This window comes from Yersinia artesiana, from assembly GCF_902726545.1.
Taxonomy (GTDB): domain Bacteria; phylum Pseudomonadota; class Gammaproteobacteria; order Enterobacterales; family Enterobacteriaceae; genus Yersinia; species Yersinia artesiana.
Map to the genome: position 1 here is coordinate 1 of NZ_CACVAD010000003.1, position 54198 is coordinate 54198.

Here is a 54198-nt window from a genome sequence, read left to right on the forward strand (position 1 = left end):
TTATATCCAGTATCTCAGCAACTTCCCCCAAACTCTGAAATTGCAGACTACACAATATCGTGTGGGTGAGACAAAACTGCATGTCAGTTTTGAACAACGCTTGCGTTGGCCCGAAGGGCGAGTGTCAGAATGATACGAGTAACCTGCGTTCAGGTTCGAGCCGAGCGAAGCGAGACAGCAACGCGCAGCGTTGACCCGAAGGGCGAGGCCAGGGGCCGAGTAATCCCGCACGACCCACCATTCTCTTCTCCTTCTCCCTGTTATACCTTCCAAGTAAATATCATTTATACTTCTCATTCCAGAACCCCAAAACAGATCTCTATAACCCTCTACTATCCTTTCTGCCACTCAACTTTTCCCCATATTTAACTCTATTAAACATTTTTGCCATTTTGAGACAATATCTGGCGACTTTTAGCAAAATATTGAGTATTTTGTTTAGGATAAAAAACAAACCAATCTGACTGGCAGCCTGAAAGACATTGTGGCTCCGGAATCACTGGCAATAGAGATGTGAGCGATGAGCGAAACTTTTGATGTAAATGCAGCGATTTATCCTTTCCCTGCGCGGCCTGTCCCGCTGGATGTGGACCAAAAAGCCTTTTATCGTGAGAAAATTAAAACACTGCTGAAGCAACGCGATGCCGTGTTAGTCGCTCACTATTATACCGACCCTGAAATTCAGGCCTTGGCCGAAGAGACCGGCGGTTGTGTTGCTGACTCCCTGGAAATGGCGAGATTCGGTAACAACCACCCTGCGTCAACTCTGTTGGTCGCTGGCGTTCGTTTTATGGGGGAAACGGCTAAAATACTCAATCCCGAAAAGCAAGTATTGATGCCAACCCTCAATGCTGAATGTTCGCTGGATTTAGGCTGTCCGGCTGATGAATTTGCCGCATTCTGCGACAGTCATCCTGACCGCACTGTCGTGGTGTATGCCAATACCTCAGCGGCGGTGAAAGCCCGAGCTGATTGGGTGGTAACTTCCAGTATCGCGGTAGAGTTAATCGAACATCTCGATAGCCTGGGCGAGAAAATAATATGGGCACCGGATAGGCATCTTGGAAACTACGTACAAAAAAGGAGTGGTGCCGATGTGCTGTGCTGGCAGGGGGCTTGTATCGTTCATGACGAGTTTAAAACCCATGCACTAGCCCAAATGAAAGCATTACATCCCGATGCCGCGGTGTTGGTTCACCCGGAGTCGCCACAAGCTGTTGTCGATATGGCGGATGCGGTAGGTTCAACCAGTCAGTTGATCATGGCGGCAAAAACATTGCCCCAGAAAAAATTGATCGTCGCAACGGATCGGGGCATTTTCTATAAAATGCAGCAGGCTTGTCCGGATAAAGAGTTATTCGAAGCGCCCACTGCTGGCGAAGGTGCAACATGCAGAAGCTGTGCACATTGTCCGTGGATGGCGATGAATGGCCTTAAAGCGATTGCTGAGGGGCTGGAGCAGGGTGGTGTGATGCATGAGATACATGTTGATGAACAATTGCGTCAGCAGGCGCTGATACCGCTAAATCGTATGTTGGACTTTGCCAACCAGTTGAAGTTGCAGATCAAAGGCAACGCCTAAACATTTCATACTGACGACAAAGCCAAATGAAGGGGAGTCGTGCCGTTCGGGTCGTAGCGACGTTAGTCGCCGGAGTACCCGTAGGTGCGGTAACCCCTTCACTCCACAAGCTAAAAAGCAGATGTATTAACAGCAAAAGGATAGCCAGATGGATTTCTTGAGTACCAGTAACATATTGGTTCATATTCCGCTGGGTACAGGCGGGTATGATCTTTCATGGATAGAAGCAATTGGGACGTTGTTCGGGTTGTTATGTATCTGGTTTGCCAGCAAAGAAAAAATCATCAACTATTTATTCGGTTTGATAAACGTGACGTTGTTCGCGGTGATTTTTTTCCAGATCCAACTCTATGCCAGCTTGTTGCTACAGCTGTTTTTCTTTGTAGCCAATATTTATGGTTGGTATGCCTGGAGCAAACAAACGCCTGATAACCAAGCGGAATTGAAAATTCGTTGGCTATCTTTGCCGAAAGCATTGGCTTGGGGCGTGGTATGTGTGGCGGGTATCGCGTTGATGACGTTGCATATTGATACGGTATTTACCTGGCTGACCCGCGCAGCAGTTGCCGTTATGCAAGGTTTGGGGGCCAATGTCCAAATGCCGGAGTTGCAGCCAGACGCTTTCCCATTCTGGGACTCCACTATGATGGTCTTATCCATCGTGGCGATGATTTTGATGACCCGTAAGTATGTTGAAAACTGGCTAATTTGGGTGGTTATTGATGTCATCAGTGTGGCAATTTTCGCCTACCAGGGCGTTTACGCCATGGCGCTGGAATACGTGATACTGACGCTGATTGCACTCAATGGTTCTTGGTTGTGGATTAAGAGTGCGGCACGAAACCAGTCCCGCCCACTGTCTACCCAGAGTAATTAGTATTTCGGTCCAATAGCGGTTGCGGGAAATGTCAGTCAGGCGAGGTGCTATAAAGCATTCGCCTGACTGATAGCATCAATGGTGATGATGGTGATGATGGTGATGATGGTGATGATGGTGCTCTCCGGCATTGGTGGTTTGACTCATGCCGCAATCAGGCGCTTCGCAACGTTGGTACTCCATCTGAATGGTGGCATGACCGATATGGTAATGATGTAGTAGATGGTGCTGAATGCGTTGCAGCAACTCATCATTGTCTTGCGGTGGGATTACCTGCACATGCAGTGTCATCAGCCGTTGCTCACCGACTTGCCATAAGTGGACGTGATGGACGTCCCGCACCTCATAGATGCTGGTGCAGAGATCTTTGCGCAACTTATTGATATCAATCTCCTGCGGTGCGCCCTCTAATAGCTCGTGAAAACTTTCTTTCAGCAGCCGCCAGGCACTGCGCAACACCAACACCGAGACTAATACCGATAAAATCGGATCTATGGGTGTCCAGCCGGTGGTCAGGATCACTACGGCTGCCACGATAGCCCCGACGGAGCCTAATAAGTCACCCATAACATGCAAGGCTGCGGCTCGCACATTGATATTCTTTTCTTCCTCGCCACGATGAAGTATCCAGAAGCAGAAAATATTCGCACATAATCCCGCTATGGCGATGATTAACATCGGCACACCCATCACCTCATGCGGGGTAAAGAAACGCCGAACCGCCTCCCAAAAAATCAGCACGACAATCAATAATAAAGCTGCGGCGTTAACAAACGCGGCCAGCGTGGTGAGACGCAAATAACCAAAGGTGTGGCGTGAGTCCGGTTTCCTCTGTGAGAAATGCACTGCCATCAATGCGATAAATAATGCGGCAGAATCGGTCAGCATATGTCCGGCATCGGCCAGCAGCGCCAGCGAGCCAGATAACCAGCCGCCAATCGCCTCTGCCACCATAAACAGAGTCGTCACAGCGAAAGCTATCAATAGGCGCTTGCTGTTGCCGTCTTGTGGGAAAAACGATGTTGCAGACATATTTATCCTTCAATGGTAAAGCTGAACACAAAACGAGAACTATCTATCTATGTTAGCCCTGATAGGATTTCAATCAATGATTGATGCATATTATAGATAACAGCGATGTTGTTGTTTATCTGTACGGCTCTCCTAATGCGATAAAGTAGATTTACAGCATCCAATTCACCAGTTAGATTGGTTCAACTAGATTAATACAGACAGATGTTGTGCGATGATCGTCACAAGACTTAATGGAAGCGCTATGAATTACCTGAATGATGACCTACGGATTAAAGAAATTAAGGAACTCCTGCCCCCAGTCGCCCTGCTAGAGAAGTTTCCGGCCAGCAATAATGCTGCAGAAATCGTCGCCAAGACCCGTGCTGCGATTCACAACATTTTGCGCGCTCAGGATGATCGCTTGTTGGTGGTGATTGGCCCATGCTCCATTCACGATACTCAGGCGGCCAAAGAGTATGCAGCTCGCTTGCTGACATTGCGTGAAGAGCTGCAAGGCGAGCTTGAAGTGGTGATGCGGGTCTATTTTGAAAAACCGCGTACTACGGTAGGTTGGAAAGGTCTGATTAACGATCCGCATATGGATGGTAGCTACGACATCAATGATGGTCTGCGTATCGCACGTAAGTTGCTATTGGATATTAATGAGAGCGGTTTACCGGCTGCGGGTGAGTTTTTGGATATGATCACCCCGCAGTACCTGGCCGACCTGATGAGCTGGGGAGCGATTGGTGCCCGTACCACGGAATCTCAGGTTCACCGCGAGCTGGCTTCTGGCTTGTCTTGCCCGGTTGGTTTCAAAAATGGTACCGATGGCACTATCAAAGTTGCTATTGATGCTATCAATGCTGCCAGTGCGCCACATTGTTTCCTGTCGGTGACTAAATGGGGTCACTCAGCGATTGTTAATACCGCCGGAAACGATGATTGCCATATCATTTTGCGTGGTGGCAAAGAGCCGAATTACAGCAGCACCCATGTTGCTGCGGTGAAAGAGGGGCTTAGCAAAGCTGGCCTGGAACCACAAATCATGATTGATTTCAGCCATGCTAACAGCTGTAAGCAATTCAAAAAGCAAATGGAAGTGGGAACGGATGTTTGCCGTCAGATTGCTCAGGGCGAAAAATCCATTATGGGTGTGATGATTGAAAGTCATCTGGTCGAAGGTAGTCAGAATCTGGAAAGTGGCGACCCCTTAACTTACGGCCAAAGTGTCACCGATGCTTGTATTGGTTGGGAAGATACAGAGGCGTTGTTGCGCCAGTTATCAAATGCAGTCAAAGCTCGCCGCCAGTAGGCTATCGTCCTTGCCATTTTGAATTTGGGCCAATAGCTGGTTAATAAAAACCCCCGACATCTGAGATGTTCGGGGGTTTTTTAATGCGACTAATCAGTGATGATTACTTTGCTTTACCCTGATTGGCAACCGCAGCAGCTTTAGCCGCGATTTCATCAGCGTTACCCAGATAGTAGTGTTTGATTGGTTTGAAGTTTTCATCAAACTCATACACCAATGGCACACCTGTTGGGATGTTCAGCTCAAGAATTTCTTCTTCGTTCAGATTATCCAGATATTTAACCAGTGCACGCAGAGAGTTACCGTGGGCGGCGATAATAACGCGCTCACCACTCGCAATGCGTGGTTTGATCACTTCTTCCCAGTAAGGGATAACGCGTTCGATAGTCAGAGCCAGGCTTTCAGTGGTTGGCAGCTCTGCATCGGTTAATTTTGCATAGCGTGGGTCATGGCCTGGGAAGCGCTCATCACTTTTATCCAGTGCTGGAGGGGTGATGGCAAAGCCGCGACGCCACAGTTTAACTTGTTCGTCACCGTATTTAGCCGCAGTTTCGGATTTATCCAGACCTTGCAATGCGCCGTAATGACGCTCATTCAGTTTCCAGGTTTTTTCCGTTGGAAGCCAAGCCTGATCCAGTTCGTCCAGGATGCTCCACAAGGTATGGATAGCGCGTTTTAATACTGAGGTGTAGGCGAAATCAAAAGTAAAACCTTCATCTTTCAACAGCTTGCCAGCTGCTTTTGCTTCGGTACGGCCTTTCTCAGACAAATCAACGTCATACCAACCGGTAAAGCGGTTTTCGTTGTTCCATTGACTTTCGCCGTGACGTACCAGAACCAGCTTTGTTACTGCCATAGTTCGAACTCCTCAGATGACTAATTTATACCCGCCATACTTCGAGCTGCATGTGCGTTAGCTGCTTTCCTGCAACTCGAATTATTTAGAGTATATTCAATGATAACTATTATCATTATATTGCTGGATTGCCGCAGACAGCAATCGTTTGTGTTTAACCATAGCCAATTTTTTATCATAAGGTAAGGCCAGAGGTCGAATCGATTCCGCTATATCTATAACCAATTAATCTATGGGATATTAAATACCCCATAGGACTCGGGAGATTAAGCGGCTTTCTTCAGGCAGGTACTCATAAAGGTTTTCCGCGCGTCACCTTTTAATTCTTTGGTTGCCGCCTCGGCATTACAGCTTTTCATTTTCTGCTGCTGTGGGGTCAGGGCTTTCTCGTCAGGGTGAACTTGTGCTTTTAGGCACTGACTCATAAATTTCTTTCGATCATCACCTTTCAGGGATTGGGTTGTCGCTTGCTGGTTACAATCAGTCATTTTTTTCTGTTGCGCGGCTTGAGCCGGTGAAGGGGTTTTTGCTGTATCCGCCGCCATCACATTCACACTGAGCAGCAATCCGGCTGAGAGTAATAAAGTCGTTAGACGCATAGGAATTCCTTAGATAATATTTGGGGCCCTGAAAGGGCGGGTAACAGGTGGCACTGACGCCTGACAGATGCAGTTAAGCGTAGATGGTAGCGCTGAATATGGGTAGTTATCTCAGATGAATAGAGACTGCCGCCGCAGCGGCAATCCGCTATAACGCAATGAAATGATAAACGGTGGTTGCGCGGTAGGTTTTCCCCGGTTTTAGCCAGCAATCAGGTTGTGGCCATTCAGGGTGATTAGGGCTATCAGGTAAGAATTCACTTTCCAGTGCGACACCGGTGTAGCTGGCATAGGTTCCGCCATTGCGCGCAGGTGTGCCGCCGAGGAAATTGCCGCTATAGAGCTGCAATGCAGGTGCTGTGGTGTAAACGCTCATTTGCACCTGATTATCAGAGGACCACAGATGCGCCGCCGGGCTTTCGGTCGCGCCACAGGTGCGATGCAGCAGATAGGCATGGTCATAACCCTTAACTCGCTGCTGGCAACGGTCTTGCAGGAAGTCGCGTGCCAGCGTTTTCGCTTGACGGAAATCCATGCCGGTTTTTTCAACACTTTCTAGCCCAGCGGTGGGTATTCCATCACTGTCGACCGGCAAATAACGGTCAGCAAACAGCTGTAATCGATGCGCCCGCACGTCTCGCCCATCGCCATCGAGATTAAAGTACGCATGATTGGTCAGGTTTACCGGGCAAGTTTTATCAACCTGAGCCTGGTAGTGAATTTCCAGCCGATTATCCTCGGTCAGCAGATATTGCACTTCGGCGGTGAGATTACCGGGGAAACCCTGATCACCGTCAGGAGAGTGCAACTGATAAGTGACCTGCTTTTCATCCTGTTTCACTTTTTGCCAGCGGCGGGCATGGAAACCTTCCGGGCCACCATGTAGTTGGTGATGGCCTTGATTGGGTATCAGATGAAGCGTTTCGCCCTCCACCGTGATCTGTGCATTAGCAATACGATTGGCATAACGGCCAACTGTCGCGCCGAGATAAGCCGCTTGATGCAGATAATCGGCCGGAGTTTGGCAGCCCAGCAGCAACTCACGGTTTTCGCCCCCTTTGAGCGGCAATATTGCCGATAACCAGGTTGCACCCCAATCCATCAGTGTCACGCTCATGCCGGTTTTATTATGTAACTCGGTCAATTCAAAGGGGTGACCATCCGGTGCTAACTGGTCAACACTGCTTGATGATGCAGCGTCGTTTTTCAGCATAAACCCGCTCCTTGTGAAGCCTGACAAACGTAAAAGGTTTCAGTTCTGCCGCCACTGTAGGCTGGATATTGCTGCGCTACAGCCGCACGAACTGGCTCGACGAGCGAATTTGGCATGAGCGCGACAATACAGCCGCCAAAGCCACCGCCAGTCATACGAACACCACCTTGCTCCCCAATAACCGATTTCACAATATCCACCAGGCTGTCGATCGGCGGAACTGTGATCTCGAAATCATCGCGCATTGAAATATGAGACTCGTGCATCAATTGTCCCATCAATTTCAAATTGCCAGCCGCCAATGCATCAGCCGCTGCCAGAGTGCGCTCATTTTCAGTAATCACATGGCGAGCACGTTTCGCGACCACAGGATCTAACTCATCCTGGATGGAGAAGAACAGGTTAGGATCAACATCGCGCAGGGCTTTCACCCCAAAGAAACGCGCAGCGGTTTCACATTGCTGGCGACGGGTGTTGTATTCGCTATCAACCAAGCCCCGTTTTACATTGGAATTGATTATCACCACCGCCACATTTTCTGGCATGGGGACGGCGCGAGTTTCAAGTGTGCGGCAGTCGATCAGTAGCGCATGGTCTTGCTGGCCGAGTGCTGAAATCAGCTGGTCCATGATGCCGCAGTTGCAGCCGACAAACTGGTTTTCAGCTTCCTGGCCATTGAGTGCCAGTTCCACACCACTCAGAGGTAACTGATAGAGTGATTGTAGCGCCTGGCCGACGGCGACTTCTAAAGAAGCCGAAGAGCTCAGGCCAGCGCCTTGTGGAACATTGCCGCTAATAACCAGTGAGGCACCGCCAAAATCGGCATGACGCAGTTGCAAGTGTTTTACCACACCGCGCACATAATCAGCCCAGCGGTATTGCGCATGGGGGACAATTGGTTCATCCAGAGAGAATATATCTTGCTGATTGTCATAATCAGCCGCAATAACATGTATCTGGCGGTCATCGCGTTTGCTGCAACTGATGACGGTTTCATAATCAATGGCGCAGGGCAGCACAAAGCCATCGTTATAATCGGTATGCTCGCCGATAAGATTGACGCGGCCCGGCGCTTTGATAGTGATATCAGGGTTATGGCTAAACTGTTGGCGGAAAATGGCCTGGGTATGCTGTTTTAAACTCATTATTTGACTCCGGCTTCTCGATAATGGACATCACTTACTGCCCGCAGGTGTTCAGCCGCCTGTTCCGCTGTAAGGTCTCGCTGGGTTTCGGCCAGCATTTCATAACCCACCATAAATTTACGTACCGATGCAGAGCGCAGTAATGGCGGATAAAAATGTGCATGTAGCTGCCAGTGTGTATTGTCCTCCGCGTTATAAGGTGCGCCGTGCCATCCCATGGAATAAGGGAAAGAACATGAGAACAAATTGTCGTAGCGGCTGGTCAGTTTTTTCAGTGCAATAGCCAGGTCGTGGCGCTGTTCATCCGATAAATCTTCTAAGCGCAGAACATGAGATTTTGGTAGCAGCAAGGTTTCAAACGGCCACGCCGCCCAGTAGGGCACCACGGCTAACCAGTGCTCAGTTTCAACCACTGTTCTGCTGCCATCACGGCGCTCACGTTTGGCATAATCGAGCAGCATCGGCGATTGATATTGTTGAAGATATTGCTGTTGCAGGCGGTCTTCCCGTGCAGCTTCATTGGGCAGGAAGCTATTCGCCCAAATTTGCCCATGCGGATGGGGGTTCGAGCAGCCCATAGCTGCACCTTTATTTTCAAACACTTGTACCCACGGGTATGTTTTACCCAACTCGGTACTTTGTTGTTGCCAGGTCTGGATGACATCTTCCAGCGCTGCCAGTGTTAGCTGCGGCAAGGTTTTACTGTGATCCGGTGAAAAGCAAATGACCCTGCTGGTACCGCGTGCGCTCTGGCTGCGCATCAAGGGATCATCACTTTGCGGTGCAGCAGGGGTATCCGGCATCAGCGCGGCAAAGTCATTGGTAAACACATAGGTTGAGCGGTAATCAGGGTTGACGTCACCCGTTACCCGGGTATTACCAGGGCATAAGAAGCAATCCGGATCGTGCGCCGGCAAACTCTCGGTCGAAGGCGACTCTTGCTGGCCTTGCCAGGGGCGCTTGGCCCGATGAGGCGATACCAATACCCACTGATCACTTAATGGGTTATATCTGCGGTGTGGATGATCCACAGGGTTAAAATCAGTCATAACAATACCTTAATCGGGATAGCCCTGAGGATTCTGTGATTGCCAGCGCCAGGTGTCAGCCGCCATTTCGCCCAACGAACGGCTGACTCGCCAGCCCAGTTGTTGCGCGGCTTTGGTGGGATCCGCCCAATAAGCCGAAAGATCGCCGTCACGACGCGGTGCAAAATGGTAGGCCAGTGGTTTGCCACAAGCTTTGCTGAATGCTTCGACCACTTGTAAGACACTGTGACCGACACCCGCACCTAAATTGAAAATATGTACGCCAGGTTGATTGTGTAACTTTTTCATTGCGACAACATGGCCGTCAGCTAAATCGACCACATGAATATAGTCCCGTACCCCAGTGCCATCAGGGGTTGGATAGTCATTGCCAAATATTGCCAGTGATTCACGACGGCCTACGGCAACCTGTGCAATAAACGGCATCAAGTTGTTAGGGATGCCCTGTGGGTCTTCCCCCATCAATCCTGACGGATGGGCTCCAACCGGATTGAAATAGCGCAGAATGGTCATGTTCCATTGTGGATCAGCCAGTTGCATATCTTGCAGGATTTGCTCAACCATTAATTTGCTGCGGCCATAGGGGCTGGAAGGCGAGCCGGTTGGGAAGCTTTCGACATAAGGAATTTGCGGCTGATCACCATACACGGTGGCGGATGAACTGAAGATAAAGTTTTTGACTTGAGCAGAGCGCATCGCTTCCAGTAAGACCAAAGTACCATAGACATTATTATTGTAATATTCCAATGGCTTACTGACGGATTCGCCGACAGCTTTCAAGCCAGCAAAATGAATAACTGCATCAATAGAATGAGTGGCAAATATCTTATCGAGTAAGGCGCGATCACGGATATCCCCCTGATAAAATTCAGGTGTGTAACCGGTCAATTGATCTATCCGGGCTAATACGCTGGATTTGCTATTACAAAGGTTGTCGAGGATCACTGGCGTGTGGCCAGCTTCAATCAATTGCACACAGGTATGGCTACCAATGTAACCGCTACCACCTGTTACCAGAACGTACATAAAAGACTCCTCGAATGACTTTTGTCTAAGAAAGATAGCATGCCATTATGTGAGAAAAGGTGATCTGTGCTCAATAATGGAATCGTTTACATTTAATTTTATCGTAGCTTAAACTCTGTGAAGGTATAAATACAGGGGAATGAACAATGATAGGCAAAAAAAGGAGAGAAAACTCAGGTATGACAAAGATAACCACAGTGGTAGCGTTCTCATCCATTCATTTAGCAGGAATGTCCTGCTAATGACACGCTATGGCCCGATACCAGTGAATCAAATGGTATCGGGTCTTGTCAGTAAAAATCAGTGGGCGGAATAAAGCGGGTAGGTAAAGAACAGCAAGTGCATTAAATTCAGACCGAAATGGAATGCCACGGCAACCCACAAACGGCCACTCCATAGCCATGCTAAGCCATAAATAACTCCCGCCAGAGCAGCGAACACCATTAACAGCGCGCCACCGGCAAAATGCGCGGCACCGAATAACAGCGCGGTAAGCAGCAGTGCTGGATAGTTCCCGATGCACTGACTTAGGCGTTGCTGTAAATAACCACGGAATAGCGCCTCTTCGGCCAGGCAAACAAAAAATATGTTGGCCATAATAAAGGAGCCAACCCATGACGGAGTGTGCATTTCAACTTTCAAACCGCCTAGCGCGACCGCCAGCAGTAACAAGGCAGGGATACTGACAATCAAACCTAACCAACTGAACCCGCTAACTGAGAGATGCTTTTTGGCAACAAACAAGGTGGGGAGGCAAGCGAGTAAAATAAAGGGAACCAATGCCTTATCAAGATTGTAATACATGGTGAAGGGGGCGCTCAGTGGCCCTACTTTTACGCGGTCTAACACTTTCAAGTTGTTAAAACCAGGAATCAGGTGCAGGAATAAGGCAACAGCGGCGAGTACCAAAAGCAATTCTAATCCGGCGGCCAGCCATTTCTGTTGACGATATTTATTTAGTAGCAGCGCAACCACCAGTGTCAGCAACAGAAATGCCGCCGAGGGTAATGTCAGAACACCGTGATAAAGGGCAATTGATAAGGATAAAGCCAAGAGAAACAGGGAAAGTACCCGGTTAATTGATAAGAAAAGCAGCGATGCCGCAAGTACGCCCCACATAGGTCATCCTTTGTTTATGTAGCTCTACAATATTCGAAGTCAGATAACTCAAACCATTATCTTCCGCCAGCCTTAATAAGGGCTGACGGTTGGAATAATAACATAGGTGGTTGGGCATAAACTTCAGGTAAATGGGGTCAACCTTTCATTATTTTTAGATAAATAAAATAGATAATTCTGATACATTCAACCGGATAATTTTTCCTGCTGATATTGATAAATATCGCCATCAGGAATAAAGGTTAGCCGGTGGGTAATGCATTGCGGCGCATCTTCTGCGTGGTGAGACACAAACAACAATTGTGTCTCACCCTCACTGATCATCACATCAATAAAACGACGCACTAACAAGCGGTTAAGTGGATCTAATCCTTGCAATGGTTCGTCGAGAATCAGTAGTGCAGGGTGTTTTACCAGCGCTCTGGCGATCAGGGCCAAACGCTGTTGCCCCCACGATAAGCTATGGAAAGGCTGATCGGCGGTCGCGGCAGAAAACCCCAGTAATGCCAGCCATTGATCGGCAAGTTGTTGTTGCCGGTCTGATACGGCCTGATAAATACCAATTGAATCGAAAAAGCCCGATAAAATCACCGTGCGCAGATTGGTACTGACACGGTAATCCAAATGCAAACTGCTGCTGACATAACCGATATGGCGCTTAATATCCCAGATGGTTTCCCCACTGCCACGACGGCGGCCAAACAGTGTTAAATCATTACTGTAACCTTGTGGATGATCACCTGTGATTAGGCTGAGTAAAGTTGATTTCCCAGCACCATTCTGGCCGATAATCTGCCAATGCTCGCCTGGATTCACCTGCCAACTCAAGTTATGCAAGATAGGGCGTTCATTGTACTCCACCACTCCATTTTTCAATACAATCAGAGGATTGTCTTGCGATAAATGAACTTGCTGCTGTGGATTTTCTGTTTCTGGCAGTAACAATCCCTCAAGATTTTCGCTGTGGGCCAGTTGAGCAATCAGTGCTTGGGAAAGGATCTGCTGACGCGGGCCAGTGTGGGTCAATTGGCAATCCGCGAGTACGCCGACGTATTGCACAAAATCGGGAATATCATCAAAGCGGTTAAGCACCAAAACCAGTGTGACACCGTGCGCTGCAAGTGTGGACAGCATGCCGGCTAACTGCGCACGGGCGGCCACATCCAAACCATCAAACGGCTCATCCAGAATCAGCAAGTCGGGTTGAGGCATCAGTGCCCGGCATAACAATGTCTTGCGGGTTTCACCGGTCGAAAGATACTTAAAGCGGCGGGAGAGCAAATGACTAATGCCAAATTGTTCTGCCAGTTGCTGGCAGCGTTGCGAATCGCTGAATTCTTCCTGGATGATTTCGGCTGTGGTGCGCCCGGTGTCATCTTCATCGGCGCTGAGTAAATCGGTGTTATTACGCTGCCACTCTTCGCTGACTAACTGTTGCAGTTGCTCGAAAGACAAACGCACAATATGGTTGAAATTGCTCTGGCGACTGCCACCAAGCAGGATAAGTTCTCCCGCTAAAGCCTTGGCCAGCGACGATTTACCACTGCCATTGGCACCAACAAATGCCCAGCTATCCCCTGACTGCTGCTTACCACCAGAAGAGATACGTAACTCTGGCAAGATGAGTGTCCGGGTGTCGCTCAGACGAAAACAACCTTGCGTTATTTGCAATTCAGACATCATCTTTCCCATATTCTGCAACACAATAATAGGTGTAGGAATAGGCGGGAAGGGGCAAAATGTCAACAGGTAAATGCTTATCTAAGACTGCTGACAAAGTTAAATGAAGGGGAATCGTGCCGTTGGGGTCGTAACGGCGTAAGCCGTCGGAGTGCCCCTAGGTGCGGTCACCCCTTCACAAACTGAACTATAAATAGCTTTGCTATTAACCTCAGGTAAATGCTTATCTACGGTTGATAACTAACGTGAATTACTCAACACAGTGTGGCGATGATGACCCGATCAGCATTGAACTGGGCAATAACATCACTTCCCACGCGCAAATTCAGTTTGTGTAATTCGCTATTATTCTGTGTCGAGCAGAGACTGGCTCCACCTGCCAGCGTCACGATAACCTCACTGTGTTCATTGCCCGGCTCGATACTACTAACGGTGCCCGGCAGCGAATTATCCGCTGCCCCCGCGAGCGCTTGATCAGTGATAAGTTTTATCCAGGGCGCTTTGATCAATGCCAACACTTCTTTACCCGCTGCCAATTGTAACCGGTCGGCACTTTGCTGGGTTATCGCCGCAGATAAGCGAGTTTTCCTATCGGATAACAGAATATTGACGTGTTGCTGAACCTGCTGATGGTCACGCTCAATGACGGTGCCGAAGAATTGATTACGAGCGCTGGTTTGCAGTGAAAAACGAGAAATTGCGGCCAACAAGCTATCCAGTGGCATTGAGTCGTCTTTCAGAGTATCAAAGGCTTTTTGCTGAATCTGCGCCAGCAAATCATAGAGCTGAATTAAACGCTCGCCATAGCGAGTCAGAAAAGCACCGCCGCCACCTTTGCCACCCGTTGCCCGCTCGACTAATATTTCTTCAGCTAATGTATTCATTTCATTGATGGCATCCCAGGCGCTTTTATAGCTAATCCCGGCGAGTTTCGCGCCCTGACTGATTGACCCGGTATTTTGTATTTGTTTCAGTAATGAGATACGTCGTGGATCGGCAAACAGTCGCTGCTGAAGTTTTAAAGTGAGTAGGATTTCGGCCTGCATGATTTTTAGCTCCAGCGGGAAACGCGTATTGTGACTCAACAATCGATGTATATCCAATGAACATCAAGTGCGTAGCGCTAAAGCCCCAATCGCACGTTTGGCAGGTTACATTCTTTTCGTGTGGGTTAGAATAACTGCATTCATTCATTGCTTATATAATTTACACAGAATGATATCTATTGGTTATTGTGATAACGTGGGTTATCGCTCTATAAAGTAGTTATGAGAGGTTAGTATGTTAGATCTTTTGAAAAGCCTGCTTTTTGCTGTGGTCATGGTACCCGTAGTGATGGCAGTGATTTTGGGCATGATCTATGGGCTGGGTGAGGTGTTTAACATCATCTCTAAAACGGGTCACACGAAAGAACGCTCTTAATGAGATAACTGCTGTTTCTGACGCGGTTGTATTCACTTCATAAATGCCTGGCGGATTAACGCCGGGCATTTTCGTTTTTATCTTTTGCTTCATTATCTTCACTTCTGCTGTGACAACTCAAGATACCTCACATCTAGCCGATAAATTACATGACCTGCCCATGATGTTACGTTATATTTCAGCGTATATAGCGGTATCACTCATGCGGAGAACAAGATGAAGAATCAATACGGTAAAGTGAATAAATGGGTTGCGAGTGCGGTGTTGCTGGCAGCATTTTCCAGTTCTGCCATGGCGGCAGATATCACAGTTTTCGCGGCTGCCTCTTTGACCAATGCGCTGCAAGATATCGCAGCACAGTATAAGAAAGAGAAGCAAGTTGAAGTGGTGGCCTCTTACGCATCATCCTCCACTCTGGCTCGCCAGATTGAGCAGGGTGCCCCGGCGGACTTATTTATCTCTGCTGATCAACAATGGATGGATTATGCCATTGATAAGCAACAAATGGTCGCTAATACCCGCTTTACCCTGTTAGGTAATGAGTTAGTATTGATTGCGCCAAAAGACAGCAAAATTACCAAAGTCGAGATTGATAAAAAAACAGATTGGAAGAAATTGTTAGAAGGTGGCCGTCTGGCGGTTGGCGATCCTGATCATGTTCCTGCCGGGATTTATGCCAAAGAGTCACTGGAGAATTTAGGTGCCTGGACAACTTTAGCCCCAGAAATGGCACGAGCCAATAACGTGCGCAGTGCTATGGCACTGGTCGAACGGGCAGAAGCGCCGCTGGGTATTGTCTATGGCTCAGATGCTATAGCCAGCGATAAAGTGAAAGTTGTGGGGGTATTCCCGGCAGCAAGTCATAAGCCGGTTGAATACCCAATGGCAATTGTTAAAGGTCATGAAAATCCTACCGTTACTGCTTTTTATGATTACCTGAAAAGCCCGGCAGCGGCTGTTATTTTCGAAAAATATGGATTTACCACACGCTAATGATATTGAGTGAGTATGAGTGGCAGGCCATTATTCTGAGCCTGAAGGTTTCCGGTGTGGCGGTGGTGTGCAGTTTGCCGTTAGGTATTTTGATGGCGTGGATTTTAGTGCGCTGCCGTTTCCCCGGGAAGTCTTTGTTAGATAGTGTTATTCACTTGCCACTGGTGCTGCCGCCAGTGGTTATTGGTTATTTGCTGTTGATAAGCATGGGCCGACGCGGTTTTATTGGCGAGTGGCTTTATAGCTGGTTTGGCATTAATTTCAGTTTCAGTTGGCGTGGTGCGGCATTGGCCTCGGCGGTGGTGGCTTTCCCGCTGATGGTCAGGGCAATTCGTTTGGCGTTAGAGGCAGTTGATACCCGTCTGGAACTGGCGGCGCGCACCCTTGGAGCAAATCCGTGGCGGGTGTTTTTCACTATCACGCTGCCGCTTTCTTTACCGGGTGTGATAGCCGGCACGGTACTCTCTTTTGCCCGTTCGCTGGGGGAGTTTGGTGCCACCATCACTTTCGTTTCCAATATTCCCGGCGAAACCCGCACCATTCCATTGGCTATGTACACCCTGATTGAAACGCCCGGCGCTGAAGCGGCGGCGGCAAGGTTATGTGTTATCGCCATTATTCTGTCGCTGGTTTCTCTGTTGTTGTCTGAATGGCTGGCCCGTTGGGGTAAAAAGCGCATGGGGGTACCATGCTAGAACTGGATTTCAGCCAACAACTGGGTGATTTGCATTTACAAGTGAGCACTAATTTACCCGCCCAAGGTATTACCGCTATTTTTGGATTATCGGGGGCTGGTAAAACATCGCTGATCAATGTGATTGGTGGTTTGACTCGTCCGCAGCAAGGCAAAGTTGTGCTTAATGGCCGGGTGCTGGTGGATGCAGAACAGAATATTTATCTGCCACCGGAAAAACGGCAGGTAGGTTATGTCTTTCAGGATGCGCGTTTGTTCCCCCATTATCGCGTAATGGGTAACTTGCAATATGGTATGAACCCGTCAATGCGCGGGCAGTTTGATACTATTGTAGGATTACTGGGGATTGAGGCGCTATTAGGGCGCTTCCCGTTAACCCTTTCTGGTGGTGAAAAACAGCGGGTAGCAATTGGCCGTGCCTTGCTGACCGCCCCTGAGCTGTTGTTGATGGATGAGCCTTTAGCCTCACTGGATTTGCCGCGCAAACGGGAACTGTTGCCGTATCTGGAACGGCTGGCGCAAGACGTCAATACACCGATATTGTATGTCAGCCACAGCATGGATGAGATTTTACGTTTGGCGGATCAAGTGGTGGTGATGGATGCAGGTAAAGTTCGCGCTGTTGGTGGCCTGGAAGAGGTGTGGGCCAGTAGTGCATTGCGTCCGTGGCTGCAACGGGAAGAGCCGAGCAGCATTTTGCGGGTGAGTGTCATTGGTCATCATGACCGTTACGCGATGACGGCACTGGCATTAGGCGACCAGCGGCTATGGGTCGGAAAGCTGGAGGCGCAAGAGGGCGATTCAATGCGTATCCGGATAAATGCGGCCGATGTCTCATTGGTATTACAGCCCCCGCAAAACAGCAGTATTCGCAATATTTTGCCCGCTAAAATAGCCGAATGCCTTGAAGTTGATGGGCAGGTCGATGTCAAACTGGCTGTTGGCGACCAATGGTTATGGGCAAGAATTACACCATGGGCGCGGGATGAACTGGGGCTGAAACCCGGTCAGTGGGTATACGCACAGATAAAAAGTGTGTCGTTTAATCGTAAGAATTGAGAGATATAAACCTCTACAACTCGATCTTAAGTGGTGAGGATAGGCAGAAGAGTAAAGCGTCCGCGCCAGGACGGCGCGGCTCGAGCCCCCAGGGAAGGGTTTACGGCGTCTTTACGATCTGCCTGTCTTCACCGCTGCGAGCTTTTTTTAACAAACTCGATTATGCCAGCACATGCTGGCGGATAACTGCAGCAATGCCCGGTTGTTCATTATCGGCAATCACCAGATCGGCCCGTTGTTTGATGGCATCAGCGCTGTTGCCCATCGCCACACCTAAACCGGCGCTCTCAAGCATGCTCAGGTCGTTAAAATTATCACCAAAAGCGACCACATCTTTCATGCTCAAACCTTGAGATTCAACCCATTGTTGCAGGCGCATCCCTTTGCTGTTCCCAGCTTGGGCGATATCCACCTGATCATGCCACGACCATTCACATGCCAGCCCCATTTCATCTTCTACTTTGCTCGCAAATGTTTTTAGCTGGTCGATATCAGCATGGGAGGTGGCAAATTTCCAAATAGCATTGGCGCTGTGGGCGGCATCTAACAAGCTATCGACATGAAGCAGGGTCGGGCGTTGGGCAATGGGTAATGATTCGGCCCAATTGAGGGAGCGCACGACATGTCCGCTACTCTGTTGATAAAGCATCGCATCGTCGACATACATCAGCCCGTGGATATCACTTTGCTCTAGCAACTGTAATACCTGAACCGCCTGCTGAGGTTCTAATGGGTTGGAGTCTAAAACTTTTTTGGCTTGATAATCATATATGTAAGTGCCATTACAGCAAATTGCCGGGGTATCGAGTTCGAGCGCCTGATAAAACGGATGAATCGCCACATGATGGCGGCCCGTGACGACCACAACCTTGGCTCCTCCAGCGCGGGCTTGCGCCAGTGCGGACAAAGATTCTGGCAAAATACGTTTCTTGCTGTCGAGCAGCGTTCCATCCAAATCCAATGCAATAATACGGTATGTCATAGTGATGCTAATCCCAAGGCGAGAAATAATATGCTTGAATAGTATTTTCTGATGGTACACCGGATAAGCCGTTGATTAAACCTGACTGGGGTTGGTCAGCATCATTAGTTTTAAAATGCGCGATGGTAGACCTGCTCAGTCAGGTAAGCTAGGGTATCAATCATGCGTTAATAAAAAATAGTGTTGCCCAACAAGCTCGACTAAGGAGTAAAAATGAAGCAAGTGGTTTACGTGGCAAGCCCAGACAGTCAGCAGATCCATGTCTGGCAATTAGGTTCCACCGGTGAATTAACCTTACTGCAAACGGTGGAAGTACCGGGCCAGGTGCAGCCGATGACAATCAATCCGAACCAACGTCATCTGTATGTTGGCGTTCGTCCTGATTTTGGCATCGTCAGCTATAACATTGCCGATGATGGCACCTTGACTGCCGCCGGTATGGCGCCGTTGCCAGGTAGCCCAACTCATATTGGTACGGATCTGCAAGGCCGTTTTCTGTTCTCTGCTTCTTACAGTTTCAACTGTGTCAGTATCAGCCCTATTGATGAGCACGGTGTGGTGCAAGCGCCTATTCAGCAACTTGATGATCTACCCGCGCCACACTCGGCAAATATTGACCCAACCAATCAAATCCTGCTGGTACCTTGTCTGAAAGAAGACAAAGTGCGCTTATTTGATTTGAGCGCTGAGGGCAAATTGACGCCACACGCGCAGGCGGCTGTGACGGTTGCCGCTGGTGCAGGCCCGCGTCATATGGCTTTCCACCCTAATCAGCAGGTGGCTTATTGTGTCAATGAGCTGAATAGCTCGGTTGATGTATACCAAATCAGCGATAACGGCCAAGAATATAAGATCATTCAAACATTAGATGCTATGCCTGCTGGCTTTACAGACACCCGTTGGGCGGCTGATATCCACATCACGCCAAATGGCCGCCATTTGTACATTAGCGACCGTACTGCCAGTCTGTTGGGGATTTTTAGTGTTTCTGAAGACGGGCGTGAGATTGCGTTGGTTGGACACCATCAGACTGAAGCCCAGCCGCGCGGTTTTAATATTGATCACAGCGGTCAGTTCCTGATCTCTTCCGGCCAGAAATCTGATCATATCGCAGTGTATCGTATCGATCAGCATAGCGGCGAGTTGACAACCCTCCACCGCTATCCGGTTGGGAAAGGCCCAATGTGGGTCAGCATTGGTACACCAAGGGTGTAAATGATCAACTTAACGGCCTGAAAGGGCCGTTTTCATATTAAATAGTTATGAAAATCCATGTCCATTTAGCAATCAGGATGATTGCGGGTATACCCCTAAGGGGTATAGTATAATGAAAGGAATTTATGACGGACATTTTTCTCAGCCAAGGTTTTGCCTCTTTTACCCGAAAAGAAGGGATTGTTGATCAGGATATAAAAGATGCTGTTTCCGAGATGGATAAAGGTCTTATAGATGTCACTCTGGGAAATGGCCTTTACAAGAAACGTATCGCCAAAAAGGGGCAAGGTAAGCGCAGGAGTTATCGGGTTATTATCGCATTTCGAAGTGGTAAAAACGTATTTCTGCTGTATGGGTTTACCAAAAATGAACGGGATAACATAAACATAAAAGAGTTATTGGCGTTCAGAGCATTAGCAAAAGTCTATTTTAATTTTACTGAGGGCGACCTGCAAAAATTGGTTGCCAGTAACAAACTACGTAAGGTGTGCCGATGAGTAAAATTTTGTCTTCAATCCATCAGGAGATACAAAGCCTGCATGAAGCCGGTTTTGTCGATACGGTAACAATGCAAGACTTTGATGCCCAATGTATTGAGCCAGTAAAAAATTATTCACCGAATGATATTAAAGCGATAAGGGAGCGAGAAAAGGTTAGCCAACCTATTTTCGCGCTCTATCTTAATGTCAGCAAAAAGGCAGTCCAAAAATGGGAGCGGGGTGAAACCATTCCCAGTTCTTCGGCCCTAAAATTATTATCCATCGTTGATAAACGCGGTTTGCAAATATTGGCTTAAAGCACAAGGTTAACTGTGATTTTCCACCGCACCTGCCACCGCATCGGTCAGTCGGGTTAATGCTTCTGACGAGATAATATAAGGTGGCATCAGGTAAATCAGCTTACCGAAGGGCCTGATCCATACCCCTTGTTCAACAAAACCGCGTTGCAGGCGAGCGACGTTAACCGGTTCCTTCATTTCCACCACCCCGATAGCCCCTAATACCCGCACATCAGCCACGGCCTGATGTTTTATCAGCGGTAACAATGTTTGTTTCAATTGAATTTCGATGGAAGCCACTTGCTGTTGCCAGTGATTCTCTGCCAATAGACTCAGGCTGGCCGAGGCCACTGCGCAAGCTAGCGGGTTTGCCATAAATGTCGGCCCATGCATAAAGCACCCGGCATCACCGTTACTGATGGTTTCTGCCACTTTTCGGGTGGTCAGTGTGGCGGATAAGGTCAAATAGCCACCAGTGAGTGCCTTACCTAAACAGAGAATATCCGGCACGATTTGCGCGTGTTCAGAGGCAAAAAGTTTGCCGGTACGGCCAAATCCTGTGGCGATTTCATCAGCAATCAACAAAATATTATATTGATCGCACAAAGCCCTGACCTCGCGCAGATAGGCGGGGTGATAGATACGCATCCCTCCTGCGCCTTGCACTATTGGCTCCAAAATCACCGCCGCAATATCACCGGCGTGCTTTGCTATCATCGCAGCAAAATCGGTGATGTCTTCCGGGTTCCATACCTCATCAAAGCGGCTTTGTGGCGCGGTGGCGAACAGATTTTCAGCTAAATAACCTTGATACAAACTGTGCATAGAATTCTGCGGGTCACACACTGACATCGCGCCGAAGGTATCGCCATGATAGCCGTGGCGCAGGGTCAAAATCCGCTGCCGCCGTTCCCCTTTGGCCTGCCAGTATTGCAATGCCATTTTCAGTGCAACCTCGACTGCCACCGAGCCAGAATCAGCCAGAAACACGCATTCCAGCGCCGGCGGGGTCATGGCGACCAGTTGTTGGCAAAGTTTCACCGCTGGCGGGTGGGTAATACCGCCAAACATCACATGCGACATCTTATCCAACTGCTGATGTGCCGCCTGATTCAGTGCCGGGTGGTTGTATCCGTGAATCGCCGCCCACCATGAAGACATGCCATCAATCAGACGTCGGCCATCGGCCAGTTGCAGCTCAACACCTTCGGCGGCAACTACCGGATAGCAGGGCAGTGGGTCAGTCATTGAAGTGTAGGGATGCCAGATATGGCGTTGATCAAAAGCCAGGTCAGAAGGTGTCATGAGAATGAGTTGTAAACCAAAATGATTCAAGAATGGTTGACAGTATATCGAGTTTATTTACACTGACGACACTTTTTTCTCTTCTTTGGAGAGGCCGTAATGGCAAATTCTATTCGCTGGACAGTCGGGCAAGCCCAGGCCCTGTTTGAAAAACCGTTGTTGGATTTATTATTTGAAGCTCAGCAGATTCATCGTCAGCATTTTGATCCACGCCAGGTTCAAGTCAGCACTTTGTTGTCGATTAAAACCGGTGCTTGCCCGGAGGATTGCAAATATTGTCCACAGAGTTCGCGTTACAAAACCGGGCTGGAAAGTGAGCGATTAATGCAGGTCGAGCAAGTGCTGGAATCCGCGAAAAAAGCCAAAGCTGCGGGTTCAACTCGTTTTTGTATGGGAGCGGCCTGGAAAAATCCACATGAGCGCGATATGCCTTATCTGGAAAAAATGGTCGAAGGCGTCAAGGCGATGGGTATGGAAACCTGCATGACCTTGGGGACTTTGGACAAACAGCAAGCCCACCGTTTGGCAGACGCCGGATTAGATTATTACAATCACAATCTGGATACCTCGCCGGAATTCTACGGCAGCATCATCACCACCCGCAGTTATCAGGAGCGGCTTGATACCCTAAGCGAAGTGCGCGATGCCGGGATCAAAGTCTGTTCCGGCGGCATTGTTGGGCTGGGCGAAACGGTGCGTGACCGCGCCGGGTTGCTGGTGCAACTGGCAAATTTGCCTAAACCACCGGAAAGTGTGCCGATCAACATGCTGGTCAAAGTGAAAGGTACGCCGCTGGAAAATAACGACGATGTGGATGCTTTCGAGTTTATTCGCACCATCGCGGTTGCTCGCATTATGATGCCAACCTCTTATGTGCGGCTCTCCGCTGGCCGTGAGCAGATGAATGAACAAACGCAGGCCATGTGCTTTATGGCTGGAGCGAATTCCATTTTCTATGGCTGCAAATTACTCACCACGCCGAATCCGGAAGAAGATAAAGATTTACAGCTATTCCGCAAATTGGGGCTGAACCCGCAGCAGACCGCGACTTCCCATGGTGATCGTGAACAGCAACAGGTTTTGACCGAGCAATTATTGCACGGCGACTCCTTGCCCGAAGACTCGGTTCAATTTTATAACGCGGCCCACTGATGAGCTGGCAGAACAAAATAGATCTCGGCCTGCAACAGCGGCACGAGGCAGCCGCTTATCGTTGCCGTCAAGTCAATGATGGGGCGAATGGGCGCTGGTTACACACTGGTGCGCAGCAATATCTCAACTTTTCCAGCAATGACTATTTGGGATTGAGTCAGGATCCCGCGGTGATTGCGGCCTGGCAACAAGGGGCGCAGCGCTATGGCGTGGGGAGCGGTGGCTCCGGTCATGTTACGGGCTATAGCTTGCCGCATGCCCAATTGGAACAACAATTGGCTGACTGGCTGGGTTATCCGCGCGCTTTGTTGTTTATCTCCGGCTTTGCCGCCAATCAGGCTGTATTGACGGCGTTAACCGCTGCGGATGACCGAATTCTGGCGGATAAGCTCAGTCACGCCTCTTTGCTGGAGGCCGCTGCACACTCTCCGGCACAACTTCGACGTTTTGCTCACAATCAACCTGATTCACTGCAAAAACTGCTTAATAAGCCGTGTTCAGGTCAAACTTTGGTGGTGACAGAAGGCGTTTTTAGCATGGATGGCGACAGTGCACCGTTGGCGGCGATACAGCAACATACGGCGGCGGCGGGGGGCTGGTTATTGGTAGACGACGCTCATGGTATCGGCGTGCGGGGGGCTGCGGGGCGGGGAAGTTGTGAGTTGCAAGGTGTGAAACCTGAACTGCTGGTGGTGACTTTTGGTAAGGCGTTTGGCTTAAGTGGTGCGGCGGTGTTGTGTCAGGAGCCGGTAGCCGAGTACTTGCTGCAATATGCCCGTCACCTGATTTACAGCACGGCAATGCCACCGGCGCAGGCCTGTGCTCTGCAAGCCGCGCTACTGCGTATTCAGCAAGGTGATGATTTGCGCCAACGCCTCCAGCAACGCATCACGCAATTTCGCTGCGGTGCAGCAGCTTTACCGCTGCAATTAGGGGCATCTGACACGGCGATTCAGCCACTATTGGTCGGCGACAATCAACAGACCGTGGCATTGGCAGAACAGCTACGCGCTGCGGGCTTGTGGGTGACGGCTATTCGCCCGCCGACAGTTCCTCCCGGTGGCGCAAGATTGCGTATTACCCTGAGTGCCGCCCATCAGAGTGATGATATTGACCGGTTGTTGGAGGTGCTACATGGCGTTTGTCACTGAAAATTCACCGCCAGCAAGAGCCAGCAAACCCACAGTAAATCAGCTAACAGTAAATAAACCGGCAATTGCTGCGGCTTTTAGTCGAGCGGCTGGCAGTTACGATACCGCCGCCGATTTGCAACGGGAAACCGGTAATGCCTTGTTGGCACTCGGCGTACCGCATCCGGGGATGTCAGTATTGGATGCTGGTTGTGGTACTGGGCATTTCAGCCGTCTTTGGCGCGAGCGCGGTAAGCAGGTTATTGCATTGGATCTGGCTGCGGGCATGTTGGAGCACGCCCGTCAGCACAAAGCTGCCGATGACTACCTTCTTGGGGATATTGAGAATATTCCGCTGCCAGATCAATCCGTTGATATCTGTTTTAGCAATTTAGCGGTGCAGTGGTGCACCGATTTATCTGTGGCGCTGGCCGAACTGTATCGGGTCACGCGCCCTGGGGGGATCATTCTGTTTTCCACTTTGGCCGACGGCTCTCTGGATGAATTGGGGCAGGCGTGGCAACAGGTGGATGGTAAGCGGCATGTGAATGATTTCCTCTCATTTCAGCATATCAGCGCGGTTTGTCAGGGATATCGCCACACCCTGACACCGCAGACATATCAGCAACAGTTTCCGAATGTCATCGCCCTTATGCGCTCGCTACAGGGCATTGGTGCCACGCATTTACATCAAGGGCGCAAGGCTGGATTGAATGGCCGCAAGCGCCTCATGGCCTTGCAGCACGCTTATAGCATGCAATCTGGTTACTACCCACTGAGTTACCATTTAGTTTATGGGGTTATTTATCGTGATTAAACGTTGGTTTATCACCGGCACAGATACTGATGTCGGTAAGACAGTTGCCAGTTGTGCTTTGCTACAAGCCGCAGCCCTCCAAGGCTTTCGTACCGCCGGTTATAAACCGGTGGCATCCGGTAGCCAGATGACAGCCGATGGCTTGCGTAACAGCGATGCGCTGGCATTACAGGCGAACAGCACTCAAACATTGTCTTATGCACAGGTGAATCCGCTGACATTACTGGAGGCCACCTCACCGCATATTGCCAGCGTTAGTGAAGGGCAGGAGATTCATTTGCCGGTCTTATCACAAGGTTTACGCCAACTTGAGCAATCGGCTGACTGGATATTAGTCGAAGGAGCGGGGGGCTGGTTTACGCCACTTTCGTCACAGGCGACGTTTGCCGACTGGGTGCAGCAGGAACAATTGCCGGTGATAATGGTTGTTGGGGTAAAACTGGGTTGCATCAATCATGCGCTGTTAACGGCTTTGGCGATTGAGCAAGCGGGATTATCGCTGGCAGGCTGGGTGGCGAATGAGGTGATAGCGGCAGGACGGCGGCAAACTGAATACATGGCAACACTGAAACAGATGATAAACGCGCCGTTATTGGGCGTTGTTCCCCATCTTGCGGATTTGACCACTTCTCCTGTGACAGAGCGACGTGATCTTGATCGCTATCTGGATCTGAGTTTATTGGCAGTGCACCGCCGCCCAGATTAAAGGTAAATACGGATTTTTAGCCATTTAGTGACTAAAAGGGCTAATACCTGTTATTAGCCCACTATTTCGTTTGGCACAAATCGGCTGTTGTCCACCGCAGTATTGAGCCATATCAACTGACCAAATGCTCAATAATCATATTTTCATCCAACTGATCTAACGTTCCTTGCGCTACATTTCGTCCACCAGCCATCAGGCAGAATCTATCTGCAACATGTTGAATAAACGGCAATCGATGTTCGACTAACAATACCGTCATGCCAAGGCTACGGCTAAGTTTTTGCAGAATATTGCCGATATCTTCACTCAGTGGCGGCAACGTGCCGTTACCTGGTTCATCAAGAATAAGCAATTCAGGTTCGGCGACCAGTGCGCGAGCAATCGCCAACTGTTGTTGCTGATGACGGGTAAGTTCCCCACCTCGTTGATGGCGTTTGTCATATAACAGGGGAAACAACTCAAAAATCCAGCCCGGAATATGGCGTGATTTATGTCCAGCGAGCACGGCTATTAACATATTCTCCTCAACACTCATTTGGGAGAATATCTGTTGCCCTTGCGGAACATAGCCGATACCCAGTGCAGTGCGCCCCTCAACAGGTTGCTGTAACAAATTCTGCGGCGGTTCATGGTTAGGCTGCCAGGTCATGGTGCCACTCATAATGGGCAGATGGCCCATGATGCAATTAATTAATGTGGTTTTCCCTACGCCATTGCGTCCAATCAGGCAGGTACATTGGCCGCGAGGAATCTCCAGATTGATATCCCAAAGAATATGGTTCTGACCATAGTATTGATTTACAGCGGTTAAACTCAGCATCAGTGCTTCTCCTCAGTCGATCTCAGTTATTCACAGGTATCCCGGTGTTCTGTAACGGCTAGTGAAGAATTAACCAGCAAATCTGCATACCTGGTAGCGGCAGCACTGCATAAAACACCACATTTCTAGCGGGTGGTTGCGAGCATCAATATATGAAGCAACTCTTGGGCCAAGTTGTGATGAGTGAGGATAAAATAGGTATGTTAACGGGCTGTAAATGGTTTTTGCGCAAACGGGGAAAAGAAAACGATTAAAACAACCGGAGGGGCAATGATGGGGGAGCAATTATTGCACTCAAGCAGTGCCAGAGAGGAGATAATGGTGCAATAAAAATACAGTGCTTATTGCGTTACTGAGCGGCCTCACAGAAAGAATGAAAATTATAGAATTAGCAAATAGATTTGTTAGCACTAATTGAAATATGCGGTGAAATAAAAATGTAAAAAAAACACTAAAAAAGCCAGTTTGTCACTATTACGCCGCGAAGCTTCGCTTTTCGCCAACGCACGGCCCTTGTGGGGTTGAATGAGTTATCCACCATTCCTGTGGATAACCTTGTGCATTAGCCATAGAAAACTGATGACAGACGAGAGCGGACGCGGCTTCCGCTCGTGTTGTCCGGATTCTCGACTTTTTAATAAATTTTTTTATTTTCAATGAGTTAATTAAAATCAAGCGCTCAGGAAATATAGCCTGTATGGATGGATAATCTTTAAGCAATTAACTCTCAATAATGTGTTGATGTTAATGGCTGGGGATAAAAATACTTTTAGGGTGCAAATGCTATCCACATCTCACTGTAATAATGCGTGCAATATTGCATTGAGAGAAATTTCGGCATTTTGGTGCTTGAAGCTGGTTTTATATCCAGTATCATAGCAGTGGCAAAAATCTATGGGGCTTTCATAATTAGCCTCCTGACAGTTTGTATTTCTCCGGCGGGTAGCAAATTCATGAGTAAACCATTCAAACTACATTCTGAGTTTAAGCCAGCAGGTGATCAGCCTGAGGCCATCCGGAAACTGGAGGAGGGGCTGGAAAATGGTCTGGCTCATCAAACACTGTTGGGGGTGACCGGCTCGGGCAAAACCTTTACGGTAGCCAATGTCATTGCTGACCTGAATCGGCCCACTATGGTGTTAGCACCCAACAAAACCCTGGCCGCGCAGCTTTATGGTGAGATGAAAGAGTTCTTTCCTGAGAATGCGGTGGAATATTTCGTCTCCTACTATGACTACTATCAGCCCGAAGCTTATGTGCCAAGCTCTGATACTTTTATCGAGAAAGATGCCTCGGTAAACGAGCATATCGAGCAAATGAGGCTATCGGCCACCAAGGCCCTGCTGGAGCGGCGCGATGTGGTGGTGGTGGCCTCGGTCTCTGCCATTTATGGTCTGGGTGACCCTGATTTATACCTGAAAATGATGCTGCATTTGACCAAGGGTATGATCATCGATCAGCGTTCTATTTTGCGCCGTTTGTCAGAATTGCAATATAGCCGCAACGATCAGGTGTTTCAGCGCGGCACTTTCCGCGTGCGTGGCGAAGTTATCGACATCTTCCCGGCGGAATCTGATGAATGGGCACTGCGGGTAGAGTTGTTTGATGAGGAAGTGGAACGGCTATCGATATTTGATCCGCTAACCGGCCAGCTACAACACGAGGTTCCACGTTTTACTGTTTATCCTAAAACGCACTACGTTACCCCGCGGGAGCGAATTTTACAGGCGATGGAAGAGATCAAAGTTGAGTTGGCAGAGCGGCGTAAGGTGCTACTAGCCAACAATAAATTGATCGAAGAACAGCGTATTACCCAGCGAACCCAGTTTGACCTCGAAATGATGAATGAGCTGGGTTACTGCTCTGGTATTGAAAACTATTCTCGCTATCTCTCGGGCCGTGGGCCGGGAGAGCCGCCGCCAACACTATTTGATTATCTGCCAGCCGATGGTTTGCTAATTGTAGATGAATCCCACGTCACCATCCCGCAAATCGGCGGCATGTATAAAGGTGACCGCTCACGTAAAGAAACATTGGTGGAATATGGCTTCCGGCTCCCCTCGGCGCTGGATAACCGCCCAATGCGTTTTGAAGAGTTTGAAGCGCTGGCACCGCAAACTATCTATGTTTCGGCCACTCCGGGCAAATACGAGCTGGAAAAATCCGGTGGCGAAGTTATCGACCAGGTGGTGCGCCCAACCGGCTTGCTCGATCCATTAATTGAGGTGCGCCCTGTAGCCACACAGGTGGATGACTTGCTGTCAGAGATCCGCATTCGCGCTGCAATTAATGAGCGGGTGCTGGTCACTACGCTGACCAAACGCATGGCAGAGGACTTAACCGAGTATCTGGAAGAGCATGGCGCGCGGGTGCGTTACCTACATTCGGATATTGATACCGTGGAGCGCGTAGAGATTATCCGTGATTTGCGTTTGGGTGAGTTTGATGTGCTGGTGGGGATCAACTTACTGCGAGAAGGGCTGGATATGCCGGAGGTTTCACTCGTTGCCATCCTTGATGCCGATAAAGAAGGTTTCCTGCGTTCTGAGCGCTCCCTGATTCAGACCATTGGTCGCGCAGCTCGTAACCTTAATGGTAAAGCCATTCTTTATGGTGACAGAATTACCGCTTCAATGGAAAAAGCCATTGGTGAAACAGAGCGGCGTCGAGCCAAACAGCAAGCTTACAATGAAGAGCGCGGCATTATTCCACAAGGGCTAAACAAGAAGATCGGAGATATTCTGCAGTTGGGCCAACCTTCTACCCGTGGCAAGGGGAAAGGTCGGGGTGGCAAAGTGGCTGACACCAACAACTACCAATCTCTGGCACCAAAAGCGCTTGATCAGAAAATCCGTGAATTGGAAGCGCAGATGTACACCCACGCGCAAAACCTTGAGTTTGAGCAGGCGGCAGAATTGCGCGATCAGGTGCATCAGTTACGCCAACAGTTTATCGCCATCTCTTAACATCTTGCGGCATAGCTCGATTCCTCGTAAGGTGTGCCGCTAAAATTAGGGTTAAGAGACAAATAAAAAGGGCAAATGATGAGTGACCATGTATCAAAAGATCCGTTACACGGTATTACCCTTGAGCAACTGTTGACCAAATTGGTTGAGCATTATGGTTGGGAAGAGTTGGCATATCGCATTCGGATCAACTGTTTTACCAGCTCGCCAAGTATCAAATCTAGCCTGAAGTTTTTGCGACGTACGCCATGGGCACGAACTAAAGTGGAAGAGCTTTATATCCACATGACTGAGACCGCTGCTTTGGAAGAAAAATCGCGCAAGTAACCTTGTGCGCCCACTTACACCGAGCCGGCACCACCTAATTGTTGCAAGGTGGTTTCCAGTGCCTGGCGCAGTAACTCTCGGTCATGGCGATAGGGGATATCTTTGGCTTCCAGGGGCTGTTGGACAATGATTCTGTTCGCAACGCCACTGATATCAATGCGTGGGCTTACAATTGCCGCATCAATAATTTTTCGGCCAATCTTACTTTCCATTATTTCCAGCTTTTCATGCAATGACAGCCCAGCGGCCGCCACACTGAGTTCACGCCCCAGATTGCCAATATAAATCATGCTGGCAGAGCTGCGTCGCAGGGCTTGAGTGAGATCATCGAGTAATAACAGCGGCATCAGGCTGGTCAAAAAGCTCCCCGGCCCGATTAAAATGACATCTGCCTGGCTGATTGCTTCAATCGCTTCCTTGGTCGCGTGGACATGGGGAGATAGCAGCAAATCTTTCGGCATATGCGCAAGTTGGTCAATATTCACTTCGCCGTAAACCGGGTGCCCTTCACTATCGATAGCCAGTAAATCGACGGGTTGTTCCGACATGGGGATCAACCAGGCATCCACTTTCAGCAAGCTGCGTACCAGGTTAATGGCTTCAATGGGCCGAATACTGAGATGGTCCAGTGCCTTGAGCATTAAATTGCCCAGATTATGACCCGCCAGTTCACCATTACCGGTAAAGCGGTATTCGAACATTGCAGAAGCGACACTGGGTTCTGTTATCAGTTGATTCAGGCAGTTACGCGTATCACCCCAGGCAATCCCACCCTCTGAACGGCGGATGCGACCGGTTGAACCGCCATTATCGGTGGTGGTAACAATACCGGTCAGGCGTGAGCCTAAAGGGGAAAGGGCTGACATCACTCGCCCCAGCCCATGGCCGCCACCTAAAGCCACCACCCGATCAAGGTCCGCTAATGTGCGATTTCGCATATTTTTCCTGCCTAAATATTGTTGCCTGACTCTAATAGTAGAGCTAATGGTGAAATTGCTGCATAAGTTAACGGATTTGCCGCTGAAACGCGATAAAAGCCATGGTTTTCGTGATTTTAACCCAGTATTAGGCATGAGCGGAATGAGCGTCAGTTTTATGCATAAGTCGTTGTATATAAAAATATATAGCGAAAACAGCCATTGGCTATCTTACAGTTTTAGCGTTAGAATCTGGAGGAAAAGTGGGGTTTTTAGCGATTAGCGGCTATACCCAAAATGACTTTTTTAACCATGGTTCAGTTAGCTGTCAGTACAGTGACTGAGCACAAACTCCTAGCCTTGGTGTCTACGTTGTTGCGTTTATGGACAATATGATGCCCTGGCCGTGGCTTTAAGCCACCAGGGTGCGAGGTAGAAATGCCTGCATCTCCCGTATTTGGAAAGGTGTTATGGTACAACTTACAGACGCATTTGCGCGCAAGTTCTATTACTTGCGCCTATCGATTACCGATGTGTGTAATTTTCGCTGCACATATTGCCTGCCCGATGGCTACCGCCCGGACGGAGTTAAAAGTTTTCTCAGCCTTGACGAAATAAGCCGCGTCAGCCGGGCATTCTCGCTATTGGGGACAGAAAAAATCCGCTTAACCGGTGGCGAGCCATCTATGCGCCGCGATTTTACCGACATTATCGCCACCATTCGTCAAAATCCCGCGATCCGCACCTTGGCGGTGACTACCAATGGTTACCGTTTAGCGCGTGATGCAGCCCAATGGCGTGAGGCGGGGCTGACGGCGATTAATGTCAGTGTTGATAGCCTCGACCCACGGCAGTTTCATGCCATCACCGGACAAAATAAATTTCATCAAGTGATGCAAGGAATTGATGCCGCTTTTGATGTGGGTTTTGAGAAAGTCAAAATCAATGCCGTGCTGATGCGGGATGTCAATGACAAGAATCTCGGTGCATTCCTTAACTGGATAAAATCTCGCCCGATTCAACTGCGATTTATTGAACTGATGGAAACCGGCGAGGGCGGCAATTTGTTCCGCAAGCACCATGTTTCCGGCAGCGTCATCCGCCAGCAATTGCTCCAGCAAGGCTGGCAGCAGCAAGAACGTGCGCGCAGCGATGGCCCGGCTCAGGTGTTTCATCACCCGGATTATCTGGGCGAAGTTGGGCTTATCATGCCGTATGAGAAAGACTTCTGTGCCAGTTGTAACCGCCTGCGTGTTTCAGCGCTGGGAAATCTGCATTTATGCTTGTTTGGCGAGCAGGGTATTACGCTGCGTGATTTGTTGACCAGTGACGACCAGCAAGATGAATTAATGGCGCGGATTCAAAGCGCATTGCAAACCAAGAAACAAACTCATTTCTTGCATCAAGGCAACAGCGGTATCACACAGAATTTATCGTTTATTGGTGGCTGATCGGCTGCAATATCAAGAACAAAGGTTATCTATGACCCAACTGACTCACATTAATGCCGCTGGCGAAGCCCATATGGTGGACGTTTCCTCCAAAATAGAAACCGTGCGTGAAGCCCGTGCGGAGGCTTTCGTCGAAATGCACGCTGCGACTTTGGCCATGATTATCGAAGGTAGCCATCATAAAGGTGATGTGTTTGCCACTGCACGAATTGCAGGTATTCAGGCGGCTAAAAAAACCTGGGAATTAATTCCGCTGTGCCACCCGCTGTTGCTCACCAAAGTGGAAGTCCAACTGGAAGCACAACCGGAACACAATATAGTTCGCATCGAATCCTGCTGTCGCTTGACCGGTAAAACCGGGGTGGAAATGGAAGCTCTCACCGCAGCGTCCGTTGCGGCCCTGACTATTTACGACATGTGTAAAGCCGTACAAAAAGACATGATAATTGGCCCGGTTCGCCTGTTGGCAAAAAGTGGCGGAAAATCCGGTGATTTTAAGGTGAACTCATGATTCAGATTCTATTTTTTGCTCAGGTTCGTGAGTTGGTAGGAATTGACCGCTTGCAACTGGCAGCGGAATTTCCAACGGTTGAAGCTTTGCGTCAATCCCTATGTCAGCGGGGTGAACGCTGGCAGTTAGCACTGGAAGAAGGTAAATTGCTCACGGCGGTGAATCAATCGCTGGTCAACATGCAGCACCCTTTGGTTGCGGGAGATGAAGTGGCTTTCTTCCCACCAGTGACGGGAGGTTGATGATGGACAACACGCGTATTCGTGTCGGGCCGGAGGCATTTAATGTCGGCGAAGAGTACACCTGGTTGTCACAGTGTGATGAAGATGGCGCGGTGGTGACCTTTACCGGCAAAGTCCGAAATCATAATTTGGGGGCTAATGTCAGTGCTTTGACGCTGGAGCATTATCCAGGGATGACAGAAAAAGCGCTGGAAGAAATCATTGCCCAAGCGCGCAGCCGCTGGCCTTTGCAGCGCGTGTCAGTCATTCATCGGGTGGGGCCGTTGTTTCCCGGCGATGAAATTGTCTTTGTTGGCGTGACCAGTGCTCATCGCAGTATGGCGTTTGAGTCGGCTGAGTTTATTATGGATTATCTGAAAACACGGGCACCCTTCTGGAAACGTGAAGCAACCACGGAGGGCGAACGTTGGGTCGAATCACGCGACAGTGATCATGCTGCTGCCAGACGTTGGTAAACTGTACGTAAACCCGTGTAAAGATTGGCCCTAAACATCTATTTTTACTCCCTTGTTTGCCCTATTTCTGTGGTACCCTTAAAGAGTCGGTGGGCTGTCAGCTGATAGCCTGTATCATTATTTATATGCATAAGGTAACTACCATGGATCGCTATCCACGCTCTAATGGTTCAATTGTCGAACGTGCCAACTCTGGCATTCAGGCATATATGGCGCAGGTATACGGCTGGATGACCTGTGGTCTGTTATTAACAGCAGTAGTCGCTTGGTACGCAGCAAATACGCCTGCGGTAATGAATTTTATCTTTTCCAGCCAGATCACCTTTTTCGGGCTGATTATTGTTCAGTTAGGTCTGGTATTTGTTATTTCTGGCATGGTTAATCGCTTAAGTGGTTCAATGGCAACCAGCCTGTTTATGCTGTATTCAGCGCTGACGGGGCTAACTCTTTCCAGCATCCTTATCATGTATACCGGCGCTTCTATCGCCAGCACGTTTATTATTTGTGCCGGAATGTTTGGTGCGATGAGTGTGTACGGCTATACCACTAAACGTGATTTGAGTGGTATGGGTAGCATGCTGTTTATGGGCTTGATTGGTATCGTGTTGGCTTCTATCGTTAATATCTGGCTGAAAAGCCCGGCATTGATGTGGGCTGTCACTTATATCGGCGTGTTGGTATTTGTTGGTCTGACTGCTTACGATACCCAGAAGCTGAAAAATATGGGCGCGCAGTTGGATTCTAATGATAGAGATAATTTCCGTAAATATTCTATCGTCGGCGCATTGACCCTGTATCTTGATTTTATCAACTTGTTCCTGATGTTACTGCGGATTTTCGGCAACCGCCGCTAAGCGGGTTGATTAAGGGCTGCGACGCGGCAGATTTGCCCGGCGTACACTGCTCAAAATTTGAAAGGACACCATATTGGTGTCCTTTTTGCTTTTTAGTGAGCGGATATGCAGTGCTAACGATTAAATCCGCTACGCAATTTTCCGTCTAAACATTCCATATGCCACACTCCCTGTCGTGGCCGTTATCACCAACAGCGGCCACAAGCTGTGCCAGATAATATCGAAGCTGGCATCCTTGAGATAAATCTGTTTGGTGATATCAGTAAAGTGGCGGATAGGATTGATCCACGTGATGTTTTGCAGCCAAATGGGCATGTTCTCCACTGGGGAGACATAACCAGAAAGCAGGATTGCCGGCATCATAAAGACAAATACACCGATAAATGCTTGCTGCTGAGTGGAACATAGCGATGAAATCAATAAGCCAAAACCGACCAGCGACAGGCCGTAGAGCAACATAGTGCCGTAGAACAGCGCCAACGAGCCAGCAAAGGGGATTTGGTAGAAAAATATTCCGATAAACAACACGATAGTCGCCTGGAACGTAGCCACTATCAGCGCCGGAACCGCTTTGCCGATAAAAATTTGCCAGGTAGTCAGTGGTGAAACCAGAAGCTGTTCCAATGTCCCTTGCTCTCGCTCACGCGCTACGGACAGCGACGTCACAATCAGTACGCCGATAGTTGTAATCATCGCAATCAATGACGGCACAACAAACCATTTGTAATCCAGATTCGGGTTATACCAGTTTCGAATCACCAACTCGCTGTTATTGGGCTTAACTTGCCCTTCAGTCAATTCTAATTGGTACTCTTGCACAATTTGCTGAATGTAATTTGCCGCTATTTGAGCACTGTTGGAATTGCGCCCATCTAATACGAGTTGTAGCTGAGTCATTTTGCCATTGGCCAAATCCGCACTGAACTGCTCAGGAAAGCGAATCAACAGCAGCGCTTTCTGATTATCAATGACCGGCTGAATCTCTTGTGGACTGTGCAGCAGCAAGACGTGAGAAAAGGCTTCGGCTTTAGCGAAGCGCTGGGTGAGTTCGACCGAGGCCTTGCCGCTATCTTCACTGTAAATGGCGATAGTGGCATTAGTCACTTCTAATGTGGCGGCGAATGGGAATAAGATCACCTGCAATATCACTGGCATGATTAATATCGCGCGGGTTTGCGGTTCACGTAGCAGCGACTGCAACTCTTTAATAATCAATGTGTAGAGGCGATGAAACATTGCCAACTTCCTTCTGCTAATCGAGTCGACGACTTAATCTAATCGACGATGAGTTTTCCAAGCTGTCAGGCCAATAAAGACCACGGCTGATGCGATCAGGAACAATAGGTTAATCACCAAAACGGTACCGATATTCCCCGCCAAAAACAGAGTTTGCAGGCTACTGACAAAATAGCGGGCAGGAATGATATAGGTCACGGCGCGGACAACGGCTGGCATACTGTCGATTTGGAAAATAAATCCAGACAGCATAACCGCGGGCAGGAATGCGGCGTTCAATGCCACCATCGCAGCATTGAACTGGTTGCGGGTGATAGTCGAAATCAATAACCCCATGCCCAGTGTGCTGGCTAAGAACAAGCTGGTCATGACAAACAATATCCACAATGAGCCACGATAAGGTACACCGAGGATAAACACCGCGACCACCATACATAGCGTCATAGCGACCATGCCGAGTACGTAATAGGGGATAAGTTTCGACAACAACAGTTCACTGCGCGTGACCTGAGTCGACAATAACGCCTCCATGGTGCCGCGTTCCCATTCGCGGGCGATCACCAGTGACGTCAGGATCGCGCCAATCACTGTCATGATAATAGTGATGGCACCTGGAATAATAAAATGTCGGCTGATGGCAGCAGGGTTAAACCAATAACGCACCTGAATCTCTATTAACGGATCATTCTTTTGCCCCAGATTTTGCGCCTGCTGCTGTTGCCAGATTTGCCAGACACCTTGAGCATAACCTTGCACAAAATTGGCGGTATTTGGCTCACTGCCATCAGTAATTACCTGAATCGGGGCTTTACTCTCAGGCCGTGCAAGTTGCTCGGCAAAGTCATTGGGAATCACAATAAGCCCACGAATTTTACCGGCCTGCATCGCCTGAATCAGTGCCTGACGGTTATCACTGATTTGTGGCGAGATATAAGGTGAACTGGCGAACGCGTTAGCCAAATCTTGCGCGGGTCGACTCTGTTGCTCCATCAAAATGCCAATATGCAGCTTGCTCGAATCCAGATTGATGCCGTAGCCAAATATAAACAGCAACAATAGGGGGATGACAAAAGCAATCAGCCCGCTGCTTGGGTCACGTAGAATTTGCCGGGTTTCTTTATTGCACAGCGCTCGTAAGCGACGCCAGGAGAATCCGGTGTCTTGATAAGTTTCACTCTCATTTACCGGCGATTTATTTACATGGAAATCATGTGGCTCGGTCATGATTGCTGCTCCTTATCGTTTTGCCGGTCATAGCGCAGGACCAGTTCGATAAATGCTTCTTCCATTGATGGATTCGGATTTTCATCAGTGGCGACTTGCTGCTTTAGCTCATCAGGTGTGCCTGCGGCAATAATTTTGCCGCGGTAAACCAGGCCGATGCGATCACAATACTCCGCTTCATCCATAAAATGAGTGGTGACCATGACTGTCACACCCTTGTCTACCATCCCATTGATATGCAACCAAAACTCACGGCGAGTGAGCGGGTCAACACCGGAGGTTGGCTCGTCCAGAAACAGGATGTCGGGTTCATGCATCAGGGCGCATGCCAGCGCCAGGCGCTGTTTGAACCCAAGCGGCAGTGAATCAGGTGTTTGTTTGAGAATCGGTGTGAAATTAAATGCTGACGTCATATCGGCAATTTTATCGCGCTGGGTTTTACCCTGTAGGCCATAAACACCGGAGAAAAACTTCAGGTTTTGCTCCACTGTCAGGTTGCCATACAGTGAAAATTTCTGCGCCATATAACCCAAATGTTGGCGTGCTTTACCTGAACTGGTTTTCAGATCCATACCCAGCACCAATGCCTTGCCACTGCTGGGAACCAGCAAACCACACATCATCTTAAAAGTGGTTGATTTACCGGCACCGTTCGGTCCGAGTAAGCCAAATATCTCGCCGCGTTTTACCTGAAAATTCACATGATCAGTGGCGGCGAAATCACCAAATTTCTTGGTTAACTCTTGGGCTTCAATCACGGTTTCGTCATGGCTACCTTCGACTTTGGGCATGATTTTTGCCAAAGCAGACTCACTGGCCGGGCCGCCGCCCAGCAGGTCAATAAAGGCATCTTCAAAGCGTGGGTCGGCCTCCATGATTTCGCCATTAGGTTGATTTAACAGAGATAATACCTGGCTGTGATCCACTTCCGGCTTGAGGATCAGCCGCACATATTTCCCCTGAATCACCCCATCACTGACCTGTGGCAATGTTAGGGCGTGCTGTAGCAATTTGCGGTTAGTTCCGGTTTGAGCAGCAACCAAAATGGTTCGGCCACTCATACGCTGTGTCAGTTCCTGTGGTGCGCCGCTGTAAAGCAGCTTACCTTCATTGAGCAGCAAAACCTCGCGGCATTGCTCAGCCTCATCCAAATAGGAGGTACTCCACAGGATAAGCATACCGTCACTTGCCAACTCATGAACCATGCGCCATAACTCGCGGCGTGAGATGGGGTCGACACCGACACCTGGCTCATCAAGCAACAAGACTTTTGGCTGACCGACCAAGGTACAAGCCAGCCCCAGTTTTTGCTTCATACCGCCAGAAAGCTTGCCGGCCAGCCGTTCAGTAAAGCGGGTCAAATCGGTAAAAGTCAGCAGGCGCTCGAATGTTTGGCGGCGCTGTTCACCAGTTACACCGCGTAAATCGGCATACAGCGTCAGGTTCTCCATTACCGTCAAATCTTCATACAATCCAAACTTTTGCGGCATATAGCCGAGGATTGAATGCAACTGACGATCATTTTCCACCGGGTCAAGACCTACGACTGACAACTTGCCATGACTGGGTTTGAGCAACCCCGCCAACATTCGCAACAGCGTGGTCTTACCGGCACCGTCAGGCCCGACTAAACCGGTGACGGCACCGCTGCGAATTTCAGTGGTCAGGCTGGCAACGGCAGGGTTCTCCAGTCCAGGGAAGGATTTTTCGACACCTTCCAAAGTAATAAGATGCTGGATGCCATTCATAGCTCATACCACCTTAAGGTTGTACAAAGCGGACAGTGACCGGCATACCCTGGCGCAGCGACTCATCGGCATCGGTGATGATAATACGTAAGCGATAAACCAGATCGGTGCGTAAATCCGGCGTTTCCACACTCTTAGGGGTAAATTCGGCGGTCGGCGAAACAAAACCGATTTTGCCGTGATAAGGCTTGTCCGGGCGGCCATCAGTAAAGACTTCGACCTCAGTCCCAGGGATCGCTTGACCCAAATGACGCTCGCTGACATAGGCTCGTACCCAAACAGGATCAGTCAGAGAGAGCGTAAAGACGGTGTTGCTGGCAGATAGAATGGTGCCTGGCTCAACAGCGCGTGTCAGTACCGTCCCGCCAGAGGGAGAGAGTAGGGTGGTATCTTGCAAGTTGAGCTGGGCTTGCGCCAATTCAGCTTCACTTTGCGCCAGATTTGCTTCGGCTTGCGCAATTTCTTGCGGGCGGTTACCGCTTAAGTATTGAGCCAGCTTATCTTTCGATGCTTGCAGATTGGCTTGAGCCTGATTACGCGCGGTACGGGCATTTTCCAGTTCATTAGCAGAAGTGGCTTTATTGGCCCACAATCCTTGTTGGCGTTTGAGGAAGCTGTCAGCGTAACTGAATGCAGCCTCGCGCTGGGAAACCTCAGACCTGACCTGGGCAATCTCTTCCTCCCGATAGCCCGCTTTCAGTAACGCTAATTGGGCCTGTGCACTTTGTACATTCGCCTGCGCTTGTTTGAGGGCGTTGACATAAGGGCCGTCATCCAGTTTTCCCAACATTTCACCCGGTTGAATTTTATCGCCTTCATCGACCGCGAGAGAGGCTAGCCGGCCACCGACTCTAAAGCCCAGATTCACGGTGCGAATATCGACATTACCATATAACGTCAATGTGGCGTCTTGTTGTTGGCGATAATAACTCCATCCGTAACCTATTGCCGCCAACAGAGCGACAATAACGACGGCCACTATAATCTTCTTACGATTCATAATGCTCCCTATCTGTTACCGATTTTTATGACAACCAGGTCAGTGATTTCACCCTAATGTTTTAGCCCGCAGCCCATAAAGCAACAGGTCAATATGTTCGATAAGTACTTGATTAATCATCTCACTTTCAGATTCACCGATTTCCAGCCATCCAGCTTGCCGGCGGATGGTTTCTCGCCCCATACGGAAAGCCAGAACTTCACCAATTAATGCATGTGTATGAAGAATAGTTTTTGTAGCATTTGCATCGGCACCAATGAATGCCGCCAGCAATAGGTTCAGTTTTTGGTGTAAAGGTGCAATGGCCTGAGTATGAATCAACAGATATGCATCAGTGGGGGAGAGTTGCTCCCGCGCCATGATTTTGCTGAGATTCAGCGTTTCTGGCTGTGTCATTAAATGACTGAATTCTAATAATCCACGGCGGATATAATGCAGCTGCTGTTCCGGGCTTTGCTCCTGGCGCGGTAGTAGCAGAAACTGGTCAATTTCCTGTCTCAGTGGCGCAAAAGCTTGTTGAATAAAATCGGCAATTTGTTGCGCCACCGCCAGATACAGACCTTCTTTGGAATTGAAGTAGTAAGTAATCGCGGCAATATTCTGGCCGGCCCGCTGAGCAATCTCACGGGTGGTAGCCCCTTTCAAACCCTGTTCGCCGAACAACTCGGTCGCCGCTTGTATCAGTTGCTGACGGGCTTGTTCACCGCGAGAGGTGACAGGTATTGCTGGTGTCATGGAATGGGACATAGGCTCCAGTCTTAGTGCAATTCCCCTGTAGGGGTACATAAGGGTATAATTTGTGCTAATAATAGTAATGGCTAAATAATAAATCAATCATATGATTAACTTTAGGCTGTAGCTGCGAATATGTAAAGTTATGGCCGGAATTAGCTCTGTTTTTGTGAGCAGAAGTGAGTTAATCGCCAGAAATAAATCAATTTTCTTGATGTTTGGGTTAATAAAAATCTTAAGAAACACGTAAATATCCCTTTTCCTGCTAAACATCTGTTATAATCAGCCGCAATGGTGCACTGCAGTTTGTGCCAATCCTCGTGGTAATGCCTCAATTCATGCCTCGTCTGATAATCTTCCCTTGAAACTGCACCTGACGATATCGCCGGGATTGGGGAGATCTGGAGCTTCTCGTAATATGTCATTTGATTCTCTCGGTTTAAACGCCGACATCCTGCGTGCTGTTGAAGAGCAGGGCTACCTTGTGCCGACGCCAATTCAACGTCAGGCAATCCCTGTGGTACTGGAAGGCCGTGATTTAATGGCCAGCGCCCAAACCGGTACCGGTAAAACCGCTGGTTTCACCTTGCCACTGTTGCAACTGCTAAGTCAGAACCAACAGCCAATTAAAGGCCGTCGTCCGGTGCGTGCGTTGATTTTGACGCCGACTCGCGAACTGGCTGCGCAGATTGACGAAAACGTCCAGAGTTACAGCAAATACCTGAAGCTGCGTTCGCTGGTGGTATTTGGTGGCGTTAGCATTAACCCACAGATGATGAAATTGCGTGGTGGTGTTGATATTTTGGTCGCCACCCCGGGCCGTTTACTGGATCTGGAACATCAGAACGCGGTTGATTTGTCCAAGATTGAGATTTTGGTATTGGACGAAGCCGACCGCATGCTGGATATGGGCTTTATTCACGATATCCGTCGTGTTTTGGCAAAACTGCCAGCCAAGCGCCAGAACTTGCTGTTCTCCGCCACCTTCTCTGATGAGATTAAAGGTTTGGCTAGCAAGCTGTTGCATAACCCCGCTTCTGTTGAAGTGGCGCGTCGCAACACTGCTTCTGAACAAATCGCACAAAGCGTTCATTTTGTGGATAAAAACCGCAAACGCGAGCTGTTATCTCAGATGATTGGCGAAGGTAACTGGCAGCAAGTATTGGTGTTCAACCGCACCAAACATGGCGCTAACCATTTGGCTGAACAATTGAATAAAGACGGCATTACTGCCGCCGCTATTCACGGTAACAAGAGTCAGGGCGCGCGTACTCGTGCATTGGCTGATTTTAAAGACGGCAAAATCCGTGTACTGGTTGCGACTGATATCGCCGCTCGCGGTTTGGATATCGATCAGTTACCTCATGTGGTTAACTATGAACTGCCAAACGTACCGGAAGATTACGTGCACCGCATTGGTCGTACTGGCCGCGCAGAACGTACTGGTGAAGCGATTTCTTTAGTTTGTGTTGATGAACATAAACTGTTGCGTGATATCGAGCGCTTACTGAAACGTGAAATCCCACGCATTGCGCTGGATGGCTATGAGCCGGACCCGAGCATTAAAGCTGATCCGATTCAAAATGGTCGTCAAGGTCGCGGAGCACAACGTCCTGGTATGGGCCGTGGTAGCAGTGCAGGCCGCCCACAAAATGGTGGCGCAGCAGCAGGCCGTGGCGATAGCCGCACCAGCCGCCCACGTAGCCAGGCTGATGGTCAACGCCGCCCGGCAGGCCCGTCTTCTCGTGGTCGTAGTCGTAATCCAGGCGAATAAGTTAAATCGTATTCGCTGATAAAACCGCTTCTTTGGAGGCGGTTTTTTTTCATCTGAATCCATGTCATTACAGGGTTATTCCTTGTCTTAGCCCCGGCTTGCCCCGTATCATTGCCGGTCTTTTTTACCGTTATACTGTGGTTGAAATAAGGAAGTAGGATAAATGATATGCGGGTAATACTGGCACCGATGGAAGGGGTATTAGACTCACTGGTGCGCGAGCTTCTTAGTGAAGTCAATGATTACGACCTTTGTATCACCGAGTTCTTACGGGTGGTCGACCAACTATTGCCTACAAAATCATTCTACCGCCTCTGCCCTGAACTTCATCATCAGAGCCGAACCTCATCTGGCACTTTGGTGCGTATCCAATTGTTAGGCCAATATCCGCAATGGCTGGCGGAAAACGCCGCTCGCGCGGTTGAATTGGGATCTTACGGTGTGGATTTAAACTGCGGCTGCCCCTCTAAATTGGTGAACGGCAGTGGCGGCGGGGCCACATTGTTAAAAGATCCAGAGCTGATTTATCGGGGCGCGAAAGCAATGCGTGAAGCTGTACCGGCCCATCTGCCCGTAACGGTAAAGATTCGTTTAGGTTGGGATTCGGGTGATCGCCAGTTTGAAATTGCTGATGCGGTGCAACAAGCAGGCGCAACGGAATTAGCGGTACATGGCCGCACCAAAGAAGATGGTTATCAAGCGGAACGCATTAACTGGCAGGCAATAGGTGAAATTCGCCAGCGCCTGACCATACCTGTGATTGCCAATGGCGAAATTTGGGATTACCAGAGTGCGCAAGAGTGTATGAAAGTCACGGGCTGTGATGCTGTGATGTTAGGTCGCGGCGCACTGAATGTGCCTAATTTGAGCCGTGTGGTGAAGTATAACGACCCGCGTATGCCCTGGCCGGAAGTGGTCAAACTGCTGCAAAAGTATGTGCAATTAGAAAAGCAGGGCGACACAGGGTTATACCATGTTGCCCGTATCAAACAGTGGTTAGGTTATTTACGCAAAGAATATGCAGAAGCCACGGATCTATTCAGCGAAATCCGCGCATTAAAAACCTCAAAAGAGATTGCATTGGCTATTACTCGTATTCGAGTATAGGTATGACTAAATACCGTTGCCTATAAACAAGCTAAAGGTATTGGCAACGGCATATTTTCCTTGTGAATTTATTGTTTTTTATCCTGCATCTGTTTAAGGACTTTACCGAAGCTGATCGTTTTCCTACCCACTTTTTTCATTCCTTCTTCCGGAAGATAACTGAATTTCACGTAAAGTAGCTTACCCTCCGCCTTTTCCTGATATTTTAGCTTTTGAATAACGTCATACATTTCTTTGATATCTACAGGGATACCTGCGGCATCAGTTACCACCGAGCCAGGTAGAAATATTGATATTTGTTCAACCGATTTACTCAACAAATCATGTAGTGGAAATAAGCCAGTAAATCGCTGTCGTGGCACATAATTGGTAATACCCATATAAATATCCGGTAGTTCTTTAATATGATTTTCAATGCCGCGGGTCTGGTTTTTAATCAGAAATTCTGAAACTTCAATGGGGGTGCCGATTAATACTAATGGCTTGATAGCATTTCCTTTTTCGGCAAAGAGATACTCATTGTTGCTATCCTTTACGGCCTTTTGTAGTTCACCGCGATCAACAATCAGGCTGTAATATTTTCCCTCTTTTACAATAGGGGCAGGCTCGCGCCATAGAGCAATTTCATTGGCTGATGTAGCCCCCATTCCTACCGTAGAACATATAAATAATATAGATGTATTAACTAAGATTTTCATCAATAAGATCCTTCTCATTATGACCATTTTATGCAAATGATTAGTTATAAAATAATATTTACATCTCACTTTTATCCGCTTACTTTCTCTTTCGACTGATAAACTTCGCAATGCCCAATAGGAAAACTGCACCAACAAAAATCAGCAAAGCATCCACCCAAAATGTCAGCGATGCCAGATTTTCATCATGAATGTCAGCTAAGCCAGCTGCGATTAAAAATACGCCGAAAAGAATACCAAAAATTGTCGTTCCCATATAACCACCTGTTAATCTGGGTTATCTAAATATTTCTGTTGGCATTATAGACTAATATTTAAGTAGGCTGTATTTACTTGCGTAAATGTTTACCTCTGAGCAGCGATTAGGCAGTTTTAATCTTTGTAACAATCATTTTAAGAATGTGTGGTGCGCAGGGCATTACTGTAATTTATAATGCGCCAGATCAACCACAATGGCTCCAGACAACCTATTTAAGCTGATGAACATGCATGTGAAAATCCGTTTTGCACTATTAAGTTTCTTGCTTTTATCTACCAGTATCAGTGTTGTTCCTGCCGCGATAGCGAGTGGTGGAGCCAGTGAAGTTAAAGGTAAAGCCCCGCTTGAGTTAGCATCAGGAAGCGCAATGGTGGTTGATTTACAAACGAATAAAGTGATTTATGCCAATAACGCAGATGAGGTTGTACCGATCGCATCCATCACCAAACTAATGACAGCCATGGTGGTATTAGATGCTAAATTACCGCTTGATGAGATTATTTCAGTCGATATCCATCAAACCAAAGAAATGAAAGGCGTATTTTCACGGGTTAGAGTGAACAGTGAAATTAGCCGCAAAGATATGTTGTTGCTGGCGCTTATGTCATCGGAAAACCGTGCCGCAGCAAGTCTGGCTCATCATTATCCCGGCGGTTATAACGCCTTTATTAAGGCGATGAATGCAAAAGCTAAATCGCTAGGAATGACCAAAACGCGCTATGTCGAACCCACCGGTCTCTCGATTAATAATGTTTCGACGGCGCGCGACCTGACTAAATTATTGATAGCGACCAAGCAATATCCACTTATTGGTCAGCTAAGCACTACAACCGAGAAAATGGCAACATTCCGTGAGCCAAATTACACATTGCCTTTTCGTAATACTAACCATTTGGTTTATAACGATAAATGGAATATCCAGCTAACAAAAACCGGCTTTACCAATCAGGCGGGACACTGTTTGGCAATGCGCACCGTTATTGGTAATCGCCCTGTTGCATTGGTTGTTTTGGATGCTTTTGGTAAATATACCCATTTTGCAGATGCAAACCGCCTGCGTAGTTGGATAGAGACGGGTAAGGCTGCACCCATCCCCGGTGCTGCAAAAAGCTATCGTCAGCAAAAAGATGCTCAAGGCCGCTTAGCTCAGGTATCCGAATAAATACAGCAATTGGCAATTGAGAGGCAGAGTTTGCATGCAACGGGCAAATTCTGCCTGTGGTATTTGATAAATGGCGCTTATATTACTGATAAAATTAGAAAATTAGTTTAAATACGCCGGTAATAGTCAGTAATCCTACAATAAAAATGATTGCAATAATCCACAGTATTATTTTCATTCGTTCTCCCAGTCTCAAGATGAAAAAATAACGTTTGCCAGTCATACCAACCTTAGTTGGTATGAGATTATGACTATAGTTTGTCTGGCAGATTTCATGCGGTATGTTGTAGGAATTCGGATAATGCTTAATTCATTTTGATGCATACAACATTCGTTTCCAGAAAGTTATTTGGTCTGCCAATATTTAAACTTCGATGTTTTGCCAATCCCTGGGTTAAAACTGTTGGTTGGATCTATCTGCTGATAAAACGCTTTCAATGCAGGCTTAGCAATATAGAGGTGGCCGACATTATGTTCGGCTGGATATTCCGCCCCTTTATCATTCAGAAGAACCAACATTTTTTGTTTTAAAGCGTGCGTATCGACCCCTTTCTTTACAATATAATCTTGATGAAAGACATGGCACAAAAAGTGGCCATAATAGAGTTTGGCGACCAGAGATTGATCTATTTCAGGCGGTAGAGTTTCAAACCACTGCTCCTCATTACGTGGCAGAGCAATATCCAGCGCTAGAATATCTTCAACTTTATCGGCATGCACGGCGTGATAACGAACGGCTGCACCGGCCGCAGCAAAACGATGCAAAAAAGCTTTTTTGCCTTCATCGGCAGTACAGGTAATAAAGTTACCTTCCGCAGTAACAAAAAATTCCTTTAAAAATTGCTGAGCTTCAGTAATTCCTTCTCCTGACATTTTCAACAGCAAGTGATGCTCATATTTATTACGATAACTCTTAAGTCGCTTTGGTAAATGGTTGGGAAGTACCTGGCTAAAACCTTGCATGATCCGATCAGTTAAATGGTCGACCAGGAAAGGAACTTTATTCAGGCGTGCATCAATTTTGCCTTTTAAGGTGAAGAAACGCGGCATATTATTGGTACCCATGCTGTTGATCATGACAAATGTATCTTTGCCATACACCTCTGCAATATCAAAAATGTCACGATGCATGTATTCACCAGCAATAGGTAAATGTTTGAAGTCACGTAAAATAGCACGCCGTAGTTCTGTTAATACTTGAGTCTGGTTGGTGCCGATATAAAAAACTTGCTGCTGTTTTTCACTGGGGAATGTATCCAGGCGAACAGCAAACACAGCCAATTTACCCGCGCATCCAGACGCTTCAAATAGGCGTCTTGGGTCAGCATTAAAACGGGATGGGGTGGGCGCATCAATATCTCTCACGCGCGTAGCATATTCGTGATCAGATGCTTGTTGTGTCCCTTGATCAATATCGCTGGCCTGATACTTACCTTGTTCTAAACGTTGTAAAATCTCCTCTGGTGTATTACCTAAATTAATTCCTAGATGATTAATTAATTGCAACTCACCTTGTGCATCAATTTGCGCAAATAGTGCCATTTCCGTGTAAGCAGGGCCTCTTTGAACCAATGAGCCACCTGAGTTATTACAAATGCCACCGATAACTGAAGCACCGATGCAGGAAGAACCAATGACTGAATGGGGTTCGCGGTCATAGGGTTTCAAACGTTTTTCCAGTTGATTCAATGTGCTACCGGGAAAGCCAATAATCTGCTTACCATCATTGAGTAACTGAATTTGATTGAGGCGCAATGTATTCAATATAACAACAGGGCGGTCGTAATCATCTCCACTAGGCGTCGATCCCTCTGTCAGCCCGGTATTCGCTGCTTGCATGATAACGATAGTGTCGGCCGCCACGCAGGCTTGTAATAACTGCCATTGCTGCAACAAGGTAGAAGGAAATACGACAGCGAGGGCAGAACCAGCCCCTGAGCGGAAACCCGTACGGTAGCGTTCAGTTTGGCGTTCACCAGTCAACAAGTAGCGAGCGCCGACAATATGTTGCAACCGAGCTAACAGAGTTTGAATTTTTTTATCAGTAGATTGATTCATGCCAGCATATCCCTATTATTTTATTAATTTTGTGAAACTTCCCATGTCATTAGCGCTTATATTGTTATTGGCATTTGTGCTGCTCGCGGCTTAGCATAGCTAATGCTGGGGGTTAGTTTGATGAGTACCACAATAATAATTTTTGACCATCAGACTATGAAGTATAGGATCGGATTGGATTATGGCACGGATTAATAAGGCATTTTATGAGTGAGCATTTTGTTGGTAAATATGAGGTTGAGTTGAAGTTCCAGGTATCGGATATCGTGCAATTGCATAAACAGTTAGCCATGCATGAAGCAATCGCATTTACCGTCGATAATCATGAGAAAGATATCTATCTGGAAGCGAATAGCGGCGATTTAGCTGCTAAGCAAATAAGTATGGTTTTACGAGAGATGAATCCATCGGGTATTCGTTTGTGGATAGTTAAAGGGCCGGGCACAGAACGTTGCGAAGCAACCAATATTGAAGATATCGATAAAGTACAGAGTATGTTGTCAACATTAGGCTATCAGCCTGCGTTTACATTGGAGAAACGACGCAGCATCTATTTTGTTGGAAAATTTCATGTGACGGTTGATAACCTGGCAGGATTGGGTGATTTTGCTGAAATAGCTATTATGACTGATGATGTCACAGCTCTTGACAATCTCAAGGCTGAGTGCCGAGATTTAGCTGATAGATTAGGATTATTGGCAGAACAACAAGAAAGTCGATCATACCGACAGCTATTTGGTTTCTAACGAGTATACGAAGAACCCTCATGATGTCATATTGGCCGTTCCAGATGTCACGGCCAGATAGCTCTATTTTTTCATCAAAGACTTTAAGTTAGCGAATGGATTGTGGGTGGCAACCCCCTGATCATTCTGTGCATCATCGCCAGCAATCACTGTCGAACCATAGAGATCTGCTTCGGTATATTTGGAGTGTTCATGGTCATGGCAAAAAAGGCATAACATCTCCCAATTGCTGCCATCTTCGGGGTTATTACTGTGATCATGGTCGATATGGTGAACTGTCAGTTCGCGCAAGTTGGAATAAACGAATTCACGTGAACATTTGCCGCAAACCCACGGATAAATCTTCAACGCTTTTTCCCTATATCCACTTTCCAAACGCGCGTAGTTCTTCGGTATATATGCCATATCAGCCTTCAATTCTGTGAGAAATAATAGTTCTATTTTAGCGTGAAAGCAGGCGGCAGACTATCTACGATTGACTATTAATCTTTAGGTCATACTCCCTCATTAGAGCCAGTCTCTACAGGAAGATATTGAATCAATTATAAAAATATGTGTCTAGATATTCATGTTGATACTGAGAGTTTTTGAGACTTTTGCTGATGATTTAAAGGGATAAGCCGTTTTACACTATCACTCTGTTTTTATGTTTACATTATTCAGTATAGAGTTATTAGCATAAGATTATGCGTATCTCGCTAATAGACTTATTTTACGACAGGCAATACAGCGTATTTAGCCTGAAATCCTTTGCCGATTCAGTTGAGGCGATATGAAAGAATCTGAGGTACTGGCCGAAGTCAGTAATGAAAACCAGACATTAGTAGCCGTGGTGCAACAAGACCAGCGGGTAGTGTATTTCTATATTTATCCACAAGAGGCGTTTGAAGAAAGTTTCCCTGTTCGCGCTTGTTGGGTGAGAAATCTGGTCGCAGCGCCAATATCGGCTGATAATATTGCCCTTGAACAAGGATTAGCGCCGCGATTAGCTGCCGAGTTTTGCCGTAATGTAGCCGGTGAGGCCGAACTTGATGCGCAGTTTATTTCAATTATCTGGTCAGAAAGTGATGATGGCGCAGCATTATGGTATCAGGGGCAATTACTGGCGATTATTCCCGGTTGGAGTTTATATATTGATCACTCCGTTTGTTATTCTGCCAGCTGTATTAAAGACAACCCACTAACATTACCGCTGGGTTCAGCTTCCACCAATACTCAATATGCTCGCGCTCAAAATACACGCCAATTTTGGCGAACCTGGCAACAGGAAGAAGGGAATCCATGGCCTGGGCTACAGGCTGAATATATTCAGTGCTATGAACAACATTTCGGCCCTGCGGTGAAATATTATGCCATCGATCAAGGCAAGTGGCCGCCGATGGCTATCTCACAGCACGAAAAAGAGGGAATATATTATTTTCTGACGCTAGGTGTCAGTATTCGCCCTCAGCCATGGGTTGAAATATTATTCAACGACGATGCGACTAAATACCGGCGTTTCGAAATGGCTATAGCGATTGATAGCCAATTTGTTAATGAGGATAATGCTATTCATATGGCAAGCGCACTGGCTGGTTTTGCTCATGTGCCTTGGGGCAAAATAACCTGGTTGGGGGAAGGGCATACACTAGAGTCAGAAGTCGCACCTCAAGGGTATGAAGGCTATATTTTATCATCCAAGCTTTATGATAATGCCGATAGCTTAATATTACCCTTTCAGCAAGATGACTCGGTTAATCTATATTGGGCCAGTCCGGTTTTTGCCAGTGAAAGAGAATTCGCTCATAGCATCTCGAATGGTGGTCATGATTTACTGAAAAAACTGCAACAACAGGGAGTTAACCATATTTTTTCACCACGTGAATCTGTTATTTAATTTCATCTGAATATGGCGGATTTGATTTGCAGATTTTGTTATTCGGGTCTTAACTTAACAATGACGATAGCAGTTTGAGGTTGTAATGTTAAGTTTGTAAGTGAGTGAGATAAGCAAATCTGCTATCAGTGATTTTTAATGTTATGGAGGTGCTTATGGGCATACTATCTTGGATTATTTTTGGTCTTATCGCCGGTATTTTGGCTAAGTGGATTATGCCAGGAGAGGATGGCGGTGGTTTTATTATGACTATAATCCTCGGCGTAGTGGGTGCGCTGGTTGGTGGCTATATCAGCACTTTCTTTGGGATGGGCAAGGTTGATGGATTTAACATTGGTAGCTTTGTGGTGGCGGTTATCGGCTCGCTGGTTGTGCTATTTGTCTACCGAAAGTTGAGAAGCTAGCAGCTATTTAAATGTTTTTGCAGTAATTTTAAATATTATTTGTTGATAACACTAGCATTAATCAAGAAATTCAGACTCAAAAATATAGGAAAGGTGGCTAAGTTTTGTCACCTTTCTCTCATAAAACTATCATCAATATGCAATAGAAATGTTCGTTAATGGCTCATGACTACAGGTAATCTGAGAGACATGACATGGGCCAGGCGTTACGTAAATTCACTGTAGCGGATTATCCAGCTACAGTGTCAGAATCGCGTAAAAAGGTACTTGCTGTTAAAGGCTTAGTTAAGGCGTATAAGTCACAGCATCGCGTTCTGGATGATATTAATTTTGAGCTTCACGCGGGTGAGTTTGTCGCAATAATTGGCCGTTCAGGTGCTGGTAAATCGACATTGTTGCATATTTTAAATGGTACTATTCCCAGCAGTGCTGGTGAAATAATTAATTATCATGATAATGGCGAGACACAGAATATTGCTACCCTGACAGCCAAGCAGATGCGAAAATGGCGAGCCAAATGTGGCATGATTTTTCAAGATTTTTGTTTGGTTCCGCGCCTCGATGTCATGACTAATGTTTTATTAGGTCGCCTCAGTTACACCTCCACACTAAAATCATTTTTTAAAATTTTTGCAGATCAAGATCGCGCCAGAGCAATCGAGTTGTTGCAATGGCTTAATATGCTGCCATATGCCTTGCAACGTGCAGAAAACCTCTCGGGTGGACAAATGCAGCGGGTGGCTATTTGCCGGGCGATGATGCAAAACCCCAAAATATTATTAGCTGACGAACCCGTCGCGTCTTTAGACCCCAAGAATACCACGCGCATTATGAATACATTACAGAAAATAAGTGAAGACGATATTGCAGTCGTCGTTAACTTACACTCTGTCGATTTAGTAAAAGAGTATTGTACGAGAGTCATTGGCATTGCTCATGGACGAATTATTTTTGACGGCCACCCCTCTATGCTGAATGACACCATTATTCAGGATATATATAGCGACGAATCAACTGAACTTTTGCATTAATTCCCACTTATCCCATTATCAGAATAGGTTATTTTAATGAAAAAAGTATTTTGTCTTACCTCATTATTGGCAAGTATGATGGTATTTAATGCCACAGCAGCGGATGCACCAAAAGAAATTAATCTGGGTATTCTGGGCGGACAGAATGCAACACAGCAGATTGGCGATAATATGTGTGTCAAAGAATTCTTGGATAAAGAATTAAACGTTAAAACCAATTTGCACAATGCTTCTGACTATTCAGGGGTGATTCAAGGCTTACTTGGTGGGAAGATTGACCTGGTATTAAGTATGTCTCCGTCCTCTTTTGCTTCTGTTTATATCAAAGATCCTAAAGCCGTCGATATAGTGGGTATTGCTATTGATGATACGGACAAGTCGCGCGGTTATCACTCAGTTGTAGTCGTCAAGGCCGATAGCCCTTATCAGAAAATTGAAGATTTAAAGGGCAAAGCATTTGGTTTCGCTGATCCAGACTCAACTTCAGGTTTCTTGATCCCTAATCAAATCTTTAAACAGAAATTAGGCGGAACAGCAGATAACAAATATAACAATTTCTTCTCTAGCGTGACATTCTCTGGCGGCCATGAGCAGGATATTCTGGGTGTTATTAACGGTCAATTTGACGGTGCAGTAACATGGGCATCAATGATAGGTGACTACAATACCGGCTATACCAGCGGCGCATTCACCCGCATGATTAGGATGGATCACCCAGATTTAATGAAGCAGATCCGTATCATCTGGGAATCTCCACTTATTCCTAATGGCCCGATTTTAGTCCGTGGTGCATTGCCTCCTGAATTTAAAGCACAACTCGTGGCTGCGGTTAAAAAACTGGATAAAGAAGATCACGCCTGCTTTATCAAAGCAATGGGCGGTAAACAGCATATTGGTGAAACATCACTTAGCGAGTATCAAACAATTATTGATATGAAGCGTGAATTAACCAAAGGCGACCGTTAAGTCGGCTCTGCGGATATAAATTTATTAGCTCTGGCTTTGCCGGAGCTAATGCTTTTAGGTGGTAGCTAATTTTGAATACAGATTTTAACCATTACTATCAGCGGGTTAGCGTTAAACAGAAACGTGAAACATTGATTTGGTCATTGGCACTGGTCATTATCTATCTTGGTGCGGGAAGCATTGCTGAGTTTAATTTACATACTATTTTTATTTCTATTCCGCACTTTTTTGATTATCTGGTTGAAACTGTCCCCGTACTCCATTGGCATAAACTATTCGCGGATGGTCATACGGAAGGCTCGTTGGCCTATTGGGGCTATCGTCTGCCGATTCAGTTACCGCTAATCTGGGAAACTCTGCAATTGGCAGTAGCTTCGACAATTTTATCGGTAATGGTTGCCATTATTTTTGCTTTCTTGGCGGCGAATAATACTCAAAGCCCCTCATGGCTGAGATTATCTATCCGGACTTTTGTCGCTTTTTTACGCACGATGCCAGAATTAGCATGGGCAGTGATGTTTGTCATGGCTTTTGGAATTGGGGCGATTCCCGGTTTTTTGGCGCTGGCCTTACACACTATTGGCAGCTTAACCAAATTGTTTTACGAATCATTAGAAACCGCATCGGATAAACCTGTTCGTGGCCTCGCTGCTTGTGGGGCCGGTAAATTACAGAGAATGCGTTTTGCACTTTGGCCGCAAGTAAAACCCATATTTCTTTCCTATAGCTTTATGCGGCTGGAAATTAATTTTCGTCAATCGACTATTTTAGGATTGGTGGGCGCGGGGGGAATCGGTCAGGAGTTGATGACCTCAATCAAACTGGATCGTTATGATCAGGTGAGTATGACACTATTGCTGATTATTATTGTGGTTTCACTGTTGGATTACACATCTGGTAAATTACGCAAGCGAGTTGTAGAAGGAGTTTCATAATGCTGACAGGCCATTTGAGCACAGGGCAACTAGCAACACTGAAACAGCAGCATCCGCAGATTTTCTTACAGCAAAAACGCTATATCAGATGGGTTACTATCATTGGGGTAGCTATTTTTTTATATTACCTTTTTTTCTTCAAAACCTTTGGTATTCCCTGGCAGGCATTTGTTAATGGTAGCCAGCAAATAAGTCGATATTTTTTGCGTATGTTTGTTTGGCATGATTTTGTTAATTGGCCATTTAGATATTATTTTGGTCAGATTTTTATTACCTTAGCCATTGTTTTTTCAGGGACGCTTACTGCCACACTGATTGCTTTACCCCTGTCATTCCTGGCGGCGCGGAATGTGATGTCGACACCAGGTTTACGCCTTATTTCATTTGTCGTGCGCCGTTTTCTGGATATTTTCCGTGGCATTGATATGGCGATCTGGGGGCTGATTTTTGTGCGTGCTGTGGGTATGGGGCCACTTGCTGGGGTGCTGGCGATTATTATGCAAGATATGGGGTTGCTCGGTAAACTTTATGCGGAAGGGCATGAGGCGGTTGATAAATCGCCTAATCGTGGTTTAACTGCGATGGGAGCCAATGCCTTGCAAAAACAGCGTTTTGGTATTTTCACTCAGTCTTTCCCCACTTTTTTAGCTTTAAGTCTTTACCAAATTGAATCTAATACCCGTTCGGCTGCAGTATTAGGTTTTGTCGGGGCGGGAGGGATCGGCTTAGTTTATGCTGAGAACATGCGCTTGTGGAATTGGGATGTCGTGATGTTTATTACATTAATCATGGTGGTTATTGTTATGATTATGGATAAAGTCTCAGCCACTTTGCGGAAGAAGTATATTGTTGGTGAGGAAATTGCACTTTATCAGCCAACCAATAATATTAAATCTAAAGTTTGATATCTATTCTAAGAATTAAGGTAAGTGTTTATTTATCTCTTACCTTAATTTGTTTTTTTATTGGGA

General features: G+C 47.5%; 55 protein-coding genes, 1 other RNA gene and 1 riboswitch. Of the genes, 32 read left to right on the plus strand and 24 right to left on the minus strand.

Going from position 1 to position 54198, the window contains the following annotated elements:
- The first annotated feature begins 118 nt into the window (after positions 1–118).
- The 3 genes from HU019_RS01305 (at position 119) to pnuC (ending at position 2459) form a co-directional block, all read left to right on the plus strand.
- Positions 119–240, plus strand: a non-coding RNA gene (locus tag HU019_RS01305) — RtT sRNA.
- 280 nt (positions 241–520) lie between these two features.
- A complete protein-coding gene (gene nadA / locus HU019_RS01310) occupies positions 521–1582 on the plus strand; it encodes a quinolinate synthase NadA (protein WP_174848318.1) in 1062 nt (353 codons plus the stop codon).
- A gap of 148 nt (positions 1583–1730) precedes the next feature.
- Complete coding sequence (gene pnuC / locus HU019_RS01315; protein ID WP_174848319.1) at positions 1731–2459, plus strand: nicotinamide riboside transporter PnuC; 729 nt, start codon at positions 1731–1733, stop codon at positions 2457–2459.
- A gap of 75 nt (positions 2460–2534) precedes the next feature.
- On the opposite strand, the gene zitB is transcribed toward pnuC, so the two are convergent.
- The gene (zitB, locus tag HU019_RS01320; protein WP_174848320.1) at positions 2535–3491 is read right to left on the minus strand and encodes a CDF family zinc transporter ZitB; all 957 of its coding nucleotides are present in this window, start codon (positions 3489–3491) and stop codon (positions 2535–2537) included.
- A gap of 244 nt (positions 3492–3735) precedes the next feature.
- Here zitB and aroG point away from each other — a divergent pair, with 244 nt between their 5' ends.
- The gene (aroG, locus tag HU019_RS01325) at positions 3736–4788 is read left to right on the plus strand and encodes a 3-deoxy-7-phosphoheptulonate synthase AroG (RefSeq protein WP_174848321.1); all 1053 of its coding nucleotides are present in this window, start codon (positions 3736–3738) and stop codon (positions 4786–4788) included.
- Between the two features lie 103 nt (positions 4789–4891).
- Here aroG and gpmA read toward each other — a convergent pair whose 3' ends face one another.
- The 9 genes from gpmA to modE form a co-directional block, all read right to left on the minus strand.
- The gene (gene gpmA, locus HU019_RS01330) at positions 4892–5644 is read right to left on the minus strand and encodes a 2,3-diphosphoglycerate-dependent phosphoglycerate mutase (RefSeq protein WP_174848322.1); all 753 of its coding nucleotides are present in this window, start codon (positions 5642–5644) and stop codon (positions 4892–4894) included.
- 266 nt (positions 5645–5910) lie between these two features.
- Positions 5911–6243 (minus strand): PsiF family protein, encoded by a 333-nt coding sequence (locus tag HU019_RS01335; RefSeq protein ID WP_050075077.1) that lies wholly within the window; start codon positions 6241–6243, stop codon positions 5911–5913.
- A 148-nt stretch (positions 6244–6391) separates the two neighbouring features.
- Positions 6392–7456, minus strand: a complete 1065-nt coding sequence (gene galM, locus HU019_RS01340) for a galactose-1-epimerase (protein WP_174848323.1) — start codon at positions 7454–7456, stop codon at positions 6392–6394.
- Positions 7450–8601: a galactokinase gene (gene galK, locus HU019_RS01345; RefSeq protein WP_174848324.1), complete on the minus strand. Its 1152-nt coding sequence runs from the start codon at positions 8599–8601 to the stop codon at positions 7450–7452. Before galK ends, galM begins: the two co-directional genes overlap by 7 nt.
- Entirely contained in the window at positions 8601–9650 is a 1050-nt protein-coding gene (gene galT / locus HU019_RS01350; protein ID WP_174848325.1) for a galactose-1-phosphate uridylyltransferase, read from the minus strand. Before galT ends, galK begins: the two co-directional genes overlap by 1 nt.
- Positions 9651–9659: 9 nt before the next feature.
- A complete protein-coding gene (gene galE, locus HU019_RS01355; protein ID WP_174848326.1) occupies positions 9660–10676 on the minus strand; it encodes a UDP-glucose 4-epimerase GalE in 1017 nt (338 codons plus the stop codon).
- A gap of 300 nt (positions 10677–10976) precedes the next feature.
- Positions 10977–11795, minus strand: a complete 819-nt coding sequence (locus HU019_RS01360; protein ID WP_174848327.1) for a CPBP family intramembrane glutamic endopeptidase — start codon at positions 11793–11795, stop codon at positions 10977–10979.
- Between the two features lie 186 nt (positions 11796–11981).
- On the minus strand, positions 11982–13475 hold the full coding sequence (gene modF, locus HU019_RS01365; protein ID WP_174848328.1) for a molybdate ABC transporter ATP-binding protein ModF: 1494 nt from the start codon (positions 13473–13475) through the stop codon (positions 11982–11984).
- 254 nt (positions 13476–13729) lie between these two features.
- Complete coding sequence (gene modE / locus HU019_RS01370) at positions 13730–14521, minus strand: molybdenum-dependent transcriptional regulator (RefSeq protein WP_174848405.1); 792 nt, start codon at positions 14519–14521, stop codon at positions 13730–13732.
- Between the two features lie 235 nt (positions 14522–14756).
- Between modE and HU019_RS01375 the strand changes: the two genes are divergently transcribed.
- The 4 genes from HU019_RS01375 to modC all read left to right on the plus strand — a co-directional run bounded on the left by HU019_RS01375 (position 14757) and on the right by modC (position 17643).
- Entirely contained in the window at positions 14757–14897 is a 141-nt protein-coding gene (locus HU019_RS01375) for an AcrZ family multidrug efflux pump-associated protein (protein ID WP_005158974.1), read from the plus strand.
- A gap of 216 nt (positions 14898–15113) precedes the next feature.
- Positions 15114–15890, plus strand: coding sequence for a molybdate ABC transporter substrate-binding protein (modA, locus tag HU019_RS01380; protein WP_174848329.1), 777 nt, complete (start codon positions 15114–15116; stop codon positions 15888–15890).
- On the plus strand, positions 15890–16585 hold the full coding sequence (gene modB, locus HU019_RS01385) for a molybdate ABC transporter permease subunit (RefSeq protein ID WP_032815392.1): 696 nt from the start codon (positions 15890–15892) through the stop codon (positions 16583–16585). Before modA ends, modB begins: the two co-directional genes overlap by 1 nt.
- Positions 16579–17643, plus strand: coding sequence for a molybdenum ABC transporter ATP-binding protein ModC (modC, locus tag HU019_RS01390; protein ID WP_174848330.1), 1065 nt, complete (start codon positions 16579–16581; stop codon positions 17641–17643). Before modB ends, modC begins: the two co-directional genes overlap by 7 nt.
- A 160-nt stretch (positions 17644–17803) precedes the next feature.
- Here modC and HU019_RS01395 read toward each other — a convergent pair whose 3' ends face one another.
- On the minus strand, positions 17804–18625 hold the full coding sequence (locus HU019_RS01395; RefSeq protein WP_174848331.1) for a pyridoxal phosphatase: 822 nt from the start codon (positions 18623–18625) through the stop codon (positions 17804–17806).
- A 213-nt stretch (positions 18626–18838) separates the two neighbouring features.
- Here HU019_RS01395 and pgl point away from each other — a divergent pair, with 213 nt between their 5' ends.
- The 3 genes from pgl to HU019_RS01410 all read left to right on the plus strand — a co-directional run bounded on the left by pgl (position 18839) and on the right by HU019_RS01410 (position 20636).
- The gene (gene pgl / locus HU019_RS01400) at positions 18839–19840 is read left to right on the plus strand and encodes a 6-phosphogluconolactonase (RefSeq protein ID WP_174848332.1); all 1002 of its coding nucleotides are present in this window, start codon (positions 18839–18841) and stop codon (positions 19838–19840) included.
- A gap of 125 nt (positions 19841–19965) precedes the next feature.
- A complete protein-coding gene (locus HU019_RS01405) occupies positions 19966–20337 on the plus strand; it encodes a type II toxin-antitoxin system RelE/ParE family toxin (RefSeq protein WP_174848333.1) in 372 nt (123 codons plus the stop codon).
- Positions 20334–20636, plus strand: a complete 303-nt coding sequence (locus HU019_RS01410; protein ID WP_174848334.1) for a helix-turn-helix domain-containing protein — start codon at positions 20334–20336, stop codon at positions 20634–20636. Before HU019_RS01405 ends, HU019_RS01410 begins: the two co-directional genes overlap by 4 nt.
- A 9-nt stretch (positions 20637–20645) precedes the next feature.
- Here HU019_RS01410 and bioA read toward each other — a convergent pair whose 3' ends face one another.
- Positions 20646–21923 carry an adenosylmethionine--8-amino-7-oxononanoate transaminase gene (bioA, locus tag HU019_RS01415; RefSeq protein ID WP_174848335.1) on the minus strand — a complete coding sequence of 426 codons (1278 nt, stop codon included), beginning with the start codon at positions 21921–21923 and terminating at the stop codon, positions 20646–20648.
- Between the two features lie 99 nt (positions 21924–22022).
- Here bioA and bioB point away from each other — a divergent pair, with 99 nt between their 5' ends.
- From bioB to bioD, 4 genes are read left to right on the plus strand one after another with little or no spacing between them, the layout of a single operon-like run.
- On the plus strand, positions 22023–23075 hold the full coding sequence (bioB, locus tag HU019_RS01420; protein ID WP_174848336.1) for a biotin synthase BioB: 1053 nt from the start codon (positions 22023–22025) through the stop codon (positions 23073–23075).
- On the plus strand, positions 23075–24226 hold the full coding sequence (gene bioF / locus HU019_RS01425) for an 8-amino-7-oxononanoate synthase (RefSeq protein WP_174848337.1): 1152 nt from the start codon (positions 23075–23077) through the stop codon (positions 24224–24226). The genes bioB and bioF overlap by 1 nt, the downstream gene beginning before the upstream one ends.
- The gene (gene bioC / locus HU019_RS01430; RefSeq protein WP_174848338.1) at positions 24210–25022 is read left to right on the plus strand and encodes a malonyl-ACP O-methyltransferase BioC; all 813 of its coding nucleotides are present in this window, start codon (positions 24210–24212) and stop codon (positions 25020–25022) included. The genes bioF and bioC overlap by 17 nt, the downstream gene beginning before the upstream one ends.
- Positions 25015–25728, plus strand: a complete 714-nt coding sequence (gene bioD, locus HU019_RS01435) for a dethiobiotin synthase (protein ID WP_174848339.1) — start codon at positions 25015–25017, stop codon at positions 25726–25728. The genes bioC and bioD overlap by 8 nt, the downstream gene beginning before the upstream one ends.
- A 112-nt stretch (positions 25729–25840) precedes the next feature.
- Here the strand turns inward: bioD and HU019_RS01440 are convergent, their stop codons facing one another.
- Entirely contained in the window at positions 25841–26548 is a 708-nt protein-coding gene (locus HU019_RS01440; RefSeq protein ID WP_174848340.1) for a branched-chain amino acid ABC transporter ATP-binding protein, read from the minus strand.
- A 953-nt stretch (positions 26549–27501) separates the two neighbouring features.
- Between HU019_RS01440 and uvrB the strand changes: the two genes are divergently transcribed.
- Together uvrB and HU019_RS01450 are read left to right on the plus strand one after the other, a co-directional pair.
- Positions 27502–29514 (plus strand): excinuclease ABC subunit UvrB, encoded by a 2013-nt coding sequence (gene uvrB / locus HU019_RS01445; protein WP_174848341.1) that lies wholly within the window; start codon positions 27502–27504, stop codon positions 29512–29514.
- Positions 29515–29592: 78 nt separating this feature from the next.
- Positions 29593–29841, plus strand: a complete 249-nt coding sequence (locus tag HU019_RS01450; RefSeq protein WP_174848342.1) for a VF530 family protein — start codon at positions 29593–29595, stop codon at positions 29839–29841.
- Positions 29842–29855: 14 nt separating this feature from the next.
- On the opposite strand, the gene HU019_RS01455 is transcribed toward HU019_RS01450, so the two are convergent.
- Positions 29856–30779: a gluconeogenesis factor YvcK family protein gene (locus HU019_RS01455; protein WP_174848343.1), complete on the minus strand. Its 924-nt coding sequence runs from the start codon at positions 30777–30779 to the stop codon at positions 29856–29858.
- Positions 30780–31097: 318 nt separating this feature from the next.
- Positions 31098–31242: riboswitch (molybdenum cofactor riboswitch) on the plus strand.
- Between HU019_RS01455 and moaA the strand changes: the two genes are divergently transcribed.
- The 5 genes from moaA to HU019_RS01480 all read left to right on the plus strand — a co-directional run bounded on the left by moaA (position 31229) and on the right by HU019_RS01480 (position 34271).
- Positions 31229–32209, plus strand: a complete 981-nt coding sequence (gene moaA / locus HU019_RS01460; protein WP_174848344.1) for a GTP 3',8-cyclase MoaA — start codon at positions 31229–31231, stop codon at positions 32207–32209. Its footprint overlaps the riboswitch before it by 14 nt.
- Before the next feature lie 31 nt (positions 32210–32240).
- The gene (gene moaC, locus HU019_RS01465; protein ID WP_174848345.1) at positions 32241–32720 is read left to right on the plus strand and encodes a cyclic pyranopterin monophosphate synthase MoaC; all 480 of its coding nucleotides are present in this window, start codon (positions 32241–32243) and stop codon (positions 32718–32720) included.
- Positions 32717–32962 (plus strand): molybdopterin synthase sulfur carrier subunit, encoded by a 246-nt coding sequence (moaD, locus tag HU019_RS01470; protein ID WP_174848346.1) that lies wholly within the window; start codon positions 32717–32719, stop codon positions 32960–32962. Before moaC ends, moaD begins: the two co-directional genes overlap by 4 nt.
- Positions 32963–32964: 2 nt before the next feature.
- On the plus strand, positions 32965–33417 hold the full coding sequence (gene moaE, locus HU019_RS01475) for a molybdopterin synthase catalytic subunit MoaE (RefSeq protein ID WP_174848406.1): 453 nt from the start codon (positions 32965–32967) through the stop codon (positions 33415–33417).
- 143 nt (positions 33418–33560) lie between these two features.
- On the plus strand, positions 33561–34271 hold the full coding sequence (locus HU019_RS01480; RefSeq protein ID WP_005158923.1) for a Bax inhibitor-1/YccA family protein: 711 nt from the start codon (positions 33561–33563) through the stop codon (positions 34269–34271).
- A gap of 129 nt (positions 34272–34400) precedes the next feature.
- Here the strand turns inward: HU019_RS01480 and HU019_RS01485 are convergent, their stop codons facing one another.
- Genes HU019_RS01485 through HU019_RS01505 form a run of 5 tightly spaced genes read right to left on the minus strand, consistent with a single transcriptional unit; the run spans position 34401 to position 40226 of the window.
- Entirely contained in the window at positions 34401–35507 is a 1107-nt protein-coding gene (locus HU019_RS01485; protein WP_174848347.1) for an ABC transporter permease, read from the minus strand.
- 33 nt (positions 35508–35540) lie between these two features.
- Positions 35541–36731, minus strand: coding sequence for an ABC transporter permease (locus tag HU019_RS01490; protein ID WP_174848348.1), 1191 nt, complete (start codon positions 36729–36731; stop codon positions 35541–35543).
- Complete coding sequence (locus HU019_RS01495; RefSeq protein WP_174848349.1) at positions 36728–38479, minus strand: ATP-binding cassette domain-containing protein; 1752 nt, start codon at positions 38477–38479, stop codon at positions 36728–36730. The genes HU019_RS01490 and HU019_RS01495 overlap by 4 nt, the downstream gene beginning before the upstream one ends.
- Before the next feature lie 13 nt (positions 38480–38492).
- On the minus strand, positions 38493–39479 hold the full coding sequence (gene hlyD / locus HU019_RS01500; protein WP_174848350.1) for a secretion protein HlyD: 987 nt from the start codon (positions 39477–39479) through the stop codon (positions 38493–38495).
- A 48-nt stretch (positions 39480–39527) separates the two neighbouring features.
- The gene (locus tag HU019_RS01505) at positions 39528–40226 is read right to left on the minus strand and encodes a transcriptional regulator (protein WP_174848351.1); all 699 of its coding nucleotides are present in this window, start codon (positions 40224–40226) and stop codon (positions 39528–39530) included.
- 403 nt (positions 40227–40629) lie between these two features.
- Here HU019_RS01505 and rhlE point away from each other — a divergent pair, with 403 nt between their 5' ends.
- Both rhlE and dusC read left to right on the plus strand, forming a co-directional pair.
- Complete coding sequence (gene rhlE / locus HU019_RS01510; protein ID WP_174848352.1) at positions 40630–41985, plus strand: ATP-dependent RNA helicase RhlE; 1356 nt, start codon at positions 40630–40632, stop codon at positions 41983–41985.
- Positions 41986–42153: 168 nt separating this feature from the next.
- Entirely contained in the window at positions 42154–43092 is a 939-nt protein-coding gene (dusC, locus tag HU019_RS01515) for a tRNA dihydrouridine(16) synthase DusC (protein ID WP_174848353.1), read from the plus strand.
- Positions 43093–43160: 68 nt separating this feature from the next.
- Here dusC and HU019_RS01520 read toward each other — a convergent pair whose 3' ends face one another.
- A complete protein-coding gene (locus tag HU019_RS01520; protein ID WP_174848354.1) occupies positions 43161–43790 on the minus strand; it encodes a hypothetical protein in 630 nt (209 codons plus the stop codon).
- Between the two features lie 79 nt (positions 43791–43869).
- Positions 43870–44046 (minus strand): hypothetical protein, encoded by a 177-nt coding sequence (locus HU019_RS01525; RefSeq protein ID WP_174848355.1) that lies wholly within the window; start codon positions 44044–44046, stop codon positions 43870–43872.
- 229 nt (positions 44047–44275) lie between these two features.
- Between HU019_RS01525 and pbpG the strand changes: the two genes are divergently transcribed.
- Entirely contained in the window at positions 44276–45211 is a 936-nt protein-coding gene (gene pbpG, locus HU019_RS01530; protein WP_174848407.1) for a D-alanyl-D-alanine endopeptidase, read from the plus strand.
- A gap of 94 nt (positions 45212–45305) precedes the next feature.
- On the opposite strand, the gene HU019_RS20570 is transcribed toward pbpG, so the two are convergent.
- Together HU019_RS20570 and dld are read right to left on the minus strand one after the other, a co-directional pair.
- Entirely contained in the window at positions 45306–45434 is a 129-nt protein-coding gene (locus HU019_RS20570; protein ID WP_456243191.1) for a small membrane protein YohP, read from the minus strand.
- Between the two features lie 122 nt (positions 45435–45556).
- The gene (dld, locus tag HU019_RS01535; RefSeq protein ID WP_174848356.1) at positions 45557–47269 is read right to left on the minus strand and encodes a D-lactate dehydrogenase; all 1713 of its coding nucleotides are present in this window, start codon (positions 47267–47269) and stop codon (positions 45557–45559) included.
- 206 nt (positions 47270–47475) lie between these two features.
- On the opposite strand from dld, the gene cyaB reads away from it, so the two are divergent.
- Positions 47476–48015 (plus strand): class IV adenylate cyclase, encoded by a 540-nt coding sequence (cyaB, locus tag HU019_RS01540; RefSeq protein ID WP_174848357.1) that lies wholly within the window; start codon positions 47476–47478, stop codon positions 48013–48015.
- A gap of 63 nt (positions 48016–48078) precedes the next feature.
- Here the strand turns inward: cyaB and yajD are convergent, their stop codons facing one another.
- The gene (gene yajD, locus HU019_RS01545; RefSeq protein ID WP_025377708.1) at positions 48079–48420 is read right to left on the minus strand and encodes an HNH nuclease YajD; all 342 of its coding nucleotides are present in this window, start codon (positions 48418–48420) and stop codon (positions 48079–48081) included.
- 367 nt (positions 48421–48787) lie between these two features.
- Between yajD and HU019_RS01550 the strand changes: the two genes are divergently transcribed.
- The 6 genes from HU019_RS01550 (at position 48788) to phnE (HU019_RS01575) (ending at position 54132) form a co-directional block, all read left to right on the plus strand.
- The gene (locus HU019_RS01550) at positions 48788–49891 is read left to right on the plus strand and encodes a suppressor of fused domain protein (protein ID WP_174848358.1); all 1104 of its coding nucleotides are present in this window, start codon (positions 48788–48790) and stop codon (positions 49889–49891) included.
- Positions 49892–50046: 155 nt separating this feature from the next.
- The gene (locus HU019_RS01555) at positions 50047–50295 is read left to right on the plus strand and encodes a GlsB/YeaQ/YmgE family stress response membrane protein (RefSeq protein WP_004709035.1); all 249 of its coding nucleotides are present in this window, start codon (positions 50047–50049) and stop codon (positions 50293–50295) included.
- A gap of 194 nt (positions 50296–50489) precedes the next feature.
- Positions 50490–51326, plus strand: a complete 837-nt coding sequence (gene phnC, locus HU019_RS01560; RefSeq protein ID WP_174848359.1) for a phosphonate ABC transporter ATP-binding protein — start codon at positions 50490–50492, stop codon at positions 51324–51326.
- Positions 51327–51362: 36 nt separating this feature from the next.
- Positions 51363–52292: a phosphonate ABC transporter substrate-binding protein gene (gene phnD / locus HU019_RS01565; protein ID WP_174848360.1), complete on the plus strand. Its 930-nt coding sequence runs from the start codon at positions 51363–51365 to the stop codon at positions 52290–52292.
- Between the two features lie 71 nt (positions 52293–52363).
- The gene (gene phnE, locus HU019_RS01570) at positions 52364–53227 is read left to right on the plus strand and encodes a phosphonate ABC transporter, permease protein PhnE (protein ID WP_174848361.1); all 864 of its coding nucleotides are present in this window, start codon (positions 52364–52366) and stop codon (positions 53225–53227) included.
- The gene (phnE, locus tag HU019_RS01575; protein WP_174848362.1) at positions 53227–54132 is read left to right on the plus strand and encodes a phosphonate ABC transporter, permease protein PhnE; all 906 of its coding nucleotides are present in this window, start codon (positions 53227–53229) and stop codon (positions 54130–54132) included. Before phnE (HU019_RS01570) ends, phnE (HU019_RS01575) begins: the two co-directional genes overlap by 1 nt.
- Positions 54133–54198: the final 66 nt, after the last annotated feature.

Excerpts from the sequence above, each read along its gene's own strand:
- nadA (WP_174848318.1), top strand. The coding sequence starts at position 521 with ATGAGCGAAACTTTTGATGTAAATGCAGCGATTTATCCTTTCCCTGCG.
- pnuC (WP_174848319.1), top strand. The coding sequence starts at position 1,731 with ATGGATTTCTTGAGTACCAGTAACATATTGGTTCATATTCCGCTGGGT.
- zitB (WP_174848320.1), bottom strand. The coding sequence starts at position 3,491 with ATGTCTGCAACATCGTTTTTCCCACAAGACGGCAACAGCAAGCGCCTA.
- aroG (WP_174848321.1), top strand. The coding sequence starts at position 3,736 with ATGAATTACCTGAATGATGACCTACGGATTAAAGAAATTAAGGAACTC.
- gpmA (WP_174848322.1), bottom strand. The coding sequence starts at position 5,644 with ATGGCAGTAACAAAGCTGGTTCTGGTACGTCACGGCGAAAGTCAATGG.
- HU019_RS01335 (WP_050075077.1), bottom strand. The coding sequence starts at position 6,243 with ATGCGTCTAACGACTTTATTACTCTCAGCCGGATTGCTGCTCAGTGTG.
- galM (WP_174848323.1), bottom strand. The coding sequence starts at position 7,456 with ATGCTGAAAAACGACGCTGCATCATCAAGCAGTGTTGACCAGTTAGCA.
- galK (WP_174848324.1), bottom strand. The coding sequence starts at position 8,601 with ATGAGTTTAAAACAGCATACCCAGGCCATTTTCCGCCAACAGTTTAGC.
- galT (WP_174848325.1), bottom strand. The coding sequence starts at position 9,650 with ATGACTGATTTTAACCCTGTGGATCATCCACACCGCAGATATAACCCA.
- galE (WP_174848326.1), bottom strand. The coding sequence starts at position 10,676 with ATGTACGTTCTGGTAACAGGTGGTAGCGGTTACATTGGTAGCCATACC.
- HU019_RS01360 (WP_174848327.1), bottom strand. The coding sequence starts at position 11,795 with ATGTGGGGCGTACTTGCGGCATCGCTGCTTTTCTTATCAATTAACCGG.
- modF (WP_174848328.1), bottom strand. The coding sequence starts at position 13,475 with ATGTCTGAATTGCAAATAACGCAAGGTTGTTTTCGTCTGAGCGACACC.
- modE (WP_174848405.1), bottom strand. The coding sequence starts at position 14,521 with ATGCAGGCCGAAATCCTACTCACTTTAAAACTTCAGCAGCGACTGTTT.
- HU019_RS01375 (WP_005158974.1), top strand. The coding sequence starts at position 14,757 with ATGTTAGATCTTTTGAAAAGCCTGCTTTTTGCTGTGGTCATGGTACCC.
- modA (WP_174848329.1), top strand. The coding sequence starts at position 15,114 with ATGAAGAATCAATACGGTAAAGTGAATAAATGGGTTGCGAGTGCGGTG.
- modB (WP_032815392.1), top strand. The coding sequence starts at position 15,890 with ATGATATTGAGTGAGTATGAGTGGCAGGCCATTATTCTGAGCCTGAAG.
- modC (WP_174848330.1), top strand. The coding sequence starts at position 16,579 with ATGCTAGAACTGGATTTCAGCCAACAACTGGGTGATTTGCATTTACAA.
- HU019_RS01395 (WP_174848331.1), bottom strand. The coding sequence starts at position 18,625 with ATGACATACCGTATTATTGCATTGGATTTGGATGGAACGCTGCTCGAC.
- pgl (WP_174848332.1), top strand. The coding sequence starts at position 18,839 with ATGAAGCAAGTGGTTTACGTGGCAAGCCCAGACAGTCAGCAGATCCAT.
- HU019_RS01405 (WP_174848333.1), top strand. The coding sequence starts at position 19,966 with ATGACGGACATTTTTCTCAGCCAAGGTTTTGCCTCTTTTACCCGAAAA.
- HU019_RS01410 (WP_174848334.1), top strand. The coding sequence starts at position 20,334 with ATGAGTAAAATTTTGTCTTCAATCCATCAGGAGATACAAAGCCTGCAT.
- bioA (WP_174848335.1), bottom strand. The coding sequence starts at position 21,923 with ATGACACCTTCTGACCTGGCTTTTGATCAACGCCATATCTGGCATCCC.
- bioB (WP_174848336.1), top strand. The coding sequence starts at position 22,023 with ATGGCAAATTCTATTCGCTGGACAGTCGGGCAAGCCCAGGCCCTGTTT.
- bioF (WP_174848337.1), top strand. The coding sequence starts at position 23,075 with ATGAGCTGGCAGAACAAAATAGATCTCGGCCTGCAACAGCGGCACGAG.
- bioC (WP_174848338.1), top strand. The coding sequence starts at position 24,210 with ATGGCGTTTGTCACTGAAAATTCACCGCCAGCAAGAGCCAGCAAACCC.
- HU019_RS01440 (WP_174848340.1), bottom strand. The coding sequence starts at position 26,548 with ATGCTGAGTTTAACCGCTGTAAATCAATACTATGGTCAGAACCATATT.
- uvrB (WP_174848341.1), top strand. The coding sequence starts at position 27,502 with ATGAGTAAACCATTCAAACTACATTCTGAGTTTAAGCCAGCAGGTGAT.
- HU019_RS01450 (WP_174848342.1), top strand. The coding sequence starts at position 29,593 with ATGAGTGACCATGTATCAAAAGATCCGTTACACGGTATTACCCTTGAG.
- HU019_RS01455 (WP_174848343.1), bottom strand. The coding sequence starts at position 30,779 with ATGCGAAATCGCACATTAGCGGACCTTGATCGGGTGGTGGCTTTAGGT.
- moaA (WP_174848344.1), top strand. The coding sequence starts at position 31,229 with ATGGTACAACTTACAGACGCATTTGCGCGCAAGTTCTATTACTTGCGC.
- moaC (WP_174848345.1), top strand. The coding sequence starts at position 32,241 with ATGACCCAACTGACTCACATTAATGCCGCTGGCGAAGCCCATATGGTG.
- moaD (WP_174848346.1), top strand. The coding sequence starts at position 32,717 with ATGATTCAGATTCTATTTTTTGCTCAGGTTCGTGAGTTGGTAGGAATT.
- moaE (WP_174848406.1), top strand. The coding sequence starts at position 32,965 with ATGGACAACACGCGTATTCGTGTCGGGCCGGAGGCATTTAATGTCGGC.
- HU019_RS01480 (WP_005158923.1), top strand. The coding sequence starts at position 33,561 with ATGGATCGCTATCCACGCTCTAATGGTTCAATTGTCGAACGTGCCAAC.
- HU019_RS01485 (WP_174848347.1), bottom strand. The coding sequence starts at position 35,507 with ATGTTTCATCGCCTCTACACATTGATTATTAAAGAGTTGCAGTCGCTG.
- HU019_RS01490 (WP_174848348.1), bottom strand. The coding sequence starts at position 36,731 with ATGACCGAGCCACATGATTTCCATGTAAATAAATCGCCGGTAAATGAG.
- HU019_RS01495 (WP_174848349.1), bottom strand. The coding sequence starts at position 38,479 with ATGAATGGCATCCAGCATCTTATTACTTTGGAAGGTGTCGAAAAATCC.
- hlyD (WP_174848350.1), bottom strand. The coding sequence starts at position 39,479 with ATGAATCGTAAGAAGATTATAGTGGCCGTCGTTATTGTCGCTCTGTTG.
- HU019_RS01505 (WP_174848351.1), bottom strand. The coding sequence starts at position 40,226 with ATGTCCCATTCCATGACACCAGCAATACCTGTCACCTCTCGCGGTGAA.
- rhlE (WP_174848352.1), top strand. The coding sequence starts at position 40,630 with ATGTCATTTGATTCTCTCGGTTTAAACGCCGACATCCTGCGTGCTGTT.
- dusC (WP_174848353.1), top strand. The coding sequence starts at position 42,154 with ATGCGGGTAATACTGGCACCGATGGAAGGGGTATTAGACTCACTGGTG.
- HU019_RS01520 (WP_174848354.1), bottom strand. The coding sequence starts at position 43,790 with ATGAAAATCTTAGTTAATACATCTATATTATTTATATGTTCTACGGTA.
- HU019_RS01525 (WP_174848355.1), bottom strand. The coding sequence starts at position 44,046 with ATGGGAACGACAATTTTTGGTATTCTTTTCGGCGTATTTTTAATCGCA.
- pbpG (WP_174848407.1), top strand. The coding sequence starts at position 44,276 with ATGCATGTGAAAATCCGTTTTGCACTATTAAGTTTCTTGCTTTTATCT.
- HU019_RS20570 (WP_456243191.1), bottom strand. The coding sequence starts at position 45,434 with ATGACTGGCAAACGTTATTTTTTCATCTTGAGACTGGGAGAACGAATG.
- dld (WP_174848356.1), bottom strand. The coding sequence starts at position 47,269 with ATGAATCAATCTACTGATAAAAAAATTCAAACTCTGTTAGCTCGGTTG.
- cyaB (WP_174848357.1), top strand. The coding sequence starts at position 47,476 with ATGAGTGAGCATTTTGTTGGTAAATATGAGGTTGAGTTGAAGTTCCAG.
- yajD (WP_025377708.1), bottom strand. The coding sequence starts at position 48,420 with ATGGCATATATACCGAAGAACTACGCGCGTTTGGAAAGTGGATATAGG.
- HU019_RS01550 (WP_174848358.1), top strand. The coding sequence starts at position 48,788 with ATGAAAGAATCTGAGGTACTGGCCGAAGTCAGTAATGAAAACCAGACA.
- HU019_RS01555 (WP_004709035.1), top strand. The coding sequence starts at position 50,047 with ATGGGCATACTATCTTGGATTATTTTTGGTCTTATCGCCGGTATTTTG.
- phnC (WP_174848359.1), top strand. The coding sequence starts at position 50,490 with ATGGGCCAGGCGTTACGTAAATTCACTGTAGCGGATTATCCAGCTACA.
- phnD (WP_174848360.1), top strand. The coding sequence starts at position 51,363 with ATGAAAAAAGTATTTTGTCTTACCTCATTATTGGCAAGTATGATGGTA.
- phnE (WP_174848362.1), top strand. The coding sequence starts at position 53,227 with ATGCTGACAGGCCATTTGAGCACAGGGCAACTAGCAACACTGAAACAG.